Source organism: Gemmatimonadota bacterium, from assembly GCA_040388625.1.
Taxonomy (GTDB): Bacteria; Gemmatimonadota; Gemmatimonadetes; order Gemmatimonadales; family Gemmatimonadaceae; genus Fen-1247.
The window spans coordinates 1-57,671 of sequence record JAZKBK010000005.1; the positions used below are offsets into that span (position 1 = coordinate 1).

At 59.0% G+C, this 57,671-nt stretch carries 45 protein-coding genes; 17 read left to right on the top strand and 28 right to left on the bottom strand.

Annotation, left to right across the window (positions count from 1 at the left end; translation table 11 throughout):
• Positions 1-64: 64 nt before the first annotated feature.
• Positions 65-496 (bottom strand): hypothetical protein, encoded by a 432-nt coding sequence (locus V4529_11880; GenBank protein MES2359020.1) that lies wholly within the window; start codon positions 494-496, stop codon positions 65-67.
• 33 nt (positions 497-529) lie between these two features.
• Positions 530-685, bottom strand: a complete 156-nt coding sequence (locus V4529_11885; GenBank protein ID MES2359021.1) for a hypothetical protein — start codon at positions 683-685, stop codon at positions 530-532.
• A gap of 253 nt (positions 686-938) precedes the next feature.
• Here V4529_11885 and V4529_11890 point away from each other — a divergent pair, with 253 nt between their 5' ends.
• Positions 939-6,152, top strand: coding sequence for an RHS repeat-associated core domain-containing protein (locus V4529_11890; GenBank protein ID MES2359022.1), 5,214 nt, complete (start codon positions 939-941; stop codon positions 6,150-6,152).
• Between the two features lie 111 nt (positions 6,153-6,263).
• Positions 6,264-6,599: a hypothetical protein gene (locus V4529_11895; GenBank protein MES2359023.1), complete on the top strand. Its 336-nt coding sequence runs from the start codon at positions 6,264-6,266 to the stop codon at positions 6,597-6,599.
• 132 nt (positions 6,600-6,731) lie between these two features.
• Here V4529_11895 and V4529_11900 read toward each other — a convergent pair whose 3' ends face one another.
• From V4529_11900 to V4529_11920, 5 genes are all read right to left on the bottom strand, one after another.
• Positions 6,732-7,334 (bottom strand): hypothetical protein, encoded by a 603-nt coding sequence (locus tag V4529_11900; protein ID MES2359024.1) that lies wholly within the window; start codon positions 7,332-7,334, stop codon positions 6,732-6,734.
• Between the two features lie 45 nt (positions 7,335-7,379).
• Positions 7,380-8,339: a hypothetical protein gene (locus V4529_11905; GenBank protein ID MES2359025.1), complete on the bottom strand. Its 960-nt coding sequence runs from the start codon at positions 8,337-8,339 to the stop codon at positions 7,380-7,382.
• Positions 8,340-8,368: 29 nt separating this feature from the next.
• Entirely contained in the window at positions 8,369-9,694 is a 1,326-nt protein-coding gene (locus tag V4529_11910; protein MES2359026.1) for an ATP-binding protein, read from the bottom strand.
• A 101-nt stretch (positions 9,695-9,795) separates the two neighbouring features.
• Complete coding sequence (locus V4529_11915) at positions 9,796-10,251, bottom strand: carboxymuconolactone decarboxylase family protein (protein ID MES2359027.1); 456 nt, start codon at positions 10,249-10,251, stop codon at positions 9,796-9,798.
• 132 nt (positions 10,252-10,383) lie between these two features.
• Positions 10,384-12,045 carry an alpha/beta hydrolase-fold protein gene (locus tag V4529_11920; protein MES2359028.1) on the bottom strand — a complete coding sequence of 554 codons (1,662 nt, stop codon included), beginning with the start codon at positions 12,043-12,045 and terminating at the stop codon, positions 10,384-10,386.
• Positions 12,046-12,244: 199 nt separating this feature from the next.
• Here V4529_11920 and V4529_11925 point away from each other — a divergent pair, with 199 nt between their 5' ends.
• Together V4529_11925 and V4529_11930 are read left to right on the top strand one after the other, a co-directional pair.
• Positions 12,245-13,783, top strand: a complete 1,539-nt coding sequence (locus tag V4529_11925) for a Gfo/Idh/MocA family oxidoreductase (GenBank protein MES2359029.1) — start codon at positions 12,245-12,247, stop codon at positions 13,781-13,783.
• 23 nt (positions 13,784-13,806) lie between these two features.
• Positions 13,807-14,601, top strand: coding sequence for a family 16 glycoside hydrolase (locus V4529_11930; protein ID MES2359030.1), 795 nt, complete (start codon positions 13,807-13,809; stop codon positions 14,599-14,601).
• Here V4529_11930 and V4529_11935 read toward each other — a convergent pair.
• A complete protein-coding gene (locus tag V4529_11935) occupies positions 14,579-15,925 on the bottom strand; it encodes an amino acid permease (protein MES2359031.1) in 1,347 nt (448 codons plus the stop codon). The genes V4529_11930 and V4529_11935 overlap by 23 nt on opposite strands.
• A 155-nt stretch (positions 15,926-16,080) precedes the next feature.
• Between V4529_11935 and V4529_11940 the strand changes: the two genes are divergently transcribed.
• Complete coding sequence (locus tag V4529_11940; GenBank protein ID MES2359032.1) at positions 16,081-17,499, top strand: MATE family efflux transporter; 1,419 nt, start codon at positions 16,081-16,083, stop codon at positions 17,497-17,499.
• 97 nt (positions 17,500-17,596) lie between these two features.
• Positions 17,597-18,631, top strand: coding sequence for a bifunctional helix-turn-helix transcriptional regulator/GNAT family N-acetyltransferase (locus V4529_11945; GenBank protein ID MES2359033.1), 1,035 nt, complete (start codon positions 17,597-17,599; stop codon positions 18,629-18,631).
• Positions 18,632-18,653: 22 nt separating this feature from the next.
• Here the strand turns inward: V4529_11945 and V4529_11950 are convergent, their stop codons facing one another.
• The 3 genes from V4529_11950 to V4529_11960 all read right to left on the bottom strand — a co-directional run bounded on the left by V4529_11950 (position 18,654) and on the right by V4529_11960 (position 22,326).
• A complete protein-coding gene (locus V4529_11950) occupies positions 18,654-20,000 on the bottom strand; it encodes an APC family permease (GenBank protein ID MES2359034.1) in 1,347 nt (448 codons plus the stop codon).
• A 303-nt stretch (positions 20,001-20,303) separates the two neighbouring features.
• Entirely contained in the window at positions 20,304-21,797 is a 1,494-nt protein-coding gene (rmuC, locus tag V4529_11955; GenBank protein MES2359035.1) for a DNA recombination protein RmuC, read from the bottom strand.
• 1 nt (position 21,798) lies between these two features.
• Entirely contained in the window at positions 21,799-22,326 is a 528-nt protein-coding gene (locus V4529_11960; protein ID MES2359036.1) for a DinB family protein, read from the bottom strand.
• Positions 22,327-22,609: 283 nt separating this feature from the next.
• On the opposite strand from V4529_11960, the gene V4529_11965 reads away from it, so the two are divergent.
• The 3 genes from V4529_11965 (at position 22,610) to V4529_11975 (ending at position 23,880) form a co-directional block, all read left to right on the top strand.
• Positions 22,610-22,807, top strand: coding sequence for a type II toxin-antitoxin system VapB family antitoxin (locus V4529_11965; protein MES2359037.1), 198 nt, complete (start codon positions 22,610-22,612; stop codon positions 22,805-22,807).
• A complete protein-coding gene (locus V4529_11970) occupies positions 22,804-23,172 on the top strand; it encodes a PIN domain-containing protein (GenBank protein MES2359038.1) in 369 nt (122 codons plus the stop codon). The genes V4529_11965 and V4529_11970 overlap by 4 nt, the downstream gene beginning before the upstream one ends.
• 135 nt (positions 23,173-23,307) lie before the next feature.
• Positions 23,308-23,880 (top strand): ECF-type sigma factor, encoded by a 573-nt coding sequence (locus V4529_11975; protein ID MES2359039.1) that lies wholly within the window; start codon positions 23,308-23,310, stop codon positions 23,878-23,880.
• 39 nt (positions 23,881-23,919) lie between these two features.
• On the opposite strand, the gene V4529_11980 is transcribed toward V4529_11975, so the two are convergent.
• Complete coding sequence (locus V4529_11980; protein ID MES2359040.1) at positions 23,920-26,574, bottom strand: protein kinase; 2,655 nt, start codon at positions 26,572-26,574, stop codon at positions 23,920-23,922.
• Positions 26,575-26,828: 254 nt separating this feature from the next.
• Here V4529_11980 and V4529_11985 point away from each other — a divergent pair, with 254 nt between their 5' ends.
• Entirely contained in the window at positions 26,829-28,217 is a 1,389-nt protein-coding gene (locus V4529_11985) for a cytochrome c peroxidase (protein MES2359041.1), read from the top strand.
• Between the two features lie 76 nt (positions 28,218-28,293).
• On the opposite strand, the gene V4529_11990 is transcribed toward V4529_11985, so the two are convergent.
• A complete protein-coding gene (locus V4529_11990; protein MES2359042.1) occupies positions 28,294-28,779 on the bottom strand; it encodes a hypothetical protein in 486 nt (161 codons plus the stop codon).
• 300 nt (positions 28,780-29,079) lie between these two features.
• Here V4529_11990 and msrB point away from each other — a divergent pair, with 300 nt between their 5' ends.
• A complete protein-coding gene (gene msrB, locus V4529_11995; protein MES2359043.1) occupies positions 29,080-29,547 on the top strand; it encodes a peptide-methionine (R)-S-oxide reductase MsrB in 468 nt (155 codons plus the stop codon).
• Positions 29,548-29,586: 39 nt separating this feature from the next.
• Here msrB and V4529_12000 read toward each other — a convergent pair whose 3' ends face one another.
• Positions 29,587-31,758: a protein kinase gene (locus tag V4529_12000; GenBank protein MES2359044.1), complete on the bottom strand. Its 2,172-nt coding sequence runs from the start codon at positions 31,756-31,758 to the stop codon at positions 29,587-29,589.
• 148 nt (positions 31,759-31,906) lie between these two features.
• Here V4529_12000 and V4529_12005 point away from each other — a divergent pair, with 148 nt between their 5' ends.
• The gene (locus V4529_12005; GenBank protein ID MES2359045.1) at positions 31,907-33,385 is read left to right on the top strand and encodes a S8 family serine peptidase; all 1,479 of its coding nucleotides are present in this window, start codon (positions 31,907-31,909) and stop codon (positions 33,383-33,385) included.
• A 102-nt stretch (positions 33,386-33,487) separates the two neighbouring features.
• On the opposite strand, the gene V4529_12010 is transcribed toward V4529_12005, so the two are convergent.
• From V4529_12010 to V4529_12035, 6 genes are all read right to left on the bottom strand, one after another.
• On the bottom strand, positions 33,488-33,904 hold the full coding sequence (locus V4529_12010; GenBank protein MES2359046.1) for a nuclear transport factor 2 family protein: 417 nt from the start codon (positions 33,902-33,904) through the stop codon (positions 33,488-33,490).
• Between the two features lie 194 nt (positions 33,905-34,098).
• The gene (locus V4529_12015) at positions 34,099-34,611 is read right to left on the bottom strand and encodes an O-acetyl-ADP-ribose deacetylase (protein MES2359047.1); all 513 of its coding nucleotides are present in this window, start codon (positions 34,609-34,611) and stop codon (positions 34,099-34,101) included.
• Positions 34,612-34,685: 74 nt separating this feature from the next.
• Positions 34,686-35,231 carry a GNAT family N-acetyltransferase gene (locus V4529_12020; protein MES2359048.1) on the bottom strand — a complete coding sequence of 182 codons (546 nt, stop codon included), beginning with the start codon at positions 35,229-35,231 and terminating at the stop codon, positions 34,686-34,688.
• 1 nt (position 35,232) lies between these two features.
• Complete coding sequence (locus V4529_12025; GenBank protein ID MES2359049.1) at positions 35,233-35,697, bottom strand: hypothetical protein; 465 nt, start codon at positions 35,695-35,697, stop codon at positions 35,233-35,235.
• Positions 35,697-36,848, bottom strand: coding sequence for a hypothetical protein (locus tag V4529_12030; GenBank protein MES2359050.1), 1,152 nt, complete (start codon positions 36,846-36,848; stop codon positions 35,697-35,699). The genes V4529_12025 and V4529_12030 overlap by 1 nt, the downstream gene beginning before the upstream one ends.
• A gap of 404 nt (positions 36,849-37,252) precedes the next feature.
• Complete coding sequence (locus V4529_12035; protein MES2359051.1) at positions 37,253-37,399, bottom strand: hypothetical protein; 147 nt, start codon at positions 37,397-37,399, stop codon at positions 37,253-37,255.
• Between the two features lie 357 nt (positions 37,400-37,756).
• Between V4529_12035 and V4529_12040 the strand changes: the two genes are divergently transcribed.
• The 5 genes from V4529_12040 (at position 37,757) to V4529_12060 (ending at position 42,320) form a co-directional block, all read left to right on the top strand.
• Positions 37,757-38,164, top strand: a complete 408-nt coding sequence (locus V4529_12040; GenBank protein MES2359052.1) for a hypothetical protein — start codon at positions 37,757-37,759, stop codon at positions 38,162-38,164.
• Positions 38,165-38,202: 38 nt separating this feature from the next.
• Positions 38,203-38,742 (top strand): helix-turn-helix transcriptional regulator, encoded by a 540-nt coding sequence (locus V4529_12045; protein MES2359053.1) that lies wholly within the window; start codon positions 38,203-38,205, stop codon positions 38,740-38,742.
• Positions 38,739-39,251 carry a hypothetical protein gene (locus tag V4529_12050; protein ID MES2359054.1) on the top strand — a complete coding sequence of 171 codons (513 nt, stop codon included), beginning with the start codon at positions 38,739-38,741 and terminating at the stop codon, positions 39,249-39,251. The genes V4529_12045 and V4529_12050 overlap by 4 nt, the downstream gene beginning before the upstream one ends.
• A gap of 673 nt (positions 39,252-39,924) precedes the next feature.
• A complete protein-coding gene (locus V4529_12055) occupies positions 39,925-41,229 on the top strand; it encodes a hypothetical protein (protein ID MES2359055.1) in 1,305 nt (434 codons plus the stop codon).
• Positions 41,226-42,320 (top strand): hypothetical protein, encoded by a 1,095-nt coding sequence (locus V4529_12060; GenBank protein MES2359056.1) that lies wholly within the window; start codon positions 41,226-41,228, stop codon positions 42,318-42,320. Before V4529_12055 ends, V4529_12060 begins: the two co-directional genes overlap by 4 nt.
• Positions 42,321-42,545: 225 nt before the next feature.
• Here the strand turns inward: V4529_12060 and V4529_12065 are convergent, their stop codons facing one another.
• The 8 genes from V4529_12065 to V4529_12100 all read right to left on the bottom strand — a co-directional run bounded on the left by V4529_12065 (position 42,546) and on the right by V4529_12100 (position 57,642).
• On the bottom strand, positions 42,546-45,572 hold the full coding sequence (locus V4529_12065) for a DEAD/DEAH box helicase family protein (protein ID MES2359057.1): 3,027 nt from the start codon (positions 45,570-45,572) through the stop codon (positions 42,546-42,548).
• A complete protein-coding gene (locus tag V4529_12070; protein MES2359058.1) occupies positions 45,569-45,910 on the bottom strand; it encodes a hypothetical protein in 342 nt (113 codons plus the stop codon). The genes V4529_12065 and V4529_12070 overlap by 4 nt, the downstream gene beginning before the upstream one ends.
• Positions 45,910-47,853 carry a site-specific DNA-methyltransferase gene (locus tag V4529_12075; GenBank protein MES2359059.1) on the bottom strand — a complete coding sequence of 648 codons (1,944 nt, stop codon included), beginning with the start codon at positions 47,851-47,853 and terminating at the stop codon, positions 45,910-45,912. Before V4529_12075 ends, V4529_12070 begins: the two co-directional genes overlap by 1 nt.
• Before the next feature lie 29 nt (positions 47,854-47,882).
• A complete protein-coding gene (locus V4529_12080) occupies positions 47,883-48,641 on the bottom strand; it encodes a DUF4391 domain-containing protein (GenBank protein ID MES2359060.1) in 759 nt (252 codons plus the stop codon).
• Complete coding sequence (locus V4529_12085) at positions 48,638-51,835, bottom strand: helicase-related protein (protein ID MES2359061.1); 3,198 nt, start codon at positions 51,833-51,835, stop codon at positions 48,638-48,640. The genes V4529_12080 and V4529_12085 overlap by 4 nt, the downstream gene beginning before the upstream one ends.
• A gap of 6 nt (positions 51,836-51,841) precedes the next feature.
• Positions 51,842-52,801 (bottom strand): deaminase, encoded by a 960-nt coding sequence (locus tag V4529_12090; GenBank protein ID MES2359062.1) that lies wholly within the window; start codon positions 52,799-52,801, stop codon positions 51,842-51,844.
• Positions 52,802-52,895: 94 nt separating this feature from the next.
• Positions 52,896-56,399: an AAA family ATPase gene (locus V4529_12095; protein ID MES2359063.1), complete on the bottom strand. Its 3,504-nt coding sequence runs from the start codon at positions 56,397-56,399 to the stop codon at positions 52,896-52,898.
• A gap of 4 nt (positions 56,400-56,403) precedes the next feature.
• A complete protein-coding gene (locus V4529_12100) occupies positions 56,404-57,642 on the bottom strand; it encodes a DNA repair exonuclease (GenBank protein ID MES2359064.1) in 1,239 nt (412 codons plus the stop codon).
• Between the last annotated feature and the right edge of the window lie 29 nt (positions 57,643-57,671).

Sequence of the window (57,671 nt, forward strand, 5' to 3'; positions counted from 1 at the left end):
CCTCCTGCCTGAATATCAGGCTTATTGAGGCGTCCATCAAATCGGGGCAAGTTCACTCTGCCAACTATGTCGACGGCTCCGTTACGGTGACGCTGCCGAGTGCGCAGCCATCGGTCACCACAACCCAGCCGACCGAGTGGACGCAGCAGAACGTGAGCACGGGCTTCCCATACTTCACGATCAAGAACACTGGCAATACCGCGGCCACATACAATCTCACCGCAATCTGTAGCAACGTCGTCGCGGATACGTGCTCCGTGGCCTCTCCCACAGGATCGGTGGCACCCAACGGAACTATCACGGCTGAGGTCCGTTTCACGACAAACCCCGCGAGCAGCGGAAATGCAACGGCGACGCTGACTGCCACGTCCCCGTACACGGAGACGAGCAGCGCAAGTGGTACGATCGTGCCGATGTCGGAAGACGTTGGCGTAGCAGGACAGGGAGCGCCAACACCGCCAGAACCAGGTGGAAGTGCTACGTATGGCTTCAACATCACTGCCAATGGAAACAATACGAGCACCGTTACCTACGGGCTCACTGCGACATGTACTGGCGACTTGAGCTGTAGCACGACGCCGAGCCCGGGCTCGGTTGGTATCTCGCCCGGGAATCCAGCGACTGCGAGCGTGGTGGCAACTGCCAGCAGTGGCACAGCGGGTGGTGCGGGGACGGTCAAGCTCACGGCGCTCTACACCGATGACTGGAATAATCCGTACACCGGTCAGTATACCTTCTCGGTAACGGTGCCTCCCGCTCCTGATTACACGCCCGGGGTGGTGCCGTTGAGCGCATCTGGACCGCTCGTAATCGGACAGTTGGTAGTCGACACGTTTACCGTCAGAAACCAAGGTAACACTGAAGCAAATTATACAGTCACGCCGTACTGCAGTCCGAGTATACCGACCTGCGCCCTGGCTAATTCCATGCAGAGTCACGTGGATCTTCTGCCTCAGGAAGAAGCGTTGGTTCCAGTTCGATGGGAGGCTTCAACGTCTGCTCCGACTGATACGGTCTCCCTTACCGCATCCTACAGTACCTGGACTAACACCGGCATCAAGACGCTCACATACTATCCCTGGGTCGCACCGTCGGTCACGGCTCAAGGCATACCGCCGGGAGGATTCAATGAGGGCGGCGTTGGCCTGATTCAGTCGTTCACGGTGACGAACAACGGAAGCTCCCGCGCCACTTACAGCTACACTGTCTCGTGCGTGGATGATGTTGGCGAGGCTGCGATTCCGGCAAGCTGTGCGGTCGTCACGCCGGCCCCCGACACGGTTGCAGCTGGAGCGAGTGTCACGGTCCAGGTGCGTTTCAACGCCGGCGACGCCGGGACATCGTCCACGATGACTCTAGTCGCTACCGAAGGCACTGATAGTACCTCCGGTCCGGCGACGATTGCGATAACCCAGCTTCCAGCGTCGATCACCACGACGACACCGTCTGTCGTGGAATTCAACGGTGCGTCCGAGACGCACTCGTTCATGATTCACAATCCGAACGCCGTGGCTGAGAACTACTCGTGGAACATTGCTTGCTACAACGCGGCGTCGTGCACGCCGAGCTCCGGATCAATTGGTGTCGGCGCCAAGGGAGATACGAGCCTTTCAGCTTCATATACGACCTCAGGCGCTCCCAATGCCACAGGCTCGGTCGTGGCAACAGTCAGCAACCTTGCTGGCACCGCTACGGATTCCATACTGGTCCGGATCAAGAGCTACATGGTGCAGATCGCCACTGTTGGCTCCGCCGATACAGTTGCCTCAGGCGTCCTCGATACAGCGACGTTCACGGTCAAGAACATCGGGCTGGATTCGATGTCATATTCCGTATCCGCCTCGTGCGATGGCACTGCGGCTACAGCTTGCCAGCAGCCATCGACGCCGATATCGCTCCTGCCGTCACAGCAGAAAACTGTGACAGTACGGTTTACCGGCGGCGGCACGGACTATTCCTCTGGCGCCGTCACGCTTCACGTAGTGGCAAATGACGGCGGAACATATGCCGACTCCGCAGCCGTTGCCGTGAGCGTTCATTCGCCGAACGCCGTTCACGTGTCGACGGCATTCATGAACAACGACGATCAGGACATGAGCCTGTGTGCGGCGTCGTGCTTCGCAATGACTGCGAGCCGGAGTACGGTTCCGTACTACACGCTGAACACTCCGCGGAGCGTGACGCTTGCCTATAACGGAGACCGCGCCTTCCCGAGGCCATTCATCTACGCCGACGTTTCCGTACCTTCGGCTCCAGCCAACATCCAGAACTACACGCTGGAGGTGAAGCGGCTCGGTGCCCACCTCCTCTTCACCAACGGAGATTCGGTACTTACATTCGCCGGCACGAGCAGTCCTGCCACGACCTATCGACTGGCTGGCCAGCTCGACATGTCCAGCTATGGGACGGGAATCGACTCCGTGACACTGGTTGTGACGGCTCATTACGCCAACGGCATGAGCGATGTCACACCAGTGAAGACGCAGCTCATGATTGTCAACTCGACACTCAACACGCAATCTTCACCGATTGCCAAGGGTTGGACCATTGCCGGTCTGCAGCACTTCTGGCCGACTCCGGAAGGCTCAGGCTCACCCAGCGGTGGCTACATGATAGAAAACGGGGACGGGTCGGCAACATACTTCGCTAGTAATGGCGCTATGGCGGCAGACTTCAGCACCCTCCACTTCGACAGCGTCGCAACCTGGATCAGGACGTACCAGGATAGCAGCAAGGTGCTGTTTGACGGCGGTGGTCGCATGCTGGCTGCGATCGATAGGCTGGGAAGAAAGACGACGTTCAACTATGGTGGTCTGGACAGTTTGCAGGTCACGAGCATCATCGAGCCAATGCGATCGAGTGGCAGCTCGGCATCGGCACCGTATCTCGTGTTGTCATACGATGCCAATCACCACCTTCAGTCAATCACAGAGACAGGCGGTACTGGCGGGCGCACAACCAGCGTGACGGTCGATCCGACCACTGGACATCTGACGCGCGTTACCGACCCGGATGGCGGATACGATAGTTACGGCTATGACGGATCGGGTCGGCTCAGTACGATCACCGACCGGCGCGGCAACACGACGACGTACGACTATGACCTGACGTGGAAGCTGTCACGGATCGTAAGTCCCCTGGTACCAATCGACGCCGGAGGCGGGTCAACTACGACGGGTACGCCGACCACCAATATCGCAGCTTGGCAGGCTGTGGGTGTACCGACCGTTGCTACGGCAAGTAACCCTGCTCCGTTACTTGATGCTGATACAATCGCCGCTCGCGTTACAGATCCAAAGGGCTACGTATCAACGATATATCCCGATCGATGGGGCGAGCCGCTCAAGACCGTCGACGCGCTCGGCAACGTTACGACGATCACGCGACAGGGCTTTCTGCCAACCGTAGTCACGTACCCCGACGGAAGCGCAGACTCGGCGACATATAACCTGAGCAACGGATTGTTACTCACCCAGCGCGCAGCTGGCCAGCAAATGGCGTCGTATATTTATGGTGCGAGAAGCCAGTTGCAGGGCGTTTCCGGTAGCGGAGTCGTAAGCGTTAGCAACACTCTCGACAGTTTGGGCCGTGTACTCAGGACACATTACGGTACGGTAGCTGGAGACACGACCGAGTTCACGTACGATCCGGTGACAAAGAACGTGGCGACCATGTTTCGTGCTGACACAGGACTAGTGACCTATCAATACGATTCAAACTTCGGAAATCTCTCGACCGAGACAGATCCGGGTAACCGGATGACACAGTCGTATTTCGACTCCTATGGTCGCGACACTTCGACCAAGGCGCCGCAATTTCCCAGGACGCGCGTGGTGTACGACTCTCTCAACCGCGTGACGGCCTCGTACGACAGCGTCGGCGCGAACCCGGTCATGATCAAGTACGACGCGATACTCCCCGTTTCAGTACGGGATCAGTTGAGCCATATCGATTCCACGGAATACGATGCTTTGGGAAGAATTACACGGCACTTCGGTTATGCTTCATCGACCCTTGCAACCACGGCCAGGTACGACTTGGACAGCCGACCCACAAGCACTACCAACAGGCGTGGGCAACGGATAGACCTGAAATACGATCCGCTGGGCCGAGTGCTGAGCAAGACCGGTGGCAATAATGAGACAAGCACAGATAACTCGACTTATTCAGCCAACGGATTGGTTCAAACAGCCGCCAATGCCACAGATTCGGTGCGCACGGTGTCGGTGCCATTGGCGCTTCTCGATACCGTGCAGACGACAATATGGGCACCGGGCGTGACGCGTCACACGTATACGGTCGTGCATTATCACAGCGCTGATGCGGGAGGCACCGACTCGACCACGATTTCGAGCGATGGAGCGCCAGCGCAGTTCGTCACCCGCCGATACGTGCGCGATTCCACGAGCGGCACGCTCAAGTCGATCGATCTGGGACTCAATATCGGGCATGGCAACTTCATCTATGATGCTCCGGGCAGACGCGTCTCAACCGCATGGCCCACTGGCGGCAGTGGAAGCGGGCTGTACCTCAGCACCGGTTCGCATGTGACACAGAACTACAACCCGGGCATCTCGGGGTACCTGTCTGCCGCATACCGCGTAGATTCGGCCGGAAGAATACGGGCAGACAGCCGAACGCAAACTGGTACCGATACTGTCGTAACCAATCGCATCTTTGCCTACGATGCGCTGGGCCGTTACGCGGGTGCGACCGATGCGAGCGCTTACTCTTGGGCCTGCAGCCAGAATCGTGACAGATACGATGTCAACTATGGCATGGTGAACTGCCCGATCGATAGCGTGGCCGCTCCCCAGCTGTACAGCTACGACGCTGCTGGGAACAGGGCCGATCCGGGAGATACGCTGGGCGTTGGCGATCAGATGAGAGCGGTCACCTTTTCAGGGATGCATCAGGACTACACGTACGATGCCGATGGCAACGTCATAACGCGGGCCCTGCCGGTAGACAACGCGACTTGGGTCTATACCTGGAGCTCTGACAACAGGCTCCTCTCGGGCTCCAACTGGATAGGGATGGAGAACCTGGCTTACGACGCTCTGGGCCAGCCGGTGGTGATTCGGAAGGGGAGCGATAACCACATCGCACGAGTGACGCTGTACGATGGAGGCAACGTGCTGGCGGACCTCGACTCGCTGGGCAATAGAGAGGGTGAGTACGTCTACGACGCGGGCACCGATCATCCCTATGCACTCCTGACCGGAGCTACAGCGGTGACCGGAGTTCAGTACTTCGTGCTGGACGACTTCGGGAACGTCACGGGCACGGTGTACGACTCGACGCACGTGGCACAGACGATCTCCTACGACGACTGGGGCGATGCAACTGTGACGGGCGACCAGACCAACCGTCTCGCGTGGAAGGGACTGCCGATCGATTCGCATCTCTGGCTCTCAGAGGTGAGAGCGCGCTGGTACGATCCTGTGCAAGGCCGGTTCATCAGCGAAGATCCGTTGGGGCTCTCGGCAGGGATCAACCCCTATGTCTTTGCCAATAACGATCCGATCAATGGGCACGATCCGAGTGGTGCCTTGGCTACGGATCAGGATGGATCCGTGTGCAGCATCAATGCTGAGAGCTGTGGTAACGCGTTGGAATTTCCAGGTTCCTTATCGGGCGGCGCTGCGACGCAGGGGTTTGGAAACCTGAGCGCAAATGGCGGCGGTGGTGTGAGCTACGCGGGCGGTGTAAGCTTCAGTGCGGGAGACTGGACCACGTTGGGAAACTGGGCCTCACAGCCATCGGCAGTGGATGAGGTCGCCGCCGTCACGTCCGACGCGAACTATTATGGCAAGCCGAATTGGGTTGCTCCAGGAATAGTCGAGCGATCTAGCTTCAGGTTGAACTACACAGATCAAGACGGCAAGCTACACTTCTTCAATCTGGAGGACGCCGTGTTACAACGCGATGGCGGCGGTAAGAAGACATCAAGCGGCATAAAGGCAACCTACGATGTCTTAACTTGGGCTTATGACGGATCCACAGATCCAAATGATCATTTAATATGGGCGCGACGCATCCCGGTGCTTAGCTCATTGATTCGTGTAGGAACTGGCCGAAAGGGTTTTGCTGGTGGTTTTGTTCAAATAGGTACCGCTTGGGGGAGCTTCTGGTCATCCATCCAACCATAACCATACATGTCACTACGGCCGCTGTTTACTGAGTCCGAGCTCGCAACTGCGTTCACTCTCCTTCTTCCGCGAGACGCGGCTGCGCGGACTGCAGAGCGTTGGTTTGCGATGATGTCAGACGATATCGACGAGGACGGGAATTATGTGGCGGAACAAGACGACTGGCGCCCACCTCCCGCTTCGCAGGTGAATGTCATGGTGACAAGTGGTGCGACCAAAAGTGCTCAGACTACCGGGGGCTATGAACGACTACACAATCAGTCTGTTGCTGAAAGAGCAAATTTCTTGGTGCATTTATCCCATTTTCACCTCCATCTGGTAATGCTCGTGTCGAAGAACGCATGTGACCGCATCGCCGCATTCTTGGAGTACGATGTTGCCAAGATGGAGGGCGTAACAGATCAGATGAAGCTAATTGTGAACGTGATGGGAGTCCCCAGTGACTGACGAATTGCATTAAAAAACGATGCGAAGTGAATCGCCCCAGGTTTATCGGAGGCTCGGTTATCTGAGTGCTCCAGCAGAGATCGTCCCTGCTTGGAGTTCCTGAAGCTGTCTCACGAAATGGGGAACAGAGCACTACCCCTCCGTCAATCGTCGCACAATCCGCCTCGCCACTTCCTCAACCCCCGTCGGCTCCGCCCGTAACCCACTACACGTAACACCAACCATTAGCACGAACTGCGCATCCATCGTCCGCACCGTACAACCGAGCATGCGCGCGATCCTCTCGAGCGGCACCGTCGACCTCGTAATCGCTCTATAGCCAGCCACGATCCGCACTGCGTCCAGCAGTCGCGTCCCCGACACGAAGCCCGCATCGGCGAGATTCCTCTCGAGGCTGCGGCGTGTGTGCGCCGTCATCGCGGTCAGTGCGTCGAGTGAATGAGCGCCATCCCCCGTCAGTAATACATCCCTGAGCCTGTCCCGGATGACCGACGGAAGCCGGGCCATCTGTGCATCGATCCCTGATAGCACCGCCGCACTCAGCTTCACGGCCGGTGCCAGCAACAACGCCCGCTCCAGCAGCGAGTGCTCGGCTGGCACTCCGCGGAAGATGAATCGCGCCTGAATGCGCTCGGCCAGAATCACCGCGCTGTCCATCGCAACCGGGGTGATGGCGCACGAGACGACGACCGGGCGCGGGAATTTGGACAGGGTGACGACGATCGTCTCGGCCATCGCAGGCGTGATGAGAGACGGATCGATGACCAGGCAGCCACGCCGTCAATTCGCCGCGATCAATCTTCCGCATCCAATGCGCTTCGTGCTCACGACGATGTTGTCCATGTAGCGGCTCTGCTCGGCTGGCGATCCTGCGTTCCAGTAATTCTCGAAGAAGACTGCGTTGAATCCGTAGTCGGTGAAACTACCGAGCCAGTCGATGTTCCCCTCGCGTGCCTCGATAAAGTCGTCCACCCACAGCTCGAACACACCGTTGTTCTTCCCTGGATCGTTGAGCCGTGCGTGCGCCTCTATGCAATACCACTTGCCCACCCGCGACGGCGCGAAGATCGGCGTCGCACTGCGTATCGCGCCGAGCCAGCGGAGACGCGAGAAGTCGTTGTACGTTGTTGCGCGCACGACTCCGGAAGCATCGGTCCCCGAATACGGATCCATGACGAGATAATCGGATGTTGCACCACTGCCGGACCAAACCGGCGCGCCCGCGGCCTGCGCCCACGTTTGCGAGGTGAGAACCTGCGCGCGCGATAACTTGTCACCACCACCACCGGTCCACGTGGAATCGTTGCGCAGATACACGCGCCAGTACAGCTCGCGATACACTGTCGCACCACTATCCACCGGATGCATGTACGGCACCGGAGTCTTGCCGAGTGCGAGCTTGAGCGATCCGGCATCGACCTGGCCCTTCCTGAAACGCACGCGCATCCCGAACGAACCCAGCACTCCCACACTGTCGGTGCGCTCGAAGCTGGAGTCCGGATGGGTGTACTCGAAGTAGCGGCCGAGCCTGTCGGTCTCGAAGTCGTCGCAGAATATCCATTCCGGCCTGGCGGCATCACACTCGTGAAGCACGGGATGATTCGGAGCAGTGTCGCGCGCGGGTATCGTATCCATGAAGACAGGCGCGACGGGAGTCTGCGCAGCTGCGATATCAATCGGTGGCGACAGCGCGATGACGCAGCCCAGGACTATCGATAGCTTCATGACGCGTATCGCCATGCGTGAAGTTACTGCTTCTGCGACTGGTATCAGTCAGCTCCGAGCAACCACTGCGACGCCGAGTACCACTCGAGTCGTGATGGCATAGGGCGGAGGGGCGGTGTAGAGTCCAGGGTGATGAGCAACGGACGCGCTCGGGGGAATTCAGCCGCCGCTGCCGCGAGAGCTCTTATCTCCCGCTCCCAGGTTGCATCGGCCGCAGTGTCGAGGCTCACCTGGATAAGCAAGGGTGCAGTGCCCCTTCGCGCAGCGTGGAAATCCACCTCGTAATCGGGCCCGACACGGACCCAGCCCGTGTCATATCCGCGACGCTCGAGCTCCAGGAGAATCGTCGTCTCGAGACTCCTGCCCGCGTTTTCACGACCCGTCTGCTGATACACTGGAATCAGCCCGGGATCGATTGGGTACACCTTCCGCGGATTGCGCATGCGCTGCCGTTCGGATGCACTGTGCATGTGAACCAGACGAACGAGGAAGGCGTCCTCGACATGACTCAGAAGATTGTACAGCGTCTCCTCGCCCACATGTAATCCCTGGGATTTGAGATCGCGGTGAAATTTGGAGACACTGAATGCCGCGCCGGGATTCGTCAGGAGGTGGCGCTGGATTCGCCGAAGCGCTTCCGGTTGGGAAACGTGATACCTGTCGATCACGTCACGCAGGATCATGAGATCCACATATCCCTTTAGAAGACCCATTCTATCCCGGTATTCGGCCTGTTGGGCTTCCGGAAAGCCTCCGACCTCCAGGTAGCGCCGAAGCGCACTGTCAACGGTGGCGCGATCATTGGGATCGAGACGTGCCCATTCTACCGCTGGCTCCTCGCCGGCATGGCGTAGCGCCTCCCGGAACGAGAATGGATGCACCAGCACTTCCATCGAGCGGCCACGCAATGAAGTATGAACTTCACTGCTGAGGAGCTTCGCAGAGGAGCCGGAGACAAAGACTTGCGTGTCGTGGGTATCGAGAAGGCGCCGAACGAGCATCTCCCAACCCGACACGACCTGTATCTCATCGAGATAAACCGTTCGTCTTCCCTGTCGTCCAACAGCTGGCACGATACGCCGGTGTTCGTCGAGCAGCCACCCCAGGTCGGCTGCAGTCATTCCCACGAGCCGCTCGTCTTCCAGCGACACGAGGAGATGCGTGCCAGGCTCATCACCCGCGGCAAGACGCCCCGCCATGTAGTGGTACAGGAACGACGTCTTGCCGCCGCGCCGAACGCCGATGACCGCAAACGCCTTGTTGGGAACGTTCGGAAGTCGAATGTCACGGGCGGTGCGCACAGGAGTCGGCGCAGCGAGTGACTCCGCCAGTTTCAGCGAGAGCAGTTCGTTGGATATTGCCCTTCTCATAAGTACAAAATAAGGGATATTTGTACTTATGAGAAGGGCAAACTGGGAATTACCGCCCGATCAACCCCCTGCATCCGGTTCTACCGTCACCATTCGTGCGGCTACTGCTTCTTGGGCTGGTACGTGCCGGCAGTTGCGCGCGCGGCGACGCTGAGCCGGTTCCATCCATTGATCGCTACGAGCACCATGGTCAACTCCACGATCTCCTTCTCCGAGAAGTGCGCCTTTACGGCATCGTAGGCTTCGTCCGATATGAAACCGTCGGTCACTACCGTAACTGCCTCGGTCCATATGAATGCAGCGCGCTCGCGATCCGTGTAGTACGGCGCCTCCCGCCACGCAGGAAGTCCGTACAGACGCTGCTCCGTCTCACCAAGTGCACGAAGATCCTTCCAGTGCATGTCGATGCAATATGCACAGTGATTGATTATCGATGCGTAAAGCTTGACGATATGGATCAACGGCACTTCCAGGCTGGTCTGATGAACGTACTTCTCCAGCTCGGACATGGCGCGGTAAGCACCAGGATCTGCCGTAACGTTGAATCTGGGCTGCATGTAATCTCCTTCCATCGGTTGAACTGTGGTAACGCTTTCACACGTAACGCGACAGGCGCGGATACATCTGCGCCCTACAGAAGAATAACAACTATCTGGTGACGCTACCGCTCATGCGCGTCACGCGCGCAATCAATAGCGCCAGCTCCGGAGATCCGAACCGGCGGGCGCGTACTTGTCCATGTGCGCGGTCATCTTCGTGATGAGATCCGGCAGCGGAGGTCCCCAGCAGTGCCGCGCCATGGGCTGGAACACAACCTCGCCCGTCGGCGTCGGATTCCTGGCCTGCTTCAGAAACTCGTCCAGCTTGTGCACGCCCATGTTCAGGAAGTACGTGTCGGCGTCGCCGACGTAGACGTTGATCTTGTTCGCTACCTTGGGACCAAGCGTGCTCCAGTTCGTTTCCAGAATGTTGCGCAGATCGTAATGCTGCTTCCAGTACTCTGCGACCTTCCTGTCGATGACACCCGTCTTCTTGTCCCAGATCGGCACGGGGTATCCATCGGTACCGACCGGTCCGTACGTCGCCTGCCAGATGTCCCACTGACCACCCGATCGCGCGTGATCTCCCACCGAAAGCTCGAACCAGTTCTCGTCCTTCATCATCGCCGTGATGTTGCCGTCGGGCTTGCGTGAATCGGGACGCTCGAGCCTGGTCCAGCTTCCCGCATTCAGCCAGTACGCATTGGTGTCAGCGTAGATGTCAACGATCTGGAAGTAGCGAAAGTCCACGCCGTCGGGACAGAGTGCCCACGTACCTCCGTAGAAATCCGGATACATCACCTGATGTGCGAGCGCAATCCATCCGCCAGTCGAGCCGCCGGTGAGCAGTCGCGCCCACGGCTCACGCTCCACGCGGAACCTCGTCTCGACCGCGGGAATCAGCTCCTTCATTATCGCGTCGCCGTACGGGCCGTTGTTGGCGGAGTTCACACCATACGAATCATCATAGTAAGGCGACGGATGTTGCAGCGTGACGAGAATCACGCGCGGCGTTCCGTCAGCGAGCCAGTAGCTCGTGAATTTTGCGCCGGCTCCTGAAGTGCTCCCGAATCCGCCCGGCGCGCGGAGCGAGAAGTGTCCTTCATCGTACACAATTGGATACTTCACACCGGGATGCTTGTCGTAGTCCTTTGGCAGCAGCACGGTCGCGCCGAAATAGATCGGATGGCCCCACCACTTGCTGAGAATCGCGCTCTGTATCCTGATGCGCTTCACGTATTCGTTGTCTGCAGGCACCGTAACAGGTGGAATGACCCTGTCCGCGACGAGCTTGATCGGCTTTGTCGATCGCGGATCGTACGTGATCACGACTGGATCGCCATAGATGTTGCCAGGCGACCGCTTCCAGTTCTGGCCTTCCCACTGATCCATGTGCATCCACACGGTATGCCCATCGGCGCGCGCGAATTTCGTGTAGACGTTCACGAACGGCTCGACGCGATATCTGCCGGCTGGAATGTCACGCAGACTCCGAACCGGATGACCGAACGTGGATGCATCGATGATCGCAGTCTGGCCCGGCGCGAGATTCTCGACGTTGACGCCGAACAGCGGATCGCCGGTCTCTCCTGTCCGCGCGATCGGCGTCCCCGCCGTATCGGCAAGCCGGCTGATCGCGACGTAAACCCGGCCCGTGACCGGGCCCGAATGGGCCTGGCCGCTGAATGAGATCTCGAAGAGCGGTCCGGATACGGCAGGCGCCTGACCGTTCAGGGGAAGTGAAACCAGAATGGTGGCCAGCGCGGAGCAGGCGAGCGCGCGTCCAGCCAATAGGTGTGTGTTTGAGCGCATGCGCGAATCTACAGGGGCCGGAGGCGGGACGGAGTGGGGACGGAGTGGGGACGGAGTGGGGACGGACTCCGGGCAAATATTGCCGCGTGCACGTACGGTGAACGAACCGGGGACGCGAACCGACCCATTCCGAAACATCGCTCGGTCTGCCATTTTCGGGCGGTCCCCAGGACTCACGAACCCGCATTCCGATCATCCAATGACAGATCATGACGTCACCAGGCGAGACTTTCTCGCTGGAACCGGCAAGCTCGCACTCGGCGCGATGGTTGCCCCGCACTACATGGCCGCCGAAACGCGGCGGCGAACTCCAGGCAACACCCTCAACGTCGCGATAGTCGGTTTCGGGGGCCAGGGTTCGGTGAACGCCGAGGCGCTCGCGGAAGTCTGCAACATCGTCGCGATCTGTGATGTTGATGCGGACAGGATGATCCTCAAGAAGTTGAGCGATCCCGATGGCAAGGGAACGCCAGCGCGCTTGCGACTCGAGGCGCAGATAAAAAAGGCCGTGCGCTACGCCGACTTCCGCGAGATGCTCGCGAAGCAGCACGACATAGATGGAGTCGTGGTGGCGACACCGGATCACCAGCACGCAGTTATCGCGAAGGCAGCGATGCAGGCCGGCAAGCACGTGTACGTGCAGAAGCCGTTGACCGCATCGGTGCACGAATCACGCGTGTTGCGCGAGCTCGCAATTGCAAATCCAAAGCTCGTGACGCAGATGGGCAACCAGGGCCACTCCGGCGAGGGCGCACGACTCATCAACGAGTGGATTCAGGCTGGAATCATCGGTGATGTGCGCGAAGTTCACGTCTGGACCAACAGACCAAAGGGATACTGGCCGCAGGCGATCCCGCGGCCGTCCAAATCCAAACCGCCCGTGGAATATCCCGACGACGGATTCGGCACCGAGTGGGGCCAGCGTCGTCTAGATGACGCTGTCGCATACGCGATGGGATCGTACCCGGTACCGGATGGTCTTCACTGGAATCTCTACCTCGGCGGCATCCCCGAAGACATTCCGTATCACCCGATCTACCACCCGTTCAACTGGCGCGGTTGGCTGGACTACGGCGTCGGCGCACTCGGCGACATGGGTGCGCACCTGATCGATCAACCCTACTGGGCGCTCGGCCTGACGTATCCGACGAGCATCGAAGCGACGTCCACGCCGTGGGGCGTGACGGAGCAATCCGAGCCTGCGCGATTGACGGCAAGCAGTCGTCCGAGGATGCGTCAGGTCTCGTATCCGCTGGCGACGAACGTGCACTACCAGTTCGCGGCGCGCGGCGCGCAGCCGCCGGTCAAGTTGAGCTGGTACGACGGAGGTCTGTATCCGCCGCGGCCGGATGCACTGCCCGATGATGTGCCACTCAAGTCGAACGGAGTAATATTCGTCGGCGAGCGCGGGATTCTCATGAACGATACGTACGGACAGAATCCGCGCCTGTATCCCGTGTCGCTCATGGCAGATGCAGCACTCGTACCCAAGACTTACGAGCGCATTCCGTGGGGTCACGAAGTGAACTGGGCAAAGGCCTGCATGGGACAGGCGACGGCGAGCTCGCCGTTCGAATACAGTGCGCGTCTCACCGAGACGATGCTGCTCGGCATCGTCGCGCTGCGCACGGGTCAGGGGCGGAAGTTGCTGTACGATGGAGAACAGATGCTGGTCACCAACATACCGGAAGCGAATCAGTATTTGCGGCGCGAGTATCGCGACGGCTGGTCGGTCTAAATTCCAACAATCAAGGGGACACGATGTACGAAAAGGCATTGACGCGCTCCGCAACGCTGCTTGCAACGTCAGTTGCAACGGCGCTGCTGCTCACGGGATGCGCGAAGACTTCCAACCAGGCGAGTGCACCCGCCGGTTCGACCGGAGCGGTTGCAACGGCAACCGACACGGGCATGCACAGTGCAGGAGCTGGAGGCATGGCTGCACCACTCGACTCCGCCGGATGGCACACGTTGTTCGACGGAACGTCGCTCGCTGCATTCCGCGGATACAAGGCCGACAGCGTTCCCGCCGGCTGGCACATCGTCGACGGCACGCTCACAAAGTCAGGCAGTGTGGGCGATCTTTTGACGCGCGACAAGTTCGGTGACTTCGAGCTTGCATTCGACTGGAAGCTCGGACCGGGCGGAAACTCGGGAGTGATGTACCGTGTGACCGAAGAGTACGATCACATGTACTGGAGCGGACCCGAATACCAGCTACTCGACGATGCAGGTCATCCCGACGGAAAGAATCGTTTGACGGCTGCTGGATCTGCGTATGCTGTATATCCGTCGCCGGCAGGTGTCGTGAAGCCGGCGAACCAGTGGAATTCGAGTCTTATCGTCGTGAAGGGTAATCATGTGCAGCACTGGATGAACGGCCAGAAGCTGCTGGAGTACGATCTGCAGAGCCCCGACTGGAAAGCCAAGGTCAAGGCGAGCAAGTTCTCGGCATGGCCGAACTACGGACTTGCGCGGACCGGATACATTGGAATTCAGGGAGATCACGACGGCGTGCTGTCGCTCCGCAACATCAAGATTCGCGAGCTGAAGTAGCGACTACGGGTCGACCGGCAAGGTACTGGCGGATTGCGTACAACACTGTCGCAATCACCAGTGCCACGCCGACGCTGATGAATTCGATTCGCGATGCGCTGGAGAGCATCCACACCACGACGACGCACGCAAGCAGAGGAATGACGGGACCGCCGCGCAGCACGAACGGCGGTCCGTCAGTGCGGACATCGCGTCGTCGCAGCTGGATCGCCGCGAGACACGTCGCAAGGTAGATGAGCATCATCGACACTGTCGACAACACCACCAGCGACGTGAACGTGCCGGTGAGCGCGAACGCGGTGCAGGCGGCTGCGTGCGCAATTATGGCGACCACGGGTGTGTGATGACGCGGGTGCACCGAGCCGAAGCGTGCGGGGAGAAATCCATCCCTGCCGAACGCGAAAAGAATTCGCGGCGTGGTGAGCATGTCACCGCTCACATATCCGAACGCTGAGACGGCAGCCGCGACGGCGAGCAACGCTCCGCCGGCTGATCCGAACGCACGAGTGGCGACTCCCACCAGCGGAGCGGTCTGGTTGCTCGCCAACTCTGGTCCGAGCACTCCCTGCGCCACCAGCTGAATCGCGATGTAAAGCACGGAGACTGCGCCGAGTCCGAGGAGAATTGCGCGTGGAACCGTGCGCGATGGATTGATTACCTCTCCGCTGGATGTGAGCGCGTTCTCGACTCCCTGAAATGCGAAGATGAGCAGCAGCGACGCAGAGCCGATCTGCGAGAACGTCGGAGTGAAGCTCCACTCCAGATTCACGGGTCGTACGAAGAATGCGCCGACCACCACAAGAAGAATCAACGGCAGCAACTTGGCCGCCGTCAGTGTCTCGACGATGCTGACTCCGGAACGCACGCCCCGTATGTTGAGCGCCGCGAGCGCGGCATACAGCACAATCAGCAATGCGGCGTGCGGCACTGGTGCGGCGAGTGCTGGCAGGAGCGCCGCAAGAGATCCGACGAACACCATCGCGACCGCCGCGCTCGCGACCGTCTGGCTGCACCAGAACAGCACGCCCGAGAGAAATCCACTGAACGGCCCGAATGCGGTCTCTATGTATGCGTACAGTCCTCCAGGCGCGGACACGCGGCTCCCCGCCTCCGCGAAGCTCAGCGCGATGAGTCCGGCGGCGATCGCGCATACTATATAAGCGATGATCGCGGAAGCGCCGAGCGTCGCCGCGACGACCGCCGGCAGAACGAAGATGCCCGATCCGATGACGCTGTTGACCGTGTTGGCGCCAAGCGCACGCACACCGAGAGCGCGGATCAGTCCGGTATCTGCGATCAGTGGTGCATCGTTCACGTCCGCCATGCCAGCTCCGGGTCGGGGAATAACGCCTTGGGCCTGTACAGCGGCTCCAACATACATCCAGCGCACGAATCGCGATACAGCGGCGCGGGGTAGGCAGCGTACGGTGGCCCCCAACCGGTGCTTCACCGGAAATGTCGCCCCGATTAATTTGCGCGATGCCCGACGGCACCGAAGTCATTGTCCCGAGCACGCACGGTTTCTGGGAAACCGTGCGCGAGTCGCTGCGTGGATCGCACCAGGATTACACCAGGGGCAGCATCCCGCGCGCGATTCTCCTGCTCGCCGTGCCGATGGTGCTGGAGATGGTGCTCGAGAGCGTCTTCGCCGTTACCGATGTCTTCTTCGTCGGCAAGCTCGGCGCCGACGCCGTCGCCACGGTCGGGCTCACCGAATCGCTGCTGACCGTTCTGTACGCAATGGCGATGGGACTGTCCATCGGAGTCACGGCGATGGTCGCGCGCCGCATTGGCGAGCACGATGTGGAAGGGGCGAGAGACGCTGCCGTGCAGGGAGTCATCGTCGGCCTCGTGATTGCCATCGTGCTCGGCGTCGCCGGCGTGATACTGGCGCCACGGCTGCTCGGTCTCATGGGTGCGTCGCCGCAGGTCATCGCGATCGGATCGAACTTCACGCGCGTAATGCTCGGCGGAGACGTGAGTGTCGTGCTGTTGTTTCTCGCCAACGCGGTGTTCCGCGGCGCCGGCGACGCTGCGATAGCGATGCGGGTTCTCTGGCTGGCGAATGCGATCAACATCGTGCTTGGACCATGTCTGATCTTTGGACTGGGTCCCTTTCCCGCGCTGGGCGTGACGGGTGGCGCAGTGGCGACGACGATCGGACGCGGCACCGGCGCCGTGTACGCACTGTCGCGACTCGTGCGCGGCCGCGGAAAGATCGCGGTGGCCCGCAAGGACGTGCGCGTGAGGCCGCGTCTGATGGGCAAGCTCATCACGCTGTCGGCGGCCGGCACGTTCCAGATGATCATCGGAATGGCGAGCTGGATTGGGCTGGTGCGAATCGTCTCGACATACGGCAGCGACGCGCTGGCGGGTTACACGATCGGTGTGCGATTGATTGTCTTCGCGCTGCTCCCGTCGTGGGGAATGAGCAACGCCGCCGCCACGATGGTAGGCCAGGCTCTGGGTGCCAACGATCCGGAGCGTGCGGAGCGCGCCGTGTGGCGCGCCGCTGCGTACAACACGCTGTTTCTCACGACTATCGGATTGTTGTTCGTGATCGCAGCCACGCCGATCGTCGGCATCTTCACTGGTGATCCTCTGGTTGCCAGCTACGCAGTCGACTGTCTCCGCACGGTGTCATACGGATTCCTGTTGTACGCCGGCGGAATGGTATTGACTCAGGCGTTCAACGGCGCCGGTGATACGTGGACGCCGACAGTACTGAATCTGCTGGTCTTCTGGATATTCGAGATTCCGCTCGCGTACGTACTCGCGAAGACGCTGAACATGGGCCCGCACGGCGTGTTCCTGGCGATCACCATCTCGTTCTCCGCGCTCACGATCGTCAGCGCGATCGTGTTCAGGCTCGGGCGGTGGAAGCGGCGCAAGGTCTGAGCTGCCTGGAGGGCGCTCTGTCTCATCGAGGTTGATACTTGACAACGGCAACTAATTGATTGACTTTGTCAACTATCACCCACTGAGGGGCATGGGAATGAGTACGGCTCGAAAGGGGACAGGGCGGGTCGACAAGACCGCGCCGAAGCAAGCGCCGGCGGCATCGCCCGTGGATCCAGCGCGGATCGAGGAGATGCGCCGCTTCAATCGCTTCTACACGCGAGAGATCGGCGTGCTGGAGCAGGGCCATCTGCACAGCCGGTACTCGCTCGCTGCGGTGCGGTTGATGTACGAGCTGGCGCACTGGAACGACGATCGCCCGGATCCGCCGACCGCGACGGATGTCGCGCGCGAGATGGGGCTCGACGCCGGCTACCTGAGCCGGCTCCTGCGCGACCTCGTGCGCAACCGGCTCGTGAGGCGCGCACCATCGCCCACCGATGCAAGGCAACACCATCTGCGGCTCACGCCCGAGGGACGCAGCGTGGCCGCGGATCTCGAAAAGCGCGCGAGAGCCGATATCGCGACGTTGCTCGCACCGCTGAGCGACAACAAACAGCGTCTGGTGATCGACGCGCTGCGAACTGTGCAGGCTTCGCTTCCGGATCGATCACACGATACCACGCGCGACGTCTCCGTCGAAGCACCCGCGTTCATCGTCAGGCCACCGCGTGCGGGCGACCTCGGCTGGGTGGTCGCTCGACATGGTGCCGTGTACTCACAGGAGTACGGCTGGAACGAGGAATTCGAAGGTCTGGTCGCGCGCATAGTCGCGGATTACGGCGAGCATCACGATGCGGAGCGCGAGGCGTGCTGGATAGCGGAGCGGGATGGCGAGAACGTGGGCAGCGTGTTCCTCGTCCGGCATCCGGAGCGTGCAGGCGTCGCGAAGTTGCGCCTGCTTCTGGTCGAGCCGGCCGCGCGCGGACTCGGCGTCGGGCGACGGCTCGTGGAAGAGTGCACGCGATTCGCGCGAAAGGCTGGGTACCACACCATCACACTATGGACGAACAGCATTCTGGCTTCAGCACTGCGCATCTACGCCGCCGCGGGATACACGATGATCGAAGAGACACCGCATCACAGCTTTGGCCATGATCTGGTGAGTCAGGTATGGGAGCTCGAGCTGTAGATCGGATGGCGCGCGGACGTTCTCAGGAATTTGTCGGCGCTACGCGAGATCCCGTTCTCGTACGTGCCACCAGAAACAATCCCGACGCCACCACCAGAACTCCACCGATCACGGAGAACTCCCTGACTGTCGCATTGCTCAGGATCCACACGATCACGGCAACCGCGAGAAAAGGCACCACCGCTCCGCCCGGAATCCTGAACGGCGTTCCTCCCGCCTGAACGTTTCTTCGCCGCAGCTCCCATGCGGAGATGCAGCAGAAGAGATACAGCACCAGCACGGCGATGTTGCTCAGAATCGCAAGCTCGGCGAATCCACCGGTCACCGCAACGATGAACGTCATCGCGCACTGTACTGCGATCGCGACTGCCGGCGTATCGTACTTCCGGTGCACGCGCGCAAAGATGGGCGGAAGAATTCCGTCGCGCCCGAACGCGTACAGCGCGCGCGGGGCCGTAAGCATCATTCCGCTCACGTAGCCGAACATCGAGATGCTCGCGCACACGCCGATGAATATCGCGCCGCCAGCTCCCGCCACGGCGCGCGCGGCAGAGGTCAGCGGGGCCGCCTGCTCCAGCGCAAGCTGCGGACCGAGTATCATCTGGGCGACGTACTGTATCGACACGTACAGAATCGTTATCGCGGTCATCGCCATGAACAACGCTCGCGGCACTGTCCGCGCAGGATCCTTCACCTCGCCACTCGGCACCAGCGCGAATTCGATTCCGGCAAACGCGAAGATCAGCACGATCACGGATCGGCCAAGTTTCGCCGGCGCGAGATTGCCAAACACGTCCGGCGCGCCGCCGTGTGCGAGTGCGGCGCCGATCACGACGAACACTATGAGCGGCAGCAATTTCACGATGGTCACCAGCTCCAGGAACCGCGTGCTCTGTCTCGTTCCGCGAATGTTCAGCGCACCGAACAACAGAAACACCAGCGCCAGTATCAGCGCGCGCGGTACGGGTTGCGCAAGCGGTGCCCAGAATACGGCGATCGATCCGATGAACGCACTTCCCACCGCCGCTGTGGCCGTCGTCCCCACAAGCCACAGCAACGTTCCGACGAGAAATCCAACATACTTGCCGAGCGCGATCTCGACGTACGCATACGGCCCGCCCGTGAGCGACACTCTGCTTCCGGCCTGCGCGAAACAGAGTACGATGAGACCCATCGCCGCCGCAACGACGACGTAAGCAACCGGCGCCGACGGCCCGATCGCGGCCGCAACAACCGCCGGAAGCACGAATATTCCGCCGCCAACGGTGACGTTGAACGCCGTGGCCGCAAGCGCGCGCACGCCGATCGCGCGCTCGAGGCCGTGTTCGGTATTTGCAGGGCCATCATCACCCGGGGAGCGGGGATTCATGGCCGGGGATGTACGTGTAGCATCCATCGTGGCAGGTGTCGGCTGTAGGTGGATGAAAGGCTGGGGCTAATTTGGGTGACAGGCAACCACCCATTCGCAGACCAATGGTCCGCGAATGTAGGGCAAGGATGCATCCTTGCCTGTCATTTCAAAAAGTCCCGCATCCTTGCCTGTCGGCAAAGCCCCACACTATGCCTGTCAGTGCTCCGGCATCCTTGCCTGTCATTTCAAAAAGCCCCTGCATCCATGCCTGTCGACAAACCCCCAGCATCCTAGCCTGTCATATCGGCAAAGCCCCAGTCGCTAGCCCGGGTAGTGTGGATGCTCCACATAGGCCGGACGGAGATCCGCAATCGGCACCGATGCGTCGGAAATATGCGCCGGGTTCGACGGCGCCGCCTGCTCTCGCTGTTCCGGTTCTTCCAGTTGCTCGGTGCGTTGGTCCGGCACGTCCAGCCTGCGCAAGGTAAGATCGATGCTGTCGATCGTATCTATCTCGGCCGCTGTACCAGCTCCGAGATCGCGGAACTTTCGCGCCTGCGGAAGCACCTTGCGCTCCAGGGAGCCCACTGCGCTGTTGTACGCCTCCACCGATTTCTCCAGCCCGCGCCGCAGCGTATCGAAGTGGTTGGAGAACGTGCTTATGCGGACGTACATCTCGCGGCCAAGTGCGCTGATCTCCTCGGCATTCTTCGCCACGCGATCCTGCTGCCACCCGTACGCGATCGAACGCAGCAGCGCGATCAGCGTCGTCGGGCTGGACGGAATCACGTGCTGGTCCACGCCATACTCGATCAATCCGGGATCGTACTGCAGCGCGGCACTGAAGAACGTCTCGCCCGGAAGAAACATCACAACGAACTCCGGCGTCGATTCGAACTGTCCCCAGTACGCCTTCTGGCCGAGCTTGACCATGTGATCGCGCACCTGACGCGAATGGTCGCGCATCAGCCGCTCGCGCTCCATCTCATCGTTGCACTCGGTTGCAGCGAGATACGCCATGAGCGGTGCCTTGGCGTCGACGATGATCACCTTTCCGCCCGGCAGTCGCACCGTGAGATCGGGACGCAGCCTGCCGTCTTCCGTGTCCACGCTCGTCTGCTCGGCGAAATCGCAATGATCCAGCATGCCTGCCATCTCGCACACTCGCTTGAGCTGGATCTCGCCCCAGCGGCCGCGTACGGCCGGTGCGCGCAGAGCGTCGCCGAGTTGCTTGGTGCGGCCGCTCAGCTCGCGCTGCGCCTCGCCCATCGAGCGGACCTGTTCGATCAACGACTCGTACGATCCAACGCGCGCAAGCTCAACCTTCTGCAGCGTGCCGTCCATCTTCTGGAGCGTTTCCTTTATTGGCGACACCAGCTCGGTTATCGCCTGCTGCCGCAGCTCCAGCTCGGAAGAATTGCTCTGCTGCATCTCCGTCAACGACGTGCGCGCGAGCTGCAGAAACGACTCGCTGTTCTGGCGCAGCGCTTCCGCTCCCATGGACTGGAATGCTTCGCGCAGCCGTAGCTCCGCCTGCTCCATCACAGCGATCTTGTCGGTGTTGCTCTTGCGCTCGGCGTCGAGCTGCGCGGCGAGCGCCGCGCGTTTCACATCGGCAGCGCCGAGCTGCTCCACTCGCAGTGTGAGCCGCGCGGCTTCTGCGCTCCGTATTTCGTAGCGCGCCGAGAGATCCGCGATCCTGCTCTGCTGCGTGCCAAACGATACGCGCTGTCTGCCCGCTGCCGCGAGCCAGCCGAGTCCGATGCCAAGGAGTAGAAGACCGATGGCGGCGGCGAGTGTGGTGATGGTGAACATGTCAGACACGGGACGCTCCCGATGCAGCGTGAGCCTCGCCCCAGACCCGATCGCTCAGCTTATAGCCCTTGAGCTTTGCCAGCTGCACCGCCTGGCCCACGTGCAGTGCCAGGTGAACCGTCGCGTTGACGAAGTCCTCGTACACTGTCCAGTGGCGTCCATCAGGGTCGCGTGACGGCGCGGCGTAGTCTTCCGTGGTGAGCGAATCCATCGCAACGCGCACCTCATCGATGGCGCGCTCGAGCTCGTCCAGGATCTCGCGCTTGGTGAGCCGGCGCGATGCGTCGAACTCTTCGGGGCGATTGCGAACGTAGTCCGTACCCGCGATGTGCCGGCCGATGAAGTGTCTGAGGTTCCCCGCGCAGTGCAACGCCAGCACCGCGACAGGATTGACACCAGGTGCCGGTTGCCACCAGATGGAGTCGTCGTCGAACGGCTCTATCGCCGCCTGCATCATCAGTGGAAGCGCGCCCGTCAGCCGGGTGCGCAGCGCGGTGACCTGAAGGTCCTTGGGGAGAGGAGCTGCCATCGTCGTGTCAGATTTTGGAATGTCGAGCGCGGCTGCACTCGTGCTGTCAGGTCGCGGCAAAACACCTACGCGGGACCGGGCCATGTGAAACACGACAGTTCGGGGTCACGTTGCGTAACATCGAATCCGATACTTCTTTTGCAAAATCTTTCCCGGGCCGTTTCGAATCGATAAGCCCCGTCGATTCTGGTCGTACAAAGCGTACTCAACGCTGTCGAGCGAGTCATGCATATCAGGCATCATTTGATGTATGTTTGATACATATCTGCCTGGAGTGTCCCATATGCGCACGACCCTTAACCTGGACGACGACCTGATCGCTGAAGCCCAGCGCCTGGCCGGGATCACCGAGCGCACCGCTGTCATCCATGAAGGACTTCGGGCGCTCATCGAGCGTGAAAGCGCCCGCCGGCTGGCACGCCTTGGCGGCAGCGAGCCCACGTTGCGTTCCGTTCCCAGACGCCGGTCAGCCAGCGCGTGATCCTCGCCGATACGTCAGTGTGGGTGCAACACCTGCGCAGTGGAGATACCCGGCTCGTCGATGCGTTGGAAGCAAGCCGAGTGTGCATCCATCCATTCATCAGGGGTGAGATTGCGTGCGGCAATCTGAAGAACCGCGCGGAGCTGCTCGAGTTGCTGGGACATCTTCCGCCTGCGACTGTCGCGACTGACGCCGAGGCGCTGGCATTTCTCCAACGGCACCGGTTGATGGGGCGCGGCATCGGCTTCGTCGACGCGCATCTGCTGGCTTCCGCAGCACTGAGCGCCGCAACGCTCTGGACGCACGAACGGCGCCTCGCAGCCGTCGCAACGGAGCTGAAGCTCGCGCCTTCCGGGATGGAATGAACGCGCCCGATTTTCGTCGTTTCCGCTGTAGGGCGCGGATGCATCCGCGCCTTGGGAATCTCCGTCTCGACCTCACACTCGGAGCCCCCGGCCTTGAAGGCTGGCGCAGCACCCCCAAAAATGCTACGATCACGCGTGAAGACGGACCTCGACAGACTGATCCAGCGCGCGGAATCCGACCAGGGCTCGGCGGATGAGCTGTTCGCGCTGCTGTATCAGGAGCTGCACCGGCTCGCCGAGCACAATCTGAGACGCAGCAACGCGACCATCACGCTCGACGCCACGACGCTGCTGCACGAGGCGTATCTCAACATCTCCGGCCGCAGGGACGTCTCGTTTGCGGACCAGCCGTCCTTCCTCGCCTACGCCTCCCGCGCGATGCGCGGTCTGGTCATCGATTACGCGCGGCGCCGGCGTGCGCTCAAACGCGGGCGCCAGCTCGAGATCACTCTCGCTGGCGATGAACAACCGTCGGAAGACGCCGTGCGACGATCGCAGGAGCTGGAAAGGCTCGGCGACGCGATCGAGGAGCTCGCGCTGCTCGATCCGGCGCTCGCCGAGCTGGTGGATCTGCACTTCTTCTGCGGGTTCGCGTTCACGGAGATCGCCGAGTTCCGCGGATCGTCGGAGCGCACCGTGCAACGCGACTGGCGAAAGGCGCGACTGCTGCTGCAGCATTCGCTCATGGATGACGAGGCCGGTACGTAGAGAGTCGTCATCCCAACCGACGGTTGGGATGACGATATTTTACAAACCCGGCGCGTTCCCAGCTCTGTTCAACGCGGCAACCAGCATCTCCGCTTCGCGCGTTCGCGGATGGTCCGCACCAGCTCCATTGCGCAACTCCACTACCGAGCGCGCGAGGTCCGCGCGCGCGCTCGACGTGTCGCCGCTCGCCAGCATGGCGCGCGCCTCGACGAGCCGTGCTTCACCGACGTACGCACTCCGCGTCTCCGTGAGCGAATCCAGTGTGGCCTTGGCGCGCGCGTCGCGTGCGTAACCAAGCGCCTCGTTCGGATGGCCCAGTGCGAGCGCAGTCTCCGCCGCAAGAATGAGCGCTCGGTGAAATGTCCTTCTGCGCTTGCCAGCGAAGTAGCCGTTCGCTCGCAGAACCTGCACGATCAATGCATGCGCCGATGCCGTATCGCCTGTCCGCAATTGGAGCAGCGCGTGCAGCATCCTGGGATCCATCACCTGATCGTCGGTGCTCCACGCAGTCTGGTGTGCGGCGATCTGATCGAATCGCGCCGTCGTGCGTCGGGCGCCGGCGACGTCGCCGAGCTGCAGTTGGGCCTGTGCAAGGCCGAACAGCCCGCGTCCCTCCCAGTAGCTGTCTTTCTGCGGTACAGCCTGAGTTGTGAGCAGGGTGAAATATTTCGCGGCGGAATCGGCGTGCCGTTCGAACAGCGCTGCGTGCGCATAATGGATGAGCGGTTGCGCCGGCATGTCGCCGGTTGGGTCGCTTCGCCTCATGCGATCCAGCAAGTCATGCAGTGACGGCTCCGCCGCGGCAACTTCACCGAGACCGATCAACGTCACGGCGCGATCGTGCTGAAGGATCGCCCGCGTCATCGTTTCGCCCCTGCCGCTCCGGTCGAGGATGGACGTCGCGCTGTCGTATGTCGTGAGCGCCTGGCGATGCTTGCCCTGCTCGTCCAATGCGTCTGCGAGAGACGAGAACAATCCGACGTACGCCATGTCCTTCGTTTCGCCAAGGCTGTCGCGGATGAAGATTGCCCGGCGAATCGCAGGCGCCGCGCGCACATGATCGGGACCGGCCTCGTTCTCCAGATCCGCCAGCGTCTGGAGGCATGTCACCTCCGCGCGCGGGTCCGGTGTCGCGCGCAGCATCGACTCGGCGCTGTCCAGCAACCGGTGTGCCTCGTCGTAGCGACCCTGAGTGCGCAGATTGTCCACCATGTCGCAACGCGCCTCGATCAGCTGACCACGATCTCCCGTTGCCTTCGCCAGTGCATCGGCGCGTGCGAGCAGCGTTCCGCGAATCTTGCTATCGCCCAACTCCGCATAGCGCGCGGAGAGCTGCAGCAGGATCGGTGTTAGCAGACGCGGATCACCGCCGTACTCTCGTTCGAGTGCATTACGCGAACGATCCAGGATCTCGCGCATGGTGATCGGCCTGTCACCGATCTGCGACATGAGCTGGGACTGGAACTCCACCTGCGCATCCGCGCGCTGGCTCTGGTACAACGCCGCATCGCGCTGGCGTTGCGCTTCACTCATCTGCACGAACGAGAACGCGGTAGCAGCGAGTACGGCGACCGACGCGATCGTTGCGCCAGCGACGCCAGCGCGATGTCTGCGAACGAACTTCCGCGTGCGGTACGCGAGCGAATCACGCCGTGCCCGCACCGGCTCGTGGCGCAGATAGCGACGCAGGTCATCCGAGAATACATCCACGGTCTGATACCGCAGACGAGATTCCTTGTGCAGTGCCTTGGCGAGAATACTGTCGAGGTCGCCGAGTCCGAGCCGCGCGGCGCGCACCTCTCGCAGCGCGCGAATAGTATCCGCTGGAGTGGTGCACCCCATCGAAGTTGGATGATGACCGGAGATCAGCATGTACAGCAGCACGCCCGCCGCGTACACATCCGTCGCAGTCGTGATCGGCTCGCCGGATACCTGTTCCGGCGCAGCGAATTCCGGCGTCAATACGCGCGTCGTTTCCACCGTGAGTGCAGCGGACTCGTCGTCGAGGTCGCCGCTCAGCAACTTGGCGATGCCGAAGTCGAGCAGCTTCACGGTGCCGTCGCGAGTCACCAGGATGTTGGACGGCTTGATGTCGCGATGCACTATGAGATTTGCGTGTGCGTGACCGACGGCGGCGAGCATGTCGAGCACCAGCCCGATGCGCGCCTCGGACGAGAGCTGGTGTTGCTCGGCGTAACTGTCGATGCGCACGCCATCGACGTGTTCGAGCACGAGATACGGTTGACCACCAGGCGTCACGCCCGCATCCATCAGTCGTGCGATCCCGGGGTGGGTGAGCCGCGCGAGTACGGAACCCTCGCGCCGGAAGCGCGCCTCGCCAGACGGACTCAGCAGGCCAAGGTTGAGCAGTTTGACAGCTGCACGTCCCTCGAACTGTCCGTCGGTGCGACGTGCGAGCCATACCGTGCCCATGCCGCCGGCGCCGAGCTGGCGTTCCAGGGTGTAGGGGCCAAGCCGGAGGCCGTCGAGTTTCGCGCCGACAATATCGGTGAGGAATCCGCGCTGGTCGGCTACGCTCTCGCCGGATAGCAACTGCGCGAGATCTGCCGCGAGCGCCGGTGATTGCGCGCGCAGCTCGTCCATCCACGACTCGCGCTCCTGGACAGTCAAATCCAGAGCGCGGTCGAGAAGCGGTTCGAGAAGCTGCCAGCGATCGCGATCGATGGTGCCCATCGTCGGTCTCCCATGCGTGGGCTTTTGGCAAAGTATGCTCTTCGCCGGTCGTCCGGACAAGCCCCGGTAATCTCTCGACCAGGTCGCGGCGGGTTTGGTGGCTGAATTCCGATTATATGATTGCGCGGCTCACGACGTGTGCCGGGTCGGTCGCACCATTTCATACCCAATTGGTGATTCAGACATGAAGTCTCAAACCATCCCAGTCTTGATTTCCGGATTTCTTCTGATTGCAGGGGCAGCAAGGGCAAGTGATGCGTAACGGATCGCGTAGGACAGCTGTCGCGATCGCGGGAGTCATTCTCATACTCTTCGGTTGCACCGACCAGCAACCGACCGACCCCGCGCACGTCGCCCCCACTGCACAGCGCAATGGCGGTAGTTCGTCCGATACTGCGTTGTCGCCGCGGCTCGTGCGCCAGCTCGCCGCCGCGCGCGGGATTGGGCAGCTGGCCGATCCGCCACATGTACGGCCGGCGCTCGCGGAGCTCGGTCAGGCGCTCATGTTCGATCCGATACTGAGCGGGAACCATGACGTCAGCTGCGCCACGTGTCACGTTGCAGCATACGCGTCAGGCGACGGGCGCAGCCTGTCAGTCGGCGCCGGTGGAACGGGACTCGGCCCCAACCGTACGCACCCCGACGGCATCTTCATTCCGCGCAACGCACCGCCGGTGTTCGATCTGGCGCAGCTGCGGCACATGTTCTGGGATGGACGTGTCGAGACAGATGGACACGGTCACTTTCTCACACCGGCACAGTCGCAACTGACGCCATCGATGCAGCGCGTGCTGGAGTTCGGCGCGATATCGGCGCAGCCGATGTTTCCCGTCACTGCGCGCGCCGAGATGCGCGGCCAGTCCGGCAACGAGCTGACGCAGATCTCCGACAACGACTACACCGATATCTGGTCGGGTCTGATGCGACGGCTCGGCACAATTCCGAAGTACCGCAGGATGTTCGAGCGGGCGTATCCAGGAAAACGATTCGACGACATGAGCTTCGCGTACGCATCGAACGCGATCGCCGGCTTCCTCGTGTCGAATTTCACGATGAACAATTCGCCGTGGGATCGGTTTCTCGCCGGCCACGACAATGCTCTCACGCCGCAGCAGCTGGAAGGTGCGCGCTCGTTCCTCACACTCAAGTGCTCGGTCTGTCACAACGGCCCGACGTTCAGCGACGACAAGTTCCACGACGTGGCAGTCGCGCAGATCGGACCGGGGCAGGGTGAGGGTCTCGAGGGGCGCGACGATTTCGGACGCATGAACGTGACCGGCAATCCAGCTGACAAGTATCTCTTCCGCACCACTCCGCTGCGCAACGTCGAGCTCACCGGCCCGTACGGCCACGACGGCTCGATAACGACGCTGGAGGGATTCATCGCGCACTACAGCGAGTCCGACGTGAAGCTCAGGACGTACGATCCGTCGCAGCTCGAGCCGGATCTCCGGGGCACCGTGCTCGACAACACCGCGGGTGTACTCGCGCAGCGCGACACTCTATTGAACGGCGTCGTGCTCACACCGCAGCTGGTGGACAACCTCGTTGCCTACATGCGCGCGCTCACCGATCCTGCAGCGCGGAACCTGACCAGATTCGTGCCGAAGAAGGTGCCGAGCGGGCTGCCGGTAGGGCAGTAGATGGGTTGTTGTCAAATGCGGCCCCCGATGTCTGGGGGCCGCATTTTTTTTACTCATGCATCACGCCAGCGCCGCGTTAATTCCTGCGACGGTGTGCGCCGTTCTGCTGGTACTGGCGGTTCTGCGGATTCTGCTGGTTCGGCTGGTACTGCTGGTTTGTGCCAGGCAGAGCCTTACCCGTGCGACCGCTCGGTATGACGGGGTTCGGGAAACCCGGAATCACTGGCGATGACGGGTACCGTGTCGCGTTGCGCGACGGGTATCCGTTGCCATTGCCGTATCGTCCGTCGTTGCCGTACCGTCCGTCGTTGTCGTACCGCCCGTCATTGTGGCGGCCGTTCCTGTAGTACCCGTTCTTGTAATTCTCGTTCTTTTCCTTGTCCTTGTGATGCGCTTTCCCGTGATGCCCGTTGTCGTAGCGTCCGCCGTTGTCATGCCACTCGGAGTGGTCGCGTTGACCTGGACGCTGCGCGCCTGCTGGCGTCGATGCTGCAAGCATCGCGAGGGGTACGGCCACCACGCTTGCAGCCTTGAGCACGGTACTGATGAACTTCGCAGTCATAACATTTCCTCCAGTTGGCACGGTTGTACACCAGATCGGTTGGTTCCTTCCACCGTATCTTCAAGATAGACATGCGCAAGCTCCGTGCTAAGTCTCCACGCGCGAACATTCGAGCGAATCTGCTCTGAAGCTGTCATCAAACTGACAATCGGCGTGTCACAGGCGGATGCATCGCCCCCAACATGTCAGGAAGCTGTCACGAGCGGGGTTTGGTGCGCTAACTTTCTGGTACGGCGGAGTGGTGTGGGGACGCAACACACACGATCGAGCCGCGTACTCTTCAATCTGTGAGTGATCGCAATGGATTCGACGAGCAAGTTTCAGAAGCCGAGTGACGAGGAGCTGAGGAAGAAGCTCACGCCGGAGCAGTATCGTGTCACGCAGCATGAAGGCACTGAGCGTCCGTTCACGAACGAGTACAACGACAATCACGAAGCAGGCATCTACGTGGATGTCGTATCCGGCGAGCCGCTCTTCAGCTCGCTCGACAAGTTCGACGCGCATTGCGGGTGGCCGAGTTTCACGAAGCCGCTGGATGAAGCGAGCGTCACGACCAGAACCGACAAAAAGCTCGGTATGACGCGCACCGAAGTGAGATCTGCGCAGGCGGATTCACATCTGGGCCACGTGTTCGACGACGGGCCAGGGCCGACCGGGTTGCGTTACTGCATGAACTCCGCGTCGATGCGGTTCGTGCCGGTGGAGAAATTGGCGGAGGAAGGGTACGGGGACTGGTTGAAGCTGTTCGGGGGAGAGGGGAAGAAGTAGCCGGCCGTCATTCCCGCTTTCGCGGGGATGACGACTTTGTCACATCGCCTGCGCGATCGCCTGAAAGCGTGGGGTCGTGCGTATCGAGTCGAGATCGCTGTCGTGCTCGATCCACTCCTTGTGACCGAACCCTCTGTCGACTGCCGTCTCGAGACTCGCTAGCGCTTCGTCCGGCATACCGATCAGAGAGTAAGCACAGGCAATGTTGTAAAGCATCCCTGAATCGTCAGGATCGATGGCCAGGGAGCGGCGGATGTATTCTACTGTCTGCTCCCGGTCACCCATCCGTGCCAGCGTGGTTGCACCCAGATTGGTCGCCCTGGCATCGTCGGGGTTGAGCTCGAGCCTTTCGTCTATGAGCTTGAGCGACAGCCGGCGCGCTGCCTCCGCCTCTGCCGCGAGACCCATGTCATCGAGAACATTGGCGAGGAAGTTCGGAGCCTGGAAATCTTCCGGTCTCAGCAGCGAAGCCCGCTCGAACATCTTCGCCGCCTCTGCATTACGGCCCTGCGACTTGAGTCCGCGGCCGTAGAAATATGCTGCCTCGAACAGCTTCGGATTCAGCCGCAATGCAGTCTCGAATTCCTGATCTGCTTCCGCGAACTGCTTGGTGAGCGAGACAGCTATGCCGCGCGCCACGTGCGCCTCTGCGAGATCGGGCTCCAGTTCCAGCGCACGCCTGCTGGCAATATCCGCCTGACGCAGATTGAACTCGCGCGCGTCCCAGTACGTGTAAAGCGACGAGCATGCATCAGCAATTCCAGCGTGCGCCAGGGCATACTCGGGATCGATCTCCACAGCACGATTGTACATCTGCCTGGCGTACTCCACACTCTTGCGTCGCCACTGATGGAAATATTGCTGGCCACGAAGGAAGAAATCATACGCGTGTACGTTGACGACACGCGCCTTCTCGATCGCCTTCTTCTCTCCTTCAGTGAGAATCACCCGGAGCGCTTTCACAATCGCCTGTGATATGTCATCCTGAATGGCGAATACGTCTTCCAGTTCGCGGTCGTAACGTTCCGACCAAAGGTGATATCCGTCAGCAACATTCACCAACTGCGCAGTGATGCGGAGCTTGTTCCCCATCTTGCGCACGCTGCCCTCGAGCACGGTCGACACCTTCAACTTGCGGCCGATGTCACCGATGTCCTCGTTCTTGCCCTTGAATGCGAACGACGATGTGCGTGATGCAACGCGCAGCGACTGGATCTTGGTCAGAGCGTTGATGATCTCTTCCGCCATTCCGTCCGTGAAGTACTCGTTGTCAGCGTCGGCACTCATGTTCGCGAACGGCAGCACCGCGACGGATTTTGCAGCCGACACAACCTGCTGCGGCATCGTGAGAGTATCCAGCGGAGTGACGAGACTGCTCGACGTCAGCGCCTGCGCGAACAGTGCGGCCGTCTTGTAGCGATCCCCGGCCTCCACCGACATCGCCTTGAACAGTGCGTGATCGACGTTCTCCGGCACGCTCGAGCGAAGCTCACGGATGCGTTTCGGTACTTCAGTAAAACGTTTCGCGAGTATCGCCTGCGCAGTCGTGCCAGTGAACGGACGCTGGCCCGAGAGCATCTCGTACAGCATGCACGCCAGACTGTACTGATCGCTGCGTCCATCCAGTTGCGCCTCGCCCGCCGCCTGCTCCGGACTCACGTATGCGGGAGTGCCCACCATCATTCCAGTCTGCGTGAGCATCGCCGTCTGCGTTCCGGCAGCGCTCACCGCCTTGGCGATACCGAAGTCCATCACCATCGGCTCGCCCTCGTACAGCATCACATTCTCGGGCTTGATGTCGCGGTGCACCACATTCTGACGGTGCGCGTAATCCAGCGCAGACGCGACCGCGAGCGCGTGATGAATCGCCTCGTCGATTGGGAGTGGCTGTTGCCGATCGAGCCGTTCTCTCAACGACTCGCCCTCGACGTACGGCATCACGTAATAGAGCAGACCCTCGATCTCACCCGAGTCGAACAGCGGCAGGATATGTGGGTGGTTGAGCCGAGCAGCGACGCGGATCTCGCGGAGGAATCGATCGGGACCGAGTGAGGCAGCGAGCTCCGGATGCAGTACCTTGAGCGCGACTATCCGCTCGTGTTTGGAATCCTGCGCGAGATAAACCGTCGCCATACCCCCGCGACCGAGCTCCCGATCCACCGTGTAGGTCGGCGCGAGGATGTCGCGGATACGCTCGATTGGGGGCGTCATGCGGTATTTTGGCGGGAGTCCAAACCCTTCACCAACCCATCACCATCGACTACCTGTAAACAACTGTATTGACAACGTCACCTAATTTCGTAAGTTCGCTGCCCGACGTGAAATCTTACCGATTCCCCGCCAACCCCGGAAGGTCAAATTGAACCACCGTTACCGTGTCATCATTGCTGTCGCCGGAGCAGCCGCGTTCGTGGCGTGCTCGCCGGACAGCCCCAATCCAGTCGCCCCCACCGTAAGCGCGTCGCGTGACATACTCGGCGCGGCGGCCCACACCAATGGTCGCTACATCCTGTCCAGCAGTGCCGGCTTCGGAAGTGATCTGGCGAGTCAGATCGCGAGCCTCGGCGGCAAGCTGGAGCGGGTGCATACCGGCGCCGGATTCGCGGTGGTGAGCAACATCAGCGACGCCAACGCCGCGCAGCTGGCCAGCCTCAAGGGCGTGGACGATGTCGAGCCGGACATTCAGATCGCCCTCGATCTTCCGGTACCGTCCATCCAGAGCACGGTCGGATCGGTCGTCGACGATGCCGCGACCAGTCAGGGCAATCCAGCCGCAGCGGGCCGTTTCGCGTGGCAGTGGAACATGCGCCTCATCGGTGCGGACAAGGCATGGGCCGCCGGCAAGCTCGGCTCGTCGAATGTCACAGTCGCGATCATGGATAGCGGAATCGACTACGATGCCCCCGATCTTAACGGACTCGTCGACCTGTCGCGCTCCACGTCCTTCGTACCGTCGGACGATTCGATCACCGCGCATTTCTTTCCTTCGCGCAACCTGATCTCGGATTACAACGGTCACGGTACCAACGTCGCAACGCAGGTGAGCAGCAAGGCAGTCGCGCTTGCCGGCGTCACGTCGCGCACCACGCTCATCGGCGTGAAGGTGCTCAACGGGTTGGGAGTTGGACCACTCAGCGGAGTTCTCACAGGCGTTCTGTATTCCGCCGATCACGGCGCCAGCGTCGGCAACCTGAGCCTCGGCGGAAGCTTTGCCAAGCCCGGCAACCGTCGTTACGTCAACCTGATCAAGCGCATCTTCAACTACGCCAACAGAAAGGGCATGCTCGTCGTCGTTGCAGCGGGGAACGACGCCCAGGATCTGGATCAGAATGGCAACGTGTATGAAGCCTACTGCGACGCACCGCATGTGATCTGCGTATCAGCAGTCGGACCCAGAGTAGCCGGCGATGATCCCAACACGCCCGCGTTCTACACCAACTTCGGTCGCAAGTCGATCGACGTCGCCGCACCTGGCGGTAACGCCGACGCTGCGGACGGTTTCCCGCCATCGAACTGGCCGTGGGGATCGGACATCGCGTCGTGGGTCTGGTCGTTCTGCAGCAAGACGACACTCGTGTTCGACACGACCGGCACCCCACTCGGTTTCGCCGGCTGTCAGGCTGGCAACCGACTGGCCGGCTTCATCGGAACGAGTCAGGCAACGCCGCACGTCAGCGGACTCGCGGCGCTTCTCTTCGCGCAGAACCCGAACGCGGCTCCGTCGCGGATCAAGGCTCTCATCGAGAAGTCGGCGATCCAGCTTGGGCAGCGCAACAGAGATCAGTACTATGGAAAGGGCCGCATCAGCGTGAGCAACGCGATGGGATTGGGAAGCTGAGCGTGGGTGGATGAAAAGAGCGGGGCGCCAAGGTGGGGCGCCCCGCTCTTTTTGCATTCCAGCGATCGACGGTTGTTGCGCGCCGTGCTGCGGCGCAGGAGGTTAACTCTGATTTTGCCGACCGAACGGATCGCCGGCAACAGATTCAGTGTGCAGTGCGCAGCGCCACTCCCCATCGCGACGCACCCACACGGACGCGTCGTTGGCCTTGAGCGACAGGGACTTCCCGTCGAGGAGCACGGTTTCGCTCACACTGTACGCGATGATCGCGATGTCATCGGCTAAGAAACGCACTTGCACTGTTTTGGGATCGAACTCGAAGTGCGTGAGCTCCCACCCGCCTTCGGTCGTCATCTTCGCCATGGCTTTGGCGTCGATCGCGGAGACGCCTTGGGCGCCGGCGACGATGCATCCGTCATCCGTCATGCGAGCGGCGCCCGCGCCGTCTTTTGACTGCATCGCACTCCAGAACGCAGTCTCAAGCTTCTGAATTTCCTGCTCCCTTGCGTTGTTGGTCATGTCGCGGGCTCCGTTGGATGATCCGATGTAGGTTCGGGATGACTCATGAAAGAATCACGCCAACGCCGGTATTCGAATTTCTACAGAGGAATCAATGTGCGGCCGATTCCGCGCGGGGAGCAGGAGGAGCGGCGGCAACCTTGTACGACAGCGCCTGTGTCGCGAGCGTTGCGTGATCTTGATTCGTTGCCTCTTCACCGCGGCGCGGTCGCGGTGATGGCTCGGTCCAGTGCCGCGTAGACGTCGTCACCGAAGCAGACGAAGATCACGTGATCGGGAAGTGCATGGCTCGCGAGATATGCTCGTACTGATTTCACGGCGATGTCTGCAGCTTGCGCGATGGGATAACCGTAGACACCGCAGCTGATCGCCGGAAAGGCGATCGAGTGCAGACCGTGCTCTCCGGCGAGCTGCAGCGGCGACCTGTACGCCGACGCGAGCAGTTCCGGCTCGCCATGTGTACCGCCGTGCCAGATCGGACCGACGGTGTGGATCACGTGCCGCGCCGGGAGATCGTAGCCAGCCGTGATCTTCGCGTCACCGACGGCGCAGCCTCCGAGCGTTCGGCATTCAGCGAGCAGCTGCGGGCCTGCGGCGCGATGGATCGCGCCGTCCACGCCACCGCCGCCGAGCAACGCAGTGTTGGCAGCGTTGACGATTGCATCGACGGAGAGTCTGGTGATGTCACCGCGAATGAGCTCTATCATGGGTTGGTCAACGGTGTGACTGGGCGACTGCGTCGACCGGACCGATGCAGCTTCGTTCTGTCATCTGCCGAACGTTACCCGATATTTTTTGCAAGGACAACGAAGACCAGCTCGGACGTCCTCGGCAACCCGAAGCGCTCGTCACCGTGGGGGAAAGGTCGTTCCTCGCCGGTTGGTGAGTAGCCGCGGCGACCGTAGTAGTCGATGAGCTCGCTGCGTTGCTTGATGACGGTCATCTCGATCGCGTGCGCGCCGAAGTGTGTCGCCGCCGCGCGCTCGGCGGCAGTTATGAGTTGTTTGCCGAGCCCGGTCGCCTGTCGTCGGGGATCCACGGAGAGAAGACCGAGATAGGACGTGCCGTGCTCCTTTCTGGCGATCTGGACGCAGCCGATGATGTCGGATCCGTCGAGAGCTAAGAGGATTTGTTGATCGGGATCGTCGATGATCTCGGTCAACGATTCGGGATCGGTGCGTTGGCCGCCGAGGAGATCGGCTTCGTGGGTCCAGCCAAGGCGGGCGGTGTCGCCGCGGTAGGCGCTTTCGACAAGCGCGTGGAGCGCGGGGATGTCTGCGAGCGTCGCAGGGCGGAATGTGGGGGGAGTTTTCGTGAGATCGAACATGTTACGCCTCGAGGATTGCGCGCAAGTCTTCCCTGATATCGCCAAATCGTTCCGGATTAATGTGTATGCCAGCAGCTACTGCATACTCGCGCATTCGGATGAATCCAAGCGAAGGAAGCTCTCCGAATAGTTCAGTTCGCAGCTCGCGTGCACGAGCGACAGAGGTCGTCCCTGCGTACTGATCACGAAGGTTCATCATCTCATCCCACTCGGGTTCAGTCACGAGCGCAATCGTCGTGTAAATGTCAAATGCGTGATTGCTTCCGTAGCTCCTGGCGGGATTGTTGACCTGTTCACCGAGCGGATGAAGCTTGAGGACGAGACCGTAGCCTCCACCGACCGTAAGTATGATACCCTGGCGCGTGAGACGACCCGCAAGTGCCACGAGTTCACCACGCAACGGATCTGTGAGATCCGCGATTGGCTTATGTGTTGACCCATCTGCTTCCCGATCGGCATGTGCCATCACTTCGTCTCCGCGGTATTGGCGCCAGCCTCTGCCAGGATGCGGCTACGTATTGATCCACTGATATCGCGCTCTCGTTGCGTTCCGTTGGCGAGTTCGAGATAAATCTGGATGGGAGATACGCGACACACGCCTCCTACTACGCGCGTATCGAAATAGGCTATTGGATCACTGGTCTCGATCAACCGTACCGTTGCGAATCGGTCATTTTCGCGGACGGCACCAGCATCCACGATCGGTGCGAGCGACTCTACGTAGATCGGTGTGTCCTCAGCGCCCGGAAATGGAGCGTAACTCATGACTGTATCCACTGCATAGCGCACCCCCGCCTTTCGCGCGGCATCTGCGAGGATCGCGATCGGAGTCCGCGCTGCTGATTGCTCTGTCGGATTTCCGCGCAGAGTCTGCGACGTTCTTGGCGGCACGTATTCCTGTGCGAGGCGGTCGAGCAATTCTCCCGGTTGCTTCAGACTGATGCTGGTGCCCTGACTGCCACCGGATCGTGCGATGAGGAGTTCTTCCTCCAGCGATTTGAGAACTTTGGAAACTGTCGCTTGCGTCACTCCGGTATCACCACCGGTATCATTGCGTAGCGCTTCGACGATCGCGCCCACTGATGGATATTCGGGGCGAAGCAACAGGGCGCGGCAGACCAGAGAACTCCTTCCTCTATAGATGTTCTTGATCGGCGCAGATGACGGATACTGATTCTCGGCGCCTGTCTTCACCACAAGCCACTCGCCAGGAATTGTCACAATCCCGTTTCCTGATAGATCGATTCCACTTATGCCCTCCTTTTCGAGCCGCTCCAGAGTAGCAGGAGATAGATACGGCGCGATGAGCAAGGGGAATCGCTGCCTGCCAGCTTTCCTGTCTCGTTCGATATAGCTGCGGAGCTGCGACAGCGCTCCTTCCAGCTGCTTGGGGGTAGCGGCTGTTCTGCACTCCGCAATGAAGCGACGCGTGCGTCCCTGCCAGGCGAGCTCGATCTCCGCATCCGGACGGAATTGGCCGGCGGAGCGTTCCCTGACAGCGGCGGTCGATGGAACAGGCGCTGGCGCCGGTTCCAGCTTAATGGAAAACGGCGGGAAGCCCCGGCGGAGGAGAGCGGCCGGAATATCCTTTTCGAGAACGGCGGCTAGCTTTGGCATTATTCCTATTTATAGCATTATTCCAGTACAGGAATATAACTAGAATTGGGAATAATGCCAGGGGTGAAGACGGGACGGAGCAGGGGCGGACTCTGCCATCGATTGTCACTGGTGCTTCATACGTTGTTGGTCCAGTGCCGTGCTCCGGGGTCAACCGCGCCAATCCAGTCGGTTGATTCCTGCAAATGTTGAGAACGTGGTTGCGATCTCAACTGGAGGCTCATCTGCCTTTGAGGCTTGTAGTCTCATTGCGCGGCGTCACTCTATCCGGTAACGCGTATGATCAGGCGATTGGTGGTCTTGGTAGTGGTGGCAAGTGTGTTCACTGCGTGCACGCGGACGAATGCCGCGCTCATCGATAATTCTGTCCATCTGGCAAGGACATGTCCTGACGGCGTCAAGATCTATACGTCGCCCAGCAAGGTGGGAACCACGTACACAGAGGTTGCCCTGCTCAACTCGGCTGGGAGCACCGGATTTACGACAGAAAGCGGCATGATGAAATCGATGAGGAAGAAGGCCGCCGAAGTGGGCGCCAATGGGATCATCATGGGTGGGATAGATGAGCCCGGCGCGGGGGCGAAGGTTGCGGGGGCGTTTCTGGGGACGGGGACGGAACGGACGGGGAAGTCGGTGGCGATCTTTGTTCCGGAGGATACAGGGAGGGTCAGGCGGGTTTGCGGGAATTGATTGGCGTCAGGATCGCCGAAATTGGGTCCGGTGTGACGAAATGAGCCACGCGAAGTAGCCCCCATCGGTGTCATTTTCGATATACCCTCGTCCTGTGAGCCCGTTAGGACCGCTTGGCAACACAATCAGGCGTACCAAGGGAGCTCGATGCCTGGCGGGCCCGGCCTTGCGGGAACATCGTGGACACTTAGGTTTACTTATAAGGCAACCGACAATTAGTGGATGACTGTGAACTGCTGGTCCCAAACCTTGGCACCGTCAGCGTCAAGTGGCTGCGGCACTCGGACAGGATTCTTCATGGAAGACAATTCTTCGATGAAAACCCCGCCTGCCGCGGCGCGTTGGTGGCCCAGGCAAAGCAAATCGCACTGCTGGGACGGGTGGGCAAGGTCCCCGAGAACGGTCGGCAACTCAAGGGCAAATACGCTGACATCACTGAACTCAAGCCACGCGACTTTCGATTCTTAGGCTTTCGCGACGGCCACACGTTCTTCATCACGAACGGAGCCCGCAAGGATCCTAAACGGCAGGATCGCGACTACGATTTCGCCGTCGAGATCCGCACGAAGTATTTCGAACGAAAGTTGCAGGCTGCAAGACTGGCATCTCCAAAAGACAAGTCTTGAAGCTTTTTCCCAACTCCCCCACGGTACAACACGAAGAGATGAGCGCACCATTCTGCACTCCCAACATGTTCCCCATTCAGCTTCGATCTGTTAGCGGAGCTGCTGTCCCTAACGCCGATGTCGATCGCGTCAATTGGCTCAGAGAGATCCTCCCGAACGAAACCGAGCAGCGTGATTACGCTCGGGAGCGCGGTGCTATCGTGCTCACCGAAGCGATAGGCGACGCGATGGAAGCGGCAAATTTGAACAGAAGCGAGCTTGCCGAGCGACTCGGTCGACACAAGAGCTACGTAACTCGCGCGCTGAGTGCGCGTCAGAATATCACCATCAAGACCTTGAGCGACCTTCTCTGGGCATGCGGGATGGAGATCGACTCGTTGCAACTCGCGCCCGTCGGAGAAGCACTGCTCCCACGTGCGGAAGTTGATAGTTTCATGGTTGAGACTCTCACGCGGTCGCCACAGACATCGCTCGCCTGGTCATTAGCAGAAACAACCGGGAATGATGCGCCCACATCAAATCCGAGCGCTTCTCCTGTGGCCACGGATTCGACGGATGATACTAAGCTAGCGGCATGACCGATCAACGCGCGCCTGGCTACTACCTCGTTCGCATCTTCTCTCCCGAACTTCTTCTAAGTTTCGAGGAGCCAGAGGAAGGCCTCCTTTCGGAAGAAAATGCCGCGGTTGGTTGGGACTGGTTTCCACACTCCACGACGATCTTCGACGTGATCCTGCGAGTCGACATCTCGCCAACCACAGAGAGAAAAGAACGCGTCAGGGCGACGGTAGTTGGTCGCTTTGAGCGAGTCGGTGAGCCGGAGCGACCCACTTTCAAGAGCTTCGTCATGCAGAACGCGTCGGCGATGCTCGCTCCATATCTGCGCGAGGCGGTGAGCGCGCTTACCACACGCGGCCTGTTCGGTCCGACGTTGCTTCCCCCGATGAATGTCATTGAGATGATGGGGCGAATGGACTTCGAAAAGTCGCGAGGTTACGCGCACGCGCGCGAAGATGCGGGACTCGCTGCAGCGTATGGAATTGTTGAATTGCAGTCCACCCGATCATCGGAAAACGCGCAACTCTGAATTCGAAACCGCTGTTCCGGCAGCCATCCATCAGCTACGACAAACTATCAGTACTACGACACACCAGACACAGAACGCGGATTGCCAGCGCTGCAATCGTAAGAGAGACGCGTTTCAAGAGACGAACTGAGCCCGACTGATCGGCGAAATCTGGATTTCTCGCGGCGTGCTCTGACGATATCCTGTCTAGACGATTGAGTAATAGGATCAGCCAGCCGATGAATAGTTCTTCGGTCGGGCCACAAAGTAGAGGGATCCATCGCGCTGCTTGAATTCCATTGTCTCAGCTACCAAGGGTTGCGTCAGCTCGCGTTCCTCAACTCCAGTCGAGACCGCACCGGGTCATGTCGGTTTTGGTGGACTCGACGTCGGGTTCAGCGATGCCGACATCTGCTACGATGTTTCCGCTTCTGATTGTGTGTGCGGGGTTTCGTGGTTTTAGACCACGCGCGTTGTTGGAAAACTTGTTTGTGCCTGCCGGATCGCGTACACCGTGACTTCTGGTGTGCGCTTCAGGACTAGCCGGACCACGCCCGATGAGAAATTGCGACTCTATACTAGCGGCAATTGCCATCTCTGGTACAGAACATCGACTACAGTGAACAAGTAGATTTCCTAACGCGCGATCTGACAAGGTACTATCCGACAGTGACTATAAAGAGACTCGTGGCTGATGCCAGATAATGAAACGAAGGCTGCAACTCTTGTGGCGCGATGCCATGAAATCCAAGTCAGCCTCGGGTTGAAGGAGGTTCCCGAGTTCGAAGCGATTCCGCTGCTTGGTATGGCGGTACGTCTGTCGCTACACATACAAGGGCTCCCAGCAATTGACTATCATCAGTTAAAACTCGTCGCGTACCACTTCCTTGCAATTCCAGCGATCGTGCTGGATCGCGTTATCCGCATGCTCGCCGATGTAGAATTTGTTCGCATCACACAGGAAGGCAACACGATCAAAAGGATCGTTCCGACAGTTCCCTACTACGGCGCGATCTATGAGAACCTTGGAGACTACGCTGTAGCGAACTATCCACTGAGCGAGCCCGAAGAATTGGCAATAGTATTGCTAGAAAAATTGTCACATGCACCAGATCGTCTCGAGAGTCTACGCGCTTCTACGGGCGCCGATCGGAAACTATTTCTGCGAACTGTCCAGGTTGGAACGGAGGGTAGCTACTTGATACAACGGCGCGCGCGGGGTCGTAATATTCTGCTTAGCCCGACATATTTCGCAGAAAATGGATCTATCTTCGCAGACGCTACGGTAGAACAAGGAACAAAGTCCATTCAAGAACTCCTTTCCATCGTACGAGCATTCCAAGGCTACCCACTTGAGCTAATCACTAAGAACAAACAAATCGGTGATGCTCAAATTACAGGGGACCAAATTCGATTGCTACAGAGATTGGCGCAGGACGGTGTCGTGAAACCGCCAAGCATAACAACGAGTCACGCAGGTATAAATCATTTCATATTCACTCCGCGACCGTCTGGCGCAGCACTCAGTCCGACCAAACGCGACATATATGAGCGCGCAATGGCGATTGTCTCGGCGGTACGGCAAGGGCAACTCCTGCCTCATCGGTACGCGATTCGTTCACCCGGTGCCGTACTATGGAAACTCAAGAGCGACTTGAGATTAGGCAAGGCAACTACCGAGGCAACTCAACAGTACAGCAACCTCGTTCATCTTCGAATCGCACGTCTAGTCCCGGTCGGGAACGGTTTTTCCGAGCTTCGCATCATAGACCTGCCTGAAAACCGGGAGGCGTTAGACATTGCCTACTCTTTGGTTTCCTCGGGACAAGGTTCAGGGCTTGAGATCGATCAGGATGCTCGAGCTGCGTTGCAGCGTGATCAGGAGTACGTCGAGTCGTTGATTTCGGCCGGAAAGCTTCGCGAACGAGAACAGCTATCTCTTACCGATGACCACCAGCAGCAAATCGAACTCCTTCTTCTCGGAGGACGCGATTCATGATGCAAGACCGAGCAATTAAGGGGAAGGTGCTGCGCTTTGCAGTAGCGAAGCGGTGGTTTCCCCAAGTTGAGGTCGATGTGATACCTACCGTATCGACATCGGCCACGAGCGACAAACCAATAACCGACATTGATGTAATGGCTTTGGTGCCGGATCCTTTCGTTGGCTTTCGAAAAGTGCTCGTTGATTGCAAGACCAAAAAAAGTGAGTCGCCAATTGCGCGTACGCTTTGGTTAAGCGGCCTTATGGGTCGCGTTGGTGCTGTACAGGGAGTTTGTATCCTCAAAAGGGCAAGAGTAGAGCCCGACCATCGGTTCTACGCCGCGCAATATGGTGTATTACTTCTTACCGATGATGAATTCGATGAGTATGCCCAGGCGATGGGTGCACCGCGGAGCACACCAACCGGTTTCGTTGGCGATATCGAATTTTGGGAAATGCTCTTTGAAATCGCAAGCCGATACAGGAACTTGGCCCCGGCGGTGGAGTTCATTCGCAGAGGGTATTGGCAGTCAACGGACAGCGCGGAGGCATGTCGACGTACGATTGTGCAGCTCACTAAGATCGCGGGTGAAGTGGATCCCTCAATACCCAGCCATCATGCACTCTTCGGGAGTGCGGTCGCGTTGTTTCTTCACGCGCTCACCGGAGTTGTCAATACGATTTTTGCCGGTTATCTCAGACCTGAAACGAAGGATCAACTCTCTGCTGCATTGCTGCTAATCTTCTTCGGTGGACGGGAAGCTTACTTGTACAAGAATACCATCGCGAAACTCTTTCACGAACAACAGAATCCCGGCCGGAAACCACCAGACTTAGCGCCGCCCAATTGGGACGGCTTCTTACAGCTCGTGCGGCACTGCTTGGATGCGCCGTCGGCAGTAGCTCACGGACCGCTCTTGGTGCTGGAGACAGGTTTCGCGCAATTGCGCCGCACGGATGCCGACAGTCACCACGACGAATTCGCGTCAATGCTGTCGAAGACTGAACCGCATGCCGCAAAATTTGGTATCTTAGCTGGTGAGTATCTACAGCGTGCCGCCGGACTGCCTAAAGAGTTTTCGCACACGCTTACGTCTCACCTGATCTAGTATGGTGAAATACACGAACCAGTACTGTCAGTACGTACTGGCCTTCACTATTTCACTGTGGTTCGGTCTTCACTAGCGCGCATGGGCCCGGGTGTGATCGTCTTGGCATCTACCCAACGCACGCATGTGTAGCTTCCTGCAGGCTACCTATAGATCATCGTGCGGCAAACATTTCCCGGGAACTCACATAAATTCGACCCTGTTGCAGCGACGATACAATTGAATTCATTGTACCTGGTTGAACCGTTCGCCATTCGTGGTGCTATTCAGAACGTCGGCCAACGACCGTGCAACAATGTACCGCGCAGGTGTCTCCTGCACTTCCAGTGCCTTGAAGTGCGCCTTCCCACACTCGATTTTCGCTCTTTCCTTTTCGCGTAGGTCGTCGGCAAAAAGCCCACTCTTCGTTTCCACCACGAAGTAAAGTCGTTGCTCGCCGTCCTCTTCCACGAGAATAGCCCAGTCGGGGTTGTATGTACCCAATGGCGTTGGGATCGTGAACCATCCCGGAAGCTTAGCATAGACCTTGATCGCTCGATTATTCTCAAGATCGGCTGCGAAGGTTGCTTCAGTGTCGGAGTCATAGACAACCTCCTCGTACACCGACCTTTCAGCCTGCATCAGGTTTTTGAGATAGCCGGTTAACTCTTCTTGCTCGAATAGTTCCTGAGCGTAGAAGTGGCCTTCGCCCAAGCGCTGATACTTGATACCATCCACCACTGCAAGGCGCTTGCACCGGTTAATCGCCTCCGCTGCTAACTCGATGAACTGCTGAGGGTTGCGCTTGAAGTCATTGAGTCGCTGGCTTCCGGAAAGGACGCGCTGGATTGTGCGTCTGGTAAGCTGCGTGCGATCCTGCAGATCCGTGAGCACATCCGGCAGCTCAATGTCGGTCTCGTCGAGAACGACGGTAGATGCACCCTGGCGCTCGGTCGCGTCTACGCCGGCCTTACCAATCGCGATGTCGGCCTTGCGCCATTGCAGTCGAGCTTTCGGAATAGCCGGAGCGTTTCGTAGCGCGTCGGTGCAACTCCGCACCAACTTCTCATTGTCGAACTGAACGCGGTACGTCGTCTTGTACTTGATGCGCTCCCACAAAGCCTTGAACTCAGCGCCGTGTAGGACCGCTTGTCGGGTGCGTACCTGTCGGCGCTCGTCTGCATTCCTGATCTCCAGCCGCCCGGCGAGTTTCTTCAGTATCTGGGCGATCTCGTCGAGTTGGGGGGTGAAAGCCTCAGGCACCGCAAGGGTCCCGTCCTTAAGCACTTGCTTCAGTGAGTCCTGCACTTTGCCATTGTGGTCGATATGTCCCTGCGCCTTCAGTTGCTCCCACAGCACTTTCGACTGCTCAACTCCGAGCGACACTGTCGTTCCTGATGAATCGGCGATCGGAATTGCGGCGAACTGGTGCGCCTCCACAATACCGAAACGGATGCCGGTGTCCCGCTCAATTTCATTCTGCAGGTTTTTGGCGAACTTCTCGTAGCTCTCTGCGGCAATCACGGTCAGCGTGTTTACGTCAAACCCATGCAAGCGTTGGCCGTCCTGGTTCACGCACAGGCGAAGGCCTCGACCGATGGTCTGGCGACGCTCACGTTCGGTTCCCATCTCACGCAACGCACAGATCTGGAAGATGTTGGGATTGTCCCAGCCTTCGCGCAACGCCGAATGTGAGAAGATGAACTTGAGCGGCGTGTCGAAAGACAGCAACTTCTCCTTATCCTTCATGATCAGATTGTAGGCGCGCTCGGCGTTGTCGCGGTTTGCCTCGTTCCTAAGTTCGCCCTTGGCGTTCAGCTCCGTCTCGGCCCAGCCGCCTTTCTTGTCGATGGAGAAATAGCCATTGTGCACCTCCTCAGCGGCTCGGGTAAGATCCACTTCCTGGAATAGCGTGTTGTATTCCGGCAGTTTCGCCGCACGTCTGTACTCCTCCTCAAAGATGCGTGCATAGGCACCTTTCACCGCGTTGCCATCGGCATCGTACTGGCGGTATTTATCCACCGCATCTATAAAGAACAGCGACAGAACCTTGATGCCTTGTGGGCGCAGGCGCTTCTCCTTGTCGAGGTGCTCCCGTATCGTGCGGCGAATCATCTCGCGTTGCACTGACAGCGAGTCCACGTCACCGCACGCTTGGCCGAGCTTGAGGAACTGCTCGCCACCCGGCAGCCGTAGCTCCATGAATTCATTCCCCTTCTCGACCCGGATATCGCCGATGCGACAGTCAGCGTAGATAGCCCGGCCAGTCGTCTGCTCCAGATTGTCGCCGTCCTGCACGGAGATCTCTTGTCTTTTCACACCCGTGGAAGTCTGCACATCCAGCTCAACACGCGCTGATATCGCACCGCGCTTGTTCTCAACCTTGATAAGGCGAACAAAGGGCTTATTGTGAGCGTCCTGCACGGTCGCTGAAGCAACCTCGATCTGCTTGACTAGCCGCCTCTCGTAGGCGTCCACTGCATCAAGGCGATAGACCATATGATGCTTGTCCACGTGAGTGGCGGAGTATCGCAAGGTGCAGAGTGGGTTCATTGCATCGAGCGCCGTCTTGCCCGCACCGGAGAGACCGCCATCGACGCTTTGCGGCTCATCTATAATAAGGACAGGTCTTACGGCCCTGATGAGATCAATGGGTTTCTCTCCGCCAGTCTGCTCGTTGGCTCCCTTGCCGTAAATATTGTTGACGTCCTTCTTGTTGATGGCGCCTACAGTCACCACCATGATCTGGATCTGCGAGCTCGTGGCGAAGTTGCGAACCTGGCCGAGTTTCCCGGAATCATAGATGAAGTAATCGAAAGGCGCGCCCGAGTAGAGTCCCTTGAAGTGCTCTTCTGCGATCTCGATGGAGTGGTAGACGCCTTCCTTGATCGCCACCGATGGCACCACGATCACGAACTTGGTAAAGCCGTAACGCTTGTTCAGCTCGAAGATCGTGCGCAGGTAGACGTACGTCTTCCCCGTACCGGTTTCCATCTCGACGGTGAAGTCGCCGGAATCCAGCGAGTCGGACGGCGGTAGACCATTCTTGAGTTGGATTGCGCCCAGGTTCTTGAGCAGTTCGTCGTCGAGGAGTGTCAGCCGGTTGCCGATGCCGAGATCGCTCTCGGTGAATGCCAGATTCGCTTGCCCCCCGACAGCATGCTGCGTGACCGTAAACTCGGTGCGGCATGTCTCCTGTCCGTGAAAGAGATCACAGACTGCTTCGATGGCTTGAAGTTGATAGTCGAGGTTGGGTTCAAAGTGCAGCTTCATGACTTGTCCCTCGTCGGCGACGGCATCTGCTTGATCGCACGGTCGAGATCGGTTTCGAGCATCCGATCCTCGATCTCGCGAAACTCACCGAGTTCACATTCCGCATGTTTGCGGGGCTGTCTACGGTCAGCCGCGATTTTTCGGCAAACCCGAACAACTGGATCTTCCTCCAGCTGGTTGTCCTCGAAGATGTGCTTGATGTGCTCGCTGATCGTTGCCTCGGCCTTGCTGAACAGGTCTGTGAGTTGCTTCTGGTTGAGCCAGACGGTTTGATTTTCGAGTCGCACGTCGAACTTCGTGCGAGCGTCCTCATTCTGATAGATGACGACTTGATTCATCACAGGCTGCGCACTTTTGTGAGACCGTGCTGCTGGAGAATGGCGGCGAGGTTGGTCTTGGCCACGTCGTCCGCGAACGCGCTGTCCCGGAAGACGCAGGTGGTGTCGCCGGCGGGGGCGAGTTCGCCGTACCAAGCGACAATGCCCTGAGCGAGAGGCTCAACTTCGTCCCGCGAGACCGTCTCCGTGAGGCATGCGATGAGCACGCCGCCACCAACGGAGTGAACCTCTTTACTCGCGATCGCGCGCTTCTCTATGGGCACGCAGAGATCGATGCCCTCCTTGAGTAGCAGTTCGTACAGTACGTCCGTCTCGGTGCGGTCAGGGTTCAGGTGCTCAACGGACTCAAGCAGCATCTGGTCGAGATCGGTGCGATCTGGCTCCCACGCTCGGATATTGCTGGAGTCGAGCTTGAAGACGCGGAAGCCGATGTCGCCGGCGAATAGGGGGTTCGCTTCTCGGATATGCTTCCCCGCACGGCGCAAGCGGCTCGACGTCATGTCTGCAATCGTACGAAACATGGAACTGGCCTCTCCCTCGATTGGTTCCGGGAATTGGACGAGTATGAACCGACGATTCCCACGGTCCGCCGCGTTCAACGCATAGACCGCATGGCCGGTTGTGCCTGATCCAGCAAAAAGGTCAACGATCAGGTCATTCTGATCTCGACTCGTGAAGATTTGCGCAAGGTACTGCAATAAGAACAGGGGCTTCGGATAAGAGAAGTTGATTCCCCAAGCAGTAAGCATGTTGCTGTTCTGTTTTGTCGTGCCGACGTTTCGAATTACAGAAAGGACGTGACCCTGGGAGTTGGAGCGTTTTTTGTAACCGTAAACAGCGCCCGTAGCAGTCATCGCAAACCAGGTTTGCTTGCCCTCACTGTCGGCAATCGGAACGCAGCCGTTGTTGATAAATAACTCCAACAGATTTTTGGAACTCCAACCGCTCTTTACCCTTGCAGGCTGGATGAGCTTGCTGCCGGCGATTATGATGTCGTCTAGTATATGAGGCCATGAATCAGTCCGTTTTGCGATCTTCCCTTTCTCGAACGCAGCCGGAAATCCGGCGGGGAGTACGACTTCGGAAGGCGGATTCGCAGGCCCATTCTTTGTGATCGAGTTTTCGATGGTATCGTTATATAGTTTGCTCGATTCTTCGATGTTTGGATCGATAACGGTGGGAGGAGGAAGTGCGTCCAAATTTCGGACGTAGGCAACGATATACTCGTGGACGCCCTTGATCTTGCTCTGTTGATCGACGTTGCCCTCGTTATTCCAAATGAACTGGCAAAGTCCATTTTCTTCGCCAAATACGTCGTCCATTACCTGACGAAGGTTCGCGACTTCAATGTCATTTATTGACACTAGGAGCACGCCATCCTCGCGCAACAGATTCTGCGCAAGTTTAAGCCGCGGATACATCATGTTTAACCAGTCCGTGTGAAATCGCCCACTGGTTTCTGTATTGCTGCTAATTCGCCGCCCGTTCGCCAGTTGCCCCGTAAGTTCCAGATAGTTTTGGATATTATCCTGAAAGTTGTCGGGATAAATGAAGTCCTTGCCAGTGTTGTATGGCGGATCGATGTAGATGCACTTAACCTTCCCCGCGTATGACTTCTGCAAAAGCTTGAGCACTTCGAGGTTGTCACCTTCGATCATTAGATTCTGTGTAGTATCCCAATCCACACTGTCTTCTGGACTCGGGCGCAGCGTACCAGTGGATGGCGTGAGCGCCAACTGTCGCGCGCGACGTTTGCCGTGCCAGTTGAGGCCGTACTTCTCTTCTCGCTCATCCACCGCCCCGCCGAGTAATTGCTTGAGGATCTCGAAGTCGATCCGCCCTTCGCTGAACGCCTCGGGAAACAGCGTCTTCAGTTGCTCCACGTTGCCCGCCAGGATATCGGCAGATTGCGTAGCGGGATCATTCGCTGTCAACGGCCTCATGTTCGCGCCGCTTGCGTGTTCGAGTGCATTCATAGTTTATTCATTGTGGCCGCCAGGCGCGCTTCAGCGCGCTTGATTTCCAGGTTCAGTGTAATCTGTCGTGACATCTGCCTTTCTCTCGCCGCTTCGGTGCGCAGTCGAGCGATCTCCGTATGAAGGCGAGAGCACTCATGCAACGCGTCGCTCCTGGCGCTGGCCTGTTCCGCATTAGTGGCACCCATAAAAGTGTGTGTAACGCGCGCGGCATGCAATGCGAGCAGCGTGTCAAGCCAACCTTGATACAGCGCGTATAGAGAGTCACGCGGTTGACGGCCGAGCGCAAGTGCCTCACAAAAGGCGACCCGGAATCCGGCATCGCGCTCATCGTCCCAGTCGACAGTTATAACATCGCCATCAAGCACGGTTTTCCCCGCCTCGCCCTGTGACCACCGCTTGTGCATTGCAGACATACCAGCGTGGTCACCTTGCGCTGTTAATAGCAAGACCGGATAAGGAATTGCTCGATGCACCAGCTCCGTCAGTCGCCTTGCGTTGGCTCCCGCACGCAATGTGAGACAAAGCACAGCAATTTCCAGATACTGACGTGCGTCGTCTCGATACTCTCGCACACCGATAGTCGTCGGCTTGAGCGTCGCCGCCCAGAACAACTCCTCGATCCCATCGGTGATCTGGCGCTTGTTAGCTGCTGTTCGCGCGCCATTCTCCAGGAGCAGCTTCTTGGGAACTCGCTGATCCACTCGGCTGGCAGTCGGCAGGTCGAGCGCAGCGAGGAGAGTATCGCTGTTCATCCAGCCGTTTTGGGAAGCACAACAAGATAGGCGAGTACCTCGAAGTCATTGATGCCGGCGAACTCGCCTTTGAGCGCATGCGTGCCACCGGGTGAGAACAGGCTTGCTAATGCCCGTTCCGCAGTCTTGCCTGCAACAGAGGAGACCGCCGCGGCAAGCAGGCGTTGTGCAGCACTCATGTCCTCTCCACCCTTCGTGGTCTTGTCAAAGCTGGTGCACGCATCGGCATCGAGCAGATCGCGGCCTAGGCAGAGGCGCTTGACTCGGTCGAGTATTTGCTTGGCTTGAGTATAGGGCAAAAGCACAGTGCTGTCGTCGCCCACATGCACGAGATAGTGAACGCCAAGCGGATATCCGGTCGCAGGAATGCGTAGGGCGGCGGCGCCCTCGGCACGCAGGCAAAAGATGATGCCCGGTTCGACGTCCGCATCAATGCTGGACATGACGGCGCAGGCTCCCAATGGTTGGCTCTCCAGACTACCCGGGTGCTCCTTCACATATTGCGCGAGATCAATGCGCAAGTCCGTGAGCGTCAAGTCGGCAATCGAGACGCCTGTGGACAGATCTTCCAGATCGATGACGGCGTCCTGGAGCTTGAGCAGCTGCTTGCGGCGATACTCCAGATCATTCATCTGGTTGCCAGACTCCTGCTCAATTAGGTTCTCTTCACCAGTCGCGGAGATGTCGAGCAGCACCATCTTCCCACTGACCCTCTGCTCAAGATTGATGTACTCATCCAGCTCCATATTGGGCCAGAAGTTGACGAGCTGGATGCGCGTGTTGGGCGAGCCAATACGATCAATCCGGCCGAACCGCTGGATGATGCGCACTGGATTCCAGTGAATATCGTAGTTGATCAACCAGTCGCAATCCTGCAGGTTTTGACCCTCGGAGATGCAATCCGTGGCAATGAGCAGATCGATTTCACCCTCGCTACTGAACTCTTCTGGCCGCTCTTTCGATTGTGGGGAGAACGTCGTCAGAATGGATGCTAGATCTTTCCGAAGCCCGGAAGGGGTGACCTGATTCCGGCCGGCACCCGTGACTAGCGCGCTTTCAATATCCAAGTTCTCCTTGGCCCACGGCGCAAGCTGTTCGTACAGGTAGCGTGCCGTGTCTGCGAATGCTGTAAAGACGATGACTTTGCGGTTGCCAGGATTGATGGGGTTCTTGCACTTGTGCTCGATCATCTCACGCAGCGCCGCGAGTTTGGCATCGCGAGCCGCCCCAATCTGGGCTGCCGCGTCGTGTAGGGTTGCGAGACGGTCGCGGTCCTCGATGAGATCCTGCTTCCAACGAATGATGTCCACATCCTTGAGCAATACCTTCACCTTGCGACCAACGAGCAGGGCCTCGGACGCGGGATCGTCAATGTCCACGTCTTCAATCTCAATCTCCTGTACCTCCTCTACGTGGTTATCGATACGTGTGAGCGTAGCCTCTACGTCTTTCAGCTGACGCTGCAGAGTAAGGGCGAAGGATGGTACAGCGCTCTCCATCCTCTTGAGCACGTTGACGCGTATCAGATGGATTAGGCTTTCCTCACGGTCTGCTTGTCTGAAGAAGCCTTCACCTCCGCGAATCTCAGTGCTGTACTTCTTGTCATAAGCCTCCTGCTTGTGTGGTAGCACGTAGCGGAGAGGTGCATACGAAGCAAGGTTTAACCGCCGGATCTCCTGGTTGATTTCTCGGATTGAGTGAAATTCACCGGTGCTGTCCACATCGGCCTTGATGTTGATTGGTTTCAGGCGCTCTGGAAATTGACCGGTTTCTGCGGTCCCGTAGTACTTCTCGATGTGTTTGCGTGAACGCGCGATCGTGAGCACGTCAAGCAGTGTGAAGTAATCGAAGCCGAGCATCTCGATGAGCCGCATCGGCGTGCGCTCGGTATCGTCCAGGTCAAGCCAGCGATTGAACTGTTTTTGCGCGAGGCGCGTGGTGTTGTCAATGCTGCCGATGCCCTGATCGAGCAACGCGGTATCATCGCCTTCTGTGGCGAACGCGATCTGGTTGCGCAAATCGGCCAAGCGATTGTTCACTGGCGTGGCAGACAACATCAGGACGCGTGTCTTTACACCTTCTCTAATAATGGTGCGCATCAGCCGGTCGTAGCGCGTTTCGCTGCCTTGGCGTGGCGTCTTCTTATTTCGAAAATTGTGCGACTCATCAATTACAACTAGGTCGTAGTTGCCCCAATTGACGTGCGCAAGATCAATATCGCCCGATAAGCCGCCATCGCGCGAGAGATCTGTGTGGTTCAGCACGTCGTAATTGAAACGATCCGGAGCAAGGACATTGCGGCGATCGTTGGCCTTGTACAGCGTCCAGTTATCGCGCAATCGTTTGGGCACCAATACGAGCACACGATCGTTCCGGAGCTCGTGGTATTTGATGATCGCGAGTGCCTCGAATGTCTTTCCCAAGCCTACACTGTCGGCGATGATGCAGCCACCGAAACGGTTAAGCTTGTCGATCGCACCAACTACGCCGTCGCGCTGGAACTTGTAGAGTTTCTTCCAGACCACAGTGTTACGAATTCCCGTAGCCGCGTTGACGATGCGATCTTCATCAAGATCGTCGCCGCGAGCCTTGAAAATGTGGTGTAGTATCAACGAATAGACGAGGGACGGCGCGCGGTACCCTGCGAGCGTCCGTAGAACTTCGATCAATTCAGTTCTCACATTGGGATCCGCGGCTAGGCTGGACCACTGGGCATCGAACCACTGACTCAGCAACAGCGCTTCTTCCGGCGTTTCCGACGCCTGGATCAGGCTCAAGGGATTGCCTGGCGCTAGACCGAGACCGTCCGTACTGAAACGAAGTGAGCCGAGTAGCGCCTGCAGTGGCTGCGCGTCACCGTCGCGAACGACGAACGCACCCTGAGGTACTTCGCCATATGCGCGTTTAACCTCGGCCTTGTTCTGAAGCCATTGTGACAGACGCCTGGCAAGCCATCGCGATTGTAGTCTATTTCGCGCCGCCCGGTCGGCGTCAGAGCCGAGGGTCGCAAGCTCGGTACTCGCCGACGGAAGTAAAAGACGGCATCGCGCCAATGCGGCCACTTCGTGCAGAATTTCAGAATATGCGAACAGGGAAAATGTCGGAGTCAGAACGTCGAGCTGGCGCCCTATTGTTAGACTCGGGCGCAGGAGATCGATGACTCGGTCGGTCCCCGTGTTACGGACGAGTTTCATACCGCATCACGTGTCGAGAGAGTCGTTCCATTCTGCGCCCATAACCCATGCGAGTGCCGACATCCTGCCACTCAGTAGGCCCCATTCGAAGTCGTCCCATCCCAAATTGTTTTTGCCGTATTTCTTTTCGATTCGTTTTGCTGCCTGCTGCGCTTTCTTGAGCAGGGGTTTCTGCTCCTCCGTCAATGGCGTCTCTCCGGTTCGAATTCGTTCCAGCCAATTTTGGTGCCTGTTCCACCAAATCTTATCCCAGAATTCGTTGTACGACTTGAGGATAGTCTTGTCGTTACGGCGTAATACGAGCGGCCATTCCGTCCCCGGATTCTGATCGTCAGATATCCATTCGACTTTGTCGCCCGTCTTAGTGTAGCCAATACGGTAACCGTTTGGACCGGCCTCGCCTGGCTTGACCGGGTCCGTGGTTTCAGCGCTGGTGCGTCGTTTTCCTCCCGCCGTGTGCTCTCTTGCGAAATCCCGGTTGAGCTCTTCAATCTGGGACATCAGATCTGGATCGAACCGCCCGATTTCAATTCCTGCGGCGCGAAGCCGTAGCTCCCCACGCCCGCGTATACGAGGATTGGGGTCAAGAACGCCTATGACTACGCGCTTGATCCGTCTTTCAATAATCCGCTCCGCACAAGCAATCTTTGGGTCGTTTCGCGATGTGCACGGCTCTAGAGTAGTGAATAGCGTCGCGCCTGCAAGGGTCCGATCGGCAAGTTTACCCTCGAGCACCGTGAACTCCGCGTGCTCACCCGGCGCCCGCTCTCCACGGAAGGCCTCGCCAACTATCTTGCCATCGTTCGCGACGACGGCGCCGACCTTTGGCGAGATCCTGCCCGGCTCACTCGTCGCCTTTCTCGCGAGGTGAATCGCCCGAAGCATGAGTTGCCTGTCACCGATCTTCGCCGGCCTTGCATGCTGAACAACATGTTTTGCCATTCCAAGCCCCCTTCCGAACGCCATCTGTTAGGCACCTGCAAGAACCAAGCGTACCAGGAGTACGCCCGCATCGTCGCACTCGATCAAAATGGGAATGCGCGCTCCAAGATGTCAGCCTTCAAGGAAGCGTAGGGGGTGCGGCACTAAGATCGAAAACACTCGCAGTTCCGCGCTCTACCAGAATAGCCGCTCCCTCGACAACCTTTCGATGATGAGTAAAGAGGAGCACCTGGGTAGTCTTACCAATTTCGGCGAGCAAGTCGAGAGTCGCAGAACTTCGATCATCGTCGAAGTGCACCAGCAAGTCATCACATATCAACGGCAACGGCTCGGATGAAGCGCAGTAGTGTTCTAAGCTAGCCAGGCGAAAGGCGAGGAATAGTTGGTCTCTGGTGCCATCACTCATCTCGCCAACGCGCACTGACTCGCCAGTCGAGCGTTTTCCGACAACAATCGGACGGCCTTTTTCGTCGATATCCGAGTCGACCGCTAAAAACGCACCGTTACTCGATAAGGCGAAGAGCTCACCAGCGCGGATCACCAGAGGATCTTGTTGCTCACCCCGAATCTGATTGATAGCAGCCGATAGGAACTCTCCGGCCAAACTCAGCTCGACATAGCGCTCTACGACATGCTGCATGGCTGTGGTCGCGCTTTCACGCCCCGCGACGGCTTGATTGATTCCCTCGGAAGTCATGAATCTATCAACATCCTGCTTAGCACTCTCGGCGGCGACTGCCGCCGCTTCGCGTGATCGATCCACTCGCTGCAGCTCCTCCTCAACCCGCGCAAGTTCGGCAGCGATCACATCGAGATCACGTTCGCATCGCTGCTCGCGGAGGGCGTCGAGAGCGTACCCGTCGGCCGCGGTTCCGATAGTCCCAATTAATTGTTGGCGGCGCCGCGCAAGGTCGGCTCGTTCGTCACACCGCGCGGCTATTGTACGTAGTTGCTGCTTCTGACAACCCGCCTCCGCGCACAAAACCGTAAGCGCAACTTCAGCATCGTTGAGCGTCGTTCGCTTCCTATCACAGTCCTTGGTCTGCTGCACGAGCTGCGGCTCCAGGCTTTTGCGGCGGATCGCAATTTCATTGGCAGCGGCCCATCTTTGTTCAAGCATTTTGGCTGCTGCAACGGAGTCGGCGGGCAGTGAAAAATCTAGGACGCCAACTATCTTCGCAACAGCTTCATCTAAGTCTCTTTCGTCATCGTCCATCCGGCGTAGCCTTCTGCTCGTGACGTCGCGTCCATCGAGAACGCCTCCTGCTGCTGCCCACTGAGTGACGACTTCGTTACCGCGTGCAGGCGAAACTTCTTTCTCAAGCCCGACGGCGGCTAACGCAAGCGTCCATTCCGCGCGCCACGCCGCAAATGCTGATGTCAAGTTGGAAAGGTTCTCCCGCCTTGTCGCCAGGCGGATCGATGAATCTGATACGGCCGCGACGTCGCGGCGATAGTCCGCATATGCATCGTCGTGGGCCGTGATCAACTGCACTACTGATCGTACGCGCGCGGCAAGTGACTCGTTACGTTGCTGAGAGATACCAAGCCGTTCTTCTGCTGACTGAAGCATTTCGGTTTTTGGGTCGGTCTCCGTAGCCAACAACTCTGCTTCTACTAACATCGATGCAGCCATCTCGGCACGTTCAAGAATCGCAGCACGTTCCGTCGACAGTGCCTTTAGCCGACCCAAATCCGATTCACGTTGAACTGCCAGTGGCCATGAATCCGTCCATTCACGTTTCGCGCGGTCCAACCTAAGGCGCGACTGTTCTTGAGCATCGATCGCTGCGGCCAGATTGGCTACCGCTTCTGTGCGATCTCGTTCGGCGAGGTCCAATGCGGCAAGACGTTGTGTCTCGGCAACGCGACGATCGGCGAGTGAATCCGCATCGTCGACCTTTTGTTCCATGTCAGCGGTCGCTTGCAGTCTTTGGCTAGCGTCGGTTCGCAGCCACGCATCGTCGCTCGAGTCAAGGAATACTTCCCGAATCGTCGTCCAAATCTGGCGGCGCGCCGAGCGCGCGCCGCCAATTGCTGCCGAGCTGGGGAGATCGTCACCAAAAGTGAGGCGCTGTATTTCTGCGATAGCGGTATCACGCCTCAATGTCCACTGCTCACTCAACTGTACGAGTCTCGTATTATCTGCGTCGAATGCTGCGCATCGCTGGATTTCGTCGGAAATTATCGCACTATCCGGACAGTCGAGGGATCGTAGCTCCTTGAGGCTTGCGAACCCCAGAGAATTGAGCCGAGCCGCGCAAGCGGCTTCGGCCTCACGTGTCTGTTTGCGCTTCAGTTCTAAGGACCGCGTGAGCACTGGCAACTGGGCAAACTCATTGATGCTCACGCCGAACGGTTTGTCCTCGCCGCGTTCTTGATGTTGTGTCCGCCGAGCCTCGAGTTGCGCGACTAAGATGCTTTCCTCCTTTACTTGAGTTTCCGCGCTCTCAATTGTCGGCGGGAGCTCGGATCCCCGGGGAATCAACGCTTGAACGAGGTCGATTGCTGCCTGGGATGGCATCTGGCGGTTGAGATCAGCGGCATCACTACATCCGATGCTTCGTCCCAGTGCGGCTAACTTCGTTTCCGCGTCGGCGAGTTCACGTTGGCGGTTCGGTCGATCCGTTCTTGCTTTGCCGACGTGAGTAGCCTTTTCGATAATGTCTCTTATTGCCGCCTCGGCCGCGACAAAATCGGTGGGCACGATGAGGCCGTTCACCTGATCCTCAAGTGCACTACGGGTATCCTCGGAATCTCTCAGCGCGACAGTCGCAGCTTGCAGGCCGTCGAATGCATCTCTCACCGCAGCGGCGAAATCATTCCGCAGGGCCGACAAATCAGCGTAGGCCAAGCATTCCTTCTCAATTATTCCAAGCTCTATCAGTAGCGGAATAACGCGGGCTAGCCGACGCAGACTGGATGCTTGCTCCGTCAGACTCCCTGTGGATGCGCGAGCTTCTGCCAAGCCGGCCGATGTCGTTTCTTGCGCATTGCGCGCCTCGTCGAACGCTTGGCGGCTTAGAAAGCCCGCTTTCACCTCCTTATTTGCAGTGTCGAAAGCGTCGAACGCGTTATAGAACGCGCGATCGGATGAGCGACGTGCAGAATAGAGTTTCTCTACGTCCATCTTGAGCTTGTCGAGGGCGGTCACGAGACCGCGTAAGCCTCCCCCAGCCTCCACAATCAATCGACCGATATCCCCGTCGGCCTCAAGAAGTCTTTCACCGCCCAAACGTAGCGACGTGTGATCCAACCCGAACAATGCCATGAATCGATCGCGTGTTGTTCCGCCCAGATGAACTGAGAGTGCGCGCTCGTCGATCGCTTTATTTGTTTCGTCGGATAGCGATTTCACACCTTTACGACGACGAAAAGTCTGCGATTCTCCGTTGGCTGTCCGGAGCTTTGCAGTCAGTCGCATCTGCCCGTAACCGAAGATTTGACCGTGTGGCGAATTATGGGGAATACCAAACAGAAAATCTGCGATTGCGGCTAACCAAGTACTTTTCCCGGCCTCGTTCGGTCCGTATATCACTACCAGGCCCGGGCAGTCAGTTAGCGGCAATGTCAGACTATCAAACATGCCATATTTTTCTAGCGCTAACTCTTCGAATCGCATACTGTCAGCCTCCGCCGCGTTCAATCATTGCAAGTGCAAGATCTCGCGCCCGCGTCGGGGCGTTCGCTCGTATCTCAGCGAAGAGTTCTTCGGAATGCGCCCCGGCCGGTATCTTTGTGCGCAGCTCAGCCAACTTGGCATTTAGAGATTGTGTTGCCGATTCATCGAAGGCGATGTTCTCGATGGCGCGCTGCAGCTTGGACGCGATCGTTGGATCAACGGTTGTGTGGGTCCGAAGGGGCGAAGTCGCAAGTTCGACCTTTTCTATCCATATGTCATCGGCGATGCTCGCGGCTATGGTCTCAATTACCTCCTGGAGCGCCGTCTGACCAATTAGCATTTCGGCATGCAATTGGCACTCTCCGTGCAGCCGCACGCGCACCGCGAGCGAGCGGCCATCCGCGGTCGCTACGGCGCACTCAATTGCCGTCCGTGTGAGCTCGTGAACAGCCCCCGGGCTGTCCGCGGTTGACACGTCGACGCTCGCATGAGCCCACCGAAATACATCAAGCGCGCGATGCGTCACGGCAGATACGTGTCCATCCTCGACTTGCACGAGCGTCGCCCCCTTGGAGCCCGTTTCTCCTATATGGCGTCCTTGCAGGTTTCCGGGGAAAACAATATAGGGATCTGTCTGAAGCACCTCGCGAGTGTGCACGTGCCCGAGGGCCCAGTAGTCGTAACCATGATTCGATAGCTGCTCAACTGTACACGGTGCGTAAGCAGCGTGTCCGTTGCGGCCTGTACACGCTGTATGGAGCAATCCAATATTGAAAAGTCCCGCGCAAGGTTCGGGATATCCCGCCGCCAAATTGTCGGTTACATCGCGTTGCGGAAAACTACGACCGTGAATGGCAACGCCGAGTTGGTCGATTACGATCGACTCTGGCTTACGTGACGAGAGCACGTGGACGTTGTTAGTCAGCTCGAGGCGTCCAATCAGGTCGTTTTCCGCATCGTGATTCCCCAAGATCATGTAGACATCGATGCCCGCGTCACGGAGTTGACGCATTCGCGAGGCGAAGAACAGCCCAGTTGTGTAATCGCGCCATTGTCCGTCGAAAGCATCCCCGGCGATTAGAACAAATCGGCACTCTTCTTCGATCGCAAGAGCGATCAAGTTGTCGAATGCTTGTCGAGATGCGTCGCCGACCCGTTTCGCCTGCTCTGGCGACTTCGAGGCGAGGCCGCGAAGCGGGCTGTCGAGATGAAGATCGGCGGCGTGAATGAAGCTGAATTTCATGGTCAGTACTCGCTCCATCGAGGGACATG

Coding starts and splice junctions, on each gene's coding strand:
- V4529_11960 (MES2359036.1), bottom strand. CDS start 22,326: ATGGCAGCTCCTCTCCCCAAGGACCTTCAGGTCACCGCGCTGCGCACC.
- V4529_11895 (MES2359023.1), top strand. CDS start 6,264: ATGTCAGACGATATCGACGAGGACGGGAATTATGTGGCGGAACAAGAC.
- V4529_12055 (MES2359055.1), top strand. CDS start 39,925: ATGCCAGATAATGAAACGAAGGCTGCAACTCTTGTGGCGCGATGCCAT.
- msrB (MES2359043.1), top strand. CDS start 29,080: ATGGATTCGACGAGCAAGTTTCAGAAGCCGAGTGACGAGGAGCTGAGG.
- V4529_11985 (MES2359041.1), top strand. CDS start 26,829: ATGCGTAACGGATCGCGTAGGACAGCTGTCGCGATCGCGGGAGTCATT.
- V4529_11945 (MES2359033.1), top strand. CDS start 17,597: ATGAGTACGGCTCGAAAGGGGACAGGGCGGGTCGACAAGACCGCGCCG.
- V4529_12020 (MES2359048.1), bottom strand. CDS start 35,231: ATGTTCGATCTCACGAAAACTCCCCCCACATTCCGCCCTGCGACGCTC.
- V4529_12090 (MES2359062.1), bottom strand. CDS start 52,801: ATGGCGTTCGGAAGGGGGCTTGGAATGGCAAAACATGTTGTTCAGCAT.
- V4529_11950 (MES2359034.1), bottom strand. CDS start 20,000: ATGAATCCCCGCTCCCCGGGTGATGATGGCCCTGCAAATACCGAACAC.
- V4529_11980 (MES2359040.1), bottom strand. CDS start 26,574: ATGGGCACCATCGATCGCGATCGCTGGCAGCTTCTCGAACCGCTTCTC.
- V4529_12060 (MES2359056.1), top strand. CDS start 41,226: ATGATGCAAGACCGAGCAATTAAGGGGAAGGTGCTGCGCTTTGCAGTA.
- V4529_12070 (MES2359058.1), bottom strand. CDS start 45,910: ATGAATCAAGTCGTCATCTATCAGAATGAGGACGCTCGCACGAAGTTC.
- V4529_12000 (MES2359044.1), bottom strand. CDS start 31,758: ATGACGCCCCCAATCGAGCGTATCCGCGACATCCTCGCGCCGACCTAC.
- V4529_11905 (MES2359025.1), bottom strand. CDS start 8,339: ATGGCGATACGCGTCATGAAGCTATCGATAGTCCTGGGCTGCGTCATC.
- rmuC (MES2359035.1), bottom strand. CDS start 21,797: ATGTTCACCATCACCACACTCGCCGCCGCCATCGGTCTTCTACTCCTT.
- V4529_12010 (MES2359046.1), bottom strand. CDS start 33,904: ATGACCAACAACGCAAGGGAGCAGGAAATTCAGAAGCTTGAGACTGCG.
- V4529_11910 (MES2359026.1), bottom strand. CDS start 9,694: ATGAGAAGGGCAATATCCAACGAACTGCTCTCGCTGAAACTGGCGGAG.
- V4529_12030 (MES2359050.1), bottom strand. CDS start 36,848: ATGCCAAAGCTAGCCGCCGTTCTCGAAAAGGATATTCCGGCCGCTCTC.
- V4529_11965 (MES2359037.1), top strand. CDS start 22,610: ATGCGCACGACCCTTAACCTGGACGACGACCTGATCGCTGAAGCCCAG.
- V4529_11935 (MES2359031.1), bottom strand. CDS start 15,925: ATGGCGGACGTGAACGATGCACCACTGATCGCAGATACCGGACTGATC.
- V4529_11880 (MES2359020.1), bottom strand. CDS start 496: ATGTTGAAGCCATACGTAGCACTTCCACCTGGTTCTGGCGGTGTTGGC.
- V4529_12050 (MES2359054.1), top strand. CDS start 38,739: ATGACCGATCAACGCGCGCCTGGCTACTACCTCGTTCGCATCTTCTCT.
- V4529_12095 (MES2359063.1), bottom strand. CDS start 56,399: ATGCGATTCGAAGAGTTAGCGCTAGAAAAATATGGCATGTTTGATAGT.
- V4529_11940 (MES2359032.1), top strand. CDS start 16,081: ATGCCCGACGGCACCGAAGTCATTGTCCCGAGCACGCACGGTTTCTGG.
- V4529_11990 (MES2359042.1), bottom strand. CDS start 28,779: ATGACTGCGAAGTTCATCAGTACCGTGCTCAAGGCTGCAAGCGTGGTG.
- V4529_11915 (MES2359027.1), bottom strand. CDS start 10,251: ATGCAGCCCAGATTCAACGTTACGGCAGATCCTGGTGCTTACCGCGCC.
- V4529_12065 (MES2359057.1), bottom strand. CDS start 45,572: ATGAAGCTGCACTTTGAACCCAACCTCGACTATCAACTTCAAGCCATC.
- V4529_12080 (MES2359060.1), bottom strand. CDS start 48,641: ATGAACAGCGATACTCTCCTCGCTGCGCTCGACCTGCCGACTGCCAGC.
- V4529_12035 (MES2359051.1), bottom strand. CDS start 37,399: ATGATGATCCCATTGGCGCCCACTTCGGCGGCCTTCTTCCTCATCGAT.
- V4529_11925 (MES2359029.1), top strand. CDS start 12,245: ATGACAGATCATGACGTCACCAGGCGAGACTTTCTCGCTGGAACCGGC.
- V4529_12100 (MES2359064.1), bottom strand. CDS start 57,642: ATGAAATTCAGCTTCATTCACGCCGCCGATCTTCATCTCGACAGCCCG.
- V4529_11920 (MES2359028.1), bottom strand. CDS start 12,045: ATGCGCTCAAACACACACCTATTGGCTGGACGCGCGCTCGCCTGCTCC.
- V4529_12075 (MES2359059.1), bottom strand. CDS start 47,853: ATGAGGCCGTTGACAGCGAATGATCCCGCTACGCAATCTGCCGATATC.
- V4529_11900 (MES2359024.1), bottom strand. CDS start 7,334: ATGGCCGAGACGATCGTCGTCACCCTGTCCAAATTCCCGCGCCCGGTC.
- V4529_12085 (MES2359061.1), bottom strand. CDS start 51,835: ATGAAACTCGTCCGTAACACGGGGACCGACCGAGTCATCGATCTCCTG.
- V4529_12015 (MES2359047.1), bottom strand. CDS start 34,611: ATGATAGAGCTCATTCGCGGTGACATCACCAGACTCTCCGTCGATGCA.
- V4529_12025 (MES2359049.1), bottom strand. CDS start 35,697: ATGGCACATGCCGATCGGGAAGCAGATGGGTCAACACATAAGCCAATC.
- V4529_11930 (MES2359030.1), top strand. CDS start 13,807: ATGTACGAAAAGGCATTGACGCGCTCCGCAACGCTGCTTGCAACGTCA.
- V4529_12045 (MES2359053.1), top strand. CDS start 38,203: ATGAGCGCACCATTCTGCACTCCCAACATGTTCCCCATTCAGCTTCGA.